The organism is Arthrobacter sp. 10T425 (assembly GCF_056393985.1).
Map to the genome: position 1 here is coordinate 56,519 of NZ_JBFTGZ010000017.1, position 53,431 is coordinate 109,949.

A 53,431-nucleotide genomic window follows, 5' to 3' on the forward strand; every position below is an offset into this window, starting at 1 on the left:
GCCGCCGACCGAGCGCAACAGGTCCAGTTGGCGGTCGCCGAGCCGGAGCAGGCGCATGCCGTGGCAGCTGGGGTGGTAGGTGATCCGGTGCGGGAAGTACGAGCCCAGCTGCGTCGCTGCGTCGGTGACGCCCAGGACATCCACCAGGAGCTGGGAGAGCTCGTAGGTTTTGGCTCCGACGGCGGCGGCCCGGGCTTCCAGCCCGGCGTCCCCGCAGCGGCGGGCGGCCATGGGGTGCTGGTGCTTCACGGAGGCGACACACGAACCGGAAGGTGCGACGGCGACGTCGTACTCATCTTCTTCGAAGGCCTTCACATGGTTGGCGACGACGGGCAGCGCCTCCTTGAGGTAGCCGCTGTTGACGTGCATCTGCCCGCAGCAGGCCTGGCCGGCCGGAAAGATGACCTCGTGGCCGAGGCGTTCCAGGATGGACACCGTGGCGCGGGCCGTGGCCGGGTACATGGCGTCAACGATGCACGTGGCGAAAAGCGCGATCCTCACTGGGCACCTCCGCTGGGGACGACACTGTGGTGTGCGGCCCGGGCTGAGGGCACGTACTCCGCCGGGTGCTGGGAGGCACGCACCACGGCACGCAGCTCCCCCAGGCCGCCGCTGAGCACGCCGGCGGCGCGGGCCTGGACCAGGACGTTGCCCAGGGCCGTGGCTTCCACGGGTCCGGCGATCACGCGTTTGCCGGTGGCGTCGGCGGTGAGCTGGCACAGGAGCCGGTTCTGGGATCCGCCGCCCACAATGTGCACGACGCCGGCCCGGACGTCCGCGAGCCGTTCGGCGTCGGCGATGGTCCGGGCGTAGCCGGCGGCAAGGCTGTCCAGGATGCACCGCACGATGTGCGCGGGATGCTCCGGCAAGACAGCGCCGGTGTTCCGGACCGCGGCCCGGACCCGTTCGGGCATGTTGTCCGGAGCGATGAAACAGGGGTCGTCGGCGTTGATGACCGGGCCGCCGGGCGGAAGAGTCGCGGCCGCGTCGAGCAGTTCCTCGAGCCCCGGCCGGTAGCCTTCGGCGGCCCAGGTGCGCTGGCACTCGCTGAGCAGCCAGAGGCCGCCGACGTTGCGCAGGTAGCGGATGGTGCCGTCCACGCCGCGTTCGTTGGTGAAGTTCGCGGTCCGGCTGGCCTCGGTCAGGACCGGGTGGGACAGTTCGACGCCGACCAGAGACCACGTGCCGGAGGAGACGTAGGCGAAATTGTCGTTAGCATCTCCGGCGCCAGCACCTCCGGCGTCCGCCGGTACGGCGGCGACGGCCGAGGCGGTGTCGTGCGAGCCGACGGCCACCACGGCCGTGGTTTCGGGAAGTCCCAGGCGTCCCGCGATGTCCTTGGTGAGGGTGCCGATGGTCTCGCCGGGCTGGATCAGCGGCGGGAACAGGTTCGTGGGTAGGTCCAGGGCGGTGAGGAACTCCGTGGCCCACTCCCCCGCGACGGCGTCGAAGAGCCCGGTGGTGGAGGCGTTGGTGGCCTCGGTGCGGCGCTGGCCGGTGAGCAGGAACCCGATGAGGTCCGGGATGAGCAGCGCCTGCAGCCCCTCCAGCGCCGGCTCCGTGGCGAGCTGGTAGATCGTGTTGAACGGCAGGAACTGCAGCCCGGTGGTGGCGTAGAGCCGGGCCGGATCGAGTTTTTCGTGGACCCGGGAGATGGCGGTACGGGACCGGTTGTCGCGGTAGCTGAACGGCGCCGCGACCAGGTCACCGGCGTCGTTGACCAGCCCGTAGTCCACGGCCCAGGTGTCGATCCCGATGCTGGCGATGCTCTCGCCGCGGGCCGCGGCCGTCGTGGCGGCGGCCGCGAGCCCGGCGAGGACCTCGGCGAACAGCGCGTCGAAGTCCCAGCGGAGGCCGCCGTCGAGCTCCTTGACCCCGTTGGGGAACCGGTGCACGGTCTCCAGCTCGGCCCTCGCCCCACCGGGGCTGCCCGCGACCCGGCCCAGGATGACCCGGCCCGAGGACGCACCGATGTCGATAGCGACAAAGGAACTGCCGGCAAACCGGCTGCCGTCGGTATCCGCTGGTGGCACCGCGTTCATCGCAGGAAGGCTCATCGCAGGAAGGCCGCGGCCACGCCGGCGTCCACGGGGATGTGGAGCCCCGTGGTGTGGGAGAGCTCGCTGCCGGTGAGCACGGCGGCGGCGTTGGCCACGTTTTCGGGCAGCACTTCGCGCTTGAGCAGGGTGCGCTGGGCGTAGTACTTGCCCAGTTCCTCTTCCTGCACGCCGTAGACGGCGGCGCGCTTGGCGCCCCAGCCGCCGGCGAAGATCCCGGAGCCGCGGACCACGCCGTCGGGGTTGATGCCGTTGACCCGGATCCCGTACTCGCCCAGTTCCGCGGCGAGGAGCCGGACCTGGTGGGCCTGGTCCGCCTTGGTGGCGGAGTAGGCGATGTTGTTCGGGCCGGCGAAGACGGAGTTCTTGGAGGAGATGTAGATGATGTCGCCGCCCATCTCCTGGCCGATCATCACCTGGGCGGCCGCCTTGGCCACCAGGAACGAGCCCTTGGCCATGACGTTGTGCTGCAGGTCCCAGTCCTTTTCCGTGGTTTCCAGCAGCGGCTTGGAGATGGAGAGCCCCGCGTTGTTGACCACCAGGTCCAGTCCGCCGAAGGCCAGGACGGCTTCCTCGATGGCGGCGGCGATCTGGGCTTCGTCGGTGACGTCGGCCTGGACGCCGATGGCGACGTCGGCGCCGCCGAGTTCCGCGGCCACGGCCCGGGCGTTGTCCAGGTTCAGGTCAGCGATGACCACGCACGCGCCGTCGGCGGCGAAGCGGGTGGCGATCGCCTTGCCGATGCCCGACGCAGCCCCGGTCACCAGGGCGATCCGGCCGGCATGGGATTTCGGCTTGGGCATCCGGGCCAGTTTGGCTTCCTCCAGGTCCCAGTATTCGATCCGGAACTTCTCGGCTTCCTCGATCGGGGCATAGGTGGAGACGGCTTCGGCGCCGCGCATGACGTTGATGGCGTTGAGGTAGAACTCCCCCGCCACCCGGGCGGTCTGCTTGTTGGCGCCGAAGGAGAACATGCCCACGCCGGGCACCAGCACAATCGCCGGGTCCGCGCCGCGCAGGGCGGGGCTGTCCGGGGTTGCGTGCCGGTCGTAATACCCCTGGTAGTCCTCGCGGTAGGCGGCGTGGAGTTCCTTCAGCCGGGCCACAGAGTCTTCAACCGGGGCGTCGGCGGGCAGGTCCAGGACCAGCGGCTTGACCTTGGTGCGCAGGAAGTGGTCCGGGCAGGACGTGCCCAGGGCGCCGAGCCGCGGGTGCTCGGCGCTTTCCAGGAACGCCAGGACGGCAGGGTCGTCGCTGAAGTGCCCCAGCTGCGGCTTGTCCGTCGAGGCGAGTCCGCGGATCACGGGGGCCAGGGCGGCGGCCTTCGCGCGGCGCTCGGTTTCCGGGAGGGCGGCGTAGCCGGGCAGCTTGGGACCGAACGGTTCGTTCTTTCCGTGGTCCTTGATGTACTCCTCGGCCTGCTCGATGATCCACAGCGAGTTCGCTTCGGCTTCCTCGCTGGTGGCGCCCCAGGCGGTGATGCCGTGGCCGCCCAGGATGGTGCCGACGGCCTGCGGGTTGGCGTCCTTGATCGCGGCGATGTCCAGGCCGAGCTGGAAGCCGGGGCGCCGCCACGGCACCCAGGCCACTTTCTCGCCGAAGATCTCCTTGGTCAGGGCCTCGCCGTCGGCGGCCGTGGCGATGGCGATCCCGGAGTCCGGGTGCAGGTGGTCCACGTGCGCGGCATCGACCAGGCCATGCATGGCGGTGTCGATCGAGGGGGCGGCGCCGCCCAAGCCGAACAGGCAGTAATCGAACGCGGCGACCATGTCGTCTTCACGCTCGACGCCGGGGTACACGTTCTTGAGCGCCTGCAGCCGGTCCAGCCGCAGCACGGCAAGGCCCTCGGCCTTCAGCGTGCCCAGGTCACCGCCGGAGCCCTTGACCCACAGAAGCTCGACGTCCTCGCCGGTCACGGGGTCCTTTTCGGTGCCCTTGGCGGAGGTGTTGCCGCCGGCGAAGTTGGTGTTCCGCTTGTCCGCGCCGAGGCGGTTCGAACGGGAGATCAGTTCTTCAACAGTCTTATTGGTCATTATTTAAGCGCCCCATCCGGCCTGGTGGCCGCCGACGCGGTCCTCGTTGATCTTCTTCTGGTAACCGCTGGCCTTGAAGGCGGCCATCGGGTCCGCGGCCAGACCGCGGGATTCACGCCACTGCGCCAGCGCGGGGCGGACATCGGTGTAAAAGGCATCGTTGAAGATGCCGTTGGCGGCCAGGACGTCGCCGCTGCGCTGGGCCTCGGCCAGCGCATCGGTGTCGATCAGCAGGGCGCGGGCGGTCATTTCCTGGACATTGAGCACAGACCGGATCTGGCCCGGGATCTTTTCCTCCAGGTTGTGGCACTGGTCCAGCATCAGGGCGACGGCTGAATTCTCTCCTGCGGACTTGCCGAACCCGCCGCCGCGGATGACCTCGTGCATGATGCGGAAGAGCTGGAAGGGATCCGCCGCACCGACGATCAGGTCATCGTCCGCGTAGAAGCGGGAGTTGAAGTCGAAGGAGCCGAGCTTGCCCAGGCGCAGCAGCTGCATGACGATGAACTCGATGTTGGTGCCGGGGGCGTGGTGGCCGGTGTCGAGGCAGACGAAGGCTTTCTCCCCCAGGGCCAGGGTCTGGGCGTAGGAGGTACCCCAGTCCGGAACATCGGTGTGATAGAAAGCCGGCTCGAAGAACTTGTACTCCAGAACCAGGCGCTGCTCGGCGCCCAGGGCTGCGTAAATTTCCTGCAGCGACTCGGCCAGGCGGTCCTGCCGGCCGCGCATGTCGTCCTGGCCCGGGTAGTTGGTGCCGTCCGCGAGCCAGATCTTCAGATCCCGCGAGCCCGTGGCGTTCATGATCTCCAGGCACTCGAGGTGGTGGTCGATCGCGCGGCGGCGCACCGCAGGGTTCGAGGAGGTCAGGGAACCAAACTTGTACTCGTCGTCCTGGAAGGTGTTGGAGTTAATGGTGCCGAGTCCCACGCCGAGCTCCGCCGCGAACTCCTTCAGGGCCGCGTAATCATCCACCTTGTCCCAGGGGATGTGCAGCGCCACGGTGGGCGCGAGTCCGGTGAGTTCGTGGACCTTCGCGGCGTCGGCCAGCTTCTCGTGGACCGTGCGCGGGGTGCCGGGAGTGCCGAACACCTTGAAGCGGGTGCCGGAGTTGCCGTAGGCCCAGGACGGGACCTCGATGGCGAGTTCCCCGAGGCGGCCCAGGGCCGTTTCTGTGGTGTTCATGGTTGTTCCTTCTGCGGTTGGTGGTTGTCCCCGGCGGCGTTTGCTGCGGACAACTGGTCCTCGAGATTGAAGATTTCGGTGAGCTGGAGGAAGCCTTGGTCCGGCGCTCCGGCGAGGTCGTCGAAGAAGCCGGCCATGTCGGCCTGCCAGTGGGCGTTGACGTCAGTGGCTGCCATCCGGGCCTGGGCTTCGGTCAGGCTGTCCGTTTCGAAGTAGCCGATCAGGAGCCCGTCGGGCCGGAGGAAGAGTGAGTAGTTGTTCCAGCCCGAGGCCTTCAGGGCCCGGAGCATCTCCGGCCAGACGGCGGCGTGCCGGCGGGTGTATTCCCCGATCAGCGCGGGCTTGACCTGGAGCTGGAAGCAGACGCGTTGCGTGCTCATGAGAGCACCACGTGGCGGTGTTCGATGCCCAGCAGGGATGCGGCGGCCTTGATGTCGGCGGCGCGGTGGCCGACGCACAGGGCCCAGTGGTGGCCGATTCCGGTCTGGCTCCAGACGTCCACCCAGAGCCCGGGGTCCCCGCCGAAGTCCACCCGGGAGGTCGTGTTGCCGATCTGCAGGAGCGGGCCGGGAACCACCTCGCCCTCGGAGGTGACGAACACGTAGCTTCCGTCCGGGTCCTGGCCGAGGCCGAAGGTGGTGACGGGGCCGTGGCGAACATCGAATTCGACCGAGACGCCCCAGCCGCGTTTGCCGTGGTAGATGCCGAGTCCGCGCAGGAGCGGGTCCTGGGCGGACACGGCCAGGTGGGCCGGGCCGTCGTGTCCCATTTCGACCACGTTGTCGAGGAAGTTCAGGGCCTGGATCTCGGTAAATGATCCCCCGGCGCCGATCGCCTGGGCCGCCAGCATGGCGATGGAGGTCCGCAGCTCGAACTCGCCGGCCATCGGGATGCCCCGGGCCGTCAGGATGGAGGAGCCCAGGATCATCCCGGCGCCGAGCCGTTCGTGCTGTTCGCCGGCCAGTCCGCGGTGATAGTAGGCCACGGAGTCCAGGTCGAAGTCCTCCACAAGGCGGTCCAGGCCGACGGACACCTTCGCACCCCACGCGAAGTCGTCGTCGTTCACGGAGTCATCCACAACGAAAAGTTCGCGGGCGAGCCCGAGCCGTTCGGTCACCTCCGCCTCCGTGACGGCGTTGACCCGTTCGCGGAGGTCATCGAATTCCAGCACCTCCACGTGGGAGCCGAAGGTGGTGGACACGGTGGTGAGGTCGGTGGCGACATCCAGCATGCCCGGATAGAGGTGGCCCATGAGCCCGTGCCGGGCATTGCGGAGCCGGGCGCGGACGCCGGCGGCGTGGACCCACGCGGTGATCCGCTCCCAGGCGGACTCCTGCTTAAGGTGCCCCGAGACTGAGCGGAAGTCGATCCCGGCCCGGCGGAAGACGTTGGCGACCTCCGGCACCGGGCACTGGCCGCAGTAGGCCAGCCACTTGCCGGTGTCAAAGTTGGCGTGGTCCATCGCTTCGGTTGGCTGCAGGTCGATCACCAGGACGGGGGTCTTCGCGCGCTGGGCGATGGGCAGGACCATGGAGGATGTCAGGTACGTGGTGAGGAAGATGACGATGAGGTCGCAGTCGGCGACGCGGAGCTTTTCGCCGGCCGCGGCGGCCTCCTGCGCGTCGGAGATGAAGCCGGTGTCGACGACGTCGGCGTCGAGCTCCTGGAAGCGGCCGGTGACGTACCGGACGGACTCCCGCAGCTGCGGCAGCAGCTCCGGGAACTGGGGCCAGTAGGCGCCGAGACCGCCGGAGACCAGCCCGATGCGGGTGGGGCGGCGCCGGTGCGGTTGCAGCAGCCGGTCTGCCGGTTGTTTCTGGTTCATGTGGGGGCCTTCCGGCATGAAAAGGGGGATCTGGGGCTCCGGAACGTGGTTTCCGGGCACGGCTGTGGAGTTGACGCCGTGGGCCCGGTGCTGCGGCACCGGTGAAGTGGAACGGAGTGAAGTGGTGAGGTGCCGGGCGGGCTGTCGGCGGCCCGCCCGGCCGCTCGGGATGGGTCAGGAACGGATCAGAAGTTGTACTTGTCGATGTTCTCGGCGTTGAAGACCGTCGGCGGGCCGACGATCACCAGGCCGCCCTTTTCGACCTTGCGTTCGCCCAGTTCGCCGGCGGTGAAGGTATCCCCTTCGGCGCCGGTGATCTTGCCGTCCTTGAGGGCCTTGCCGGCGAACGCCGCCACGTAGCCGAGCTGTGCCGGATCCCAGAGGGCGAACTCCTTGACGGTGCCGTCCTTCACGAAGGGCCGCATTTCATTCGGCAGTCCGAGCCCGGTCAGGGCAACCTTGCCCTTGTAGGCGGACGTTGAGAGGTACCGGGCGGTGGCGGCGATGCCCACTGTGGTGGGCGAGATGATGCCCTTCAGGTTCGGGTGGGCCTGCATGAGGCCCTGGGCTTCCTGGAAGGACTTGGTGTCGTTGTCATCGCCGTAGACCTTGGCCACAAGCTTGATGTCCTTGTACGCGGGGTTGGAGGCGAGCTCCTCCTCCATGTACTTGATCCACTCGTTCTGGTTGGTGGCGTTGGCGGTGGCGGACAGGATGGCGATCTCGCCGCTGCCGCCGATCTGCTCGGAAATCAGCTTGGTCTGGATCAAGGCAACGTCCTTGGCGACGACCTGGCTGATGAAGATGTCGCGGCAGTCGGGATTGGTATCCGAGTCGAACGCGACGATCTTGGCGCCGGCGGAACGGGCTTCGCCGAGGGCGGTGCAGACGGCGTCGGGGTCATTGGCGGCAATCGCGATGACGTTCGTGCCGGCCTGAGTCTCGGCGTTGATGAACGAAACCTGGCTGGAGGCGGAGGCTTCCAGCGGTCCGACGACCTGCGAGGAGGCGAATCCTGCCTCAGTGGCGCCCTTCTTGCCGCCGCCCAGAACAACGTCCGTGTACGGGTTGTTCAGCTGCTTGGGGATGAAGGTGATCTTCTGGTCCCCGCCCCCTGCCGAGGGGCTGCTGGTGTCGGTCGAGGATGCAGAGCCGCTGTTGCAGGCTGTCAGCGCCAGTGCGGCCACGGCGGTGATGGCCACCATGCTTCCCAGTCGGCCGGTCCGGCCCTTGTTCTTGCGGTTCAACATCATTGTTCTTCCCTTTTCCTTCGTGCGGTCGGTACAGCCGGTCCCAGGCGGGCGCGGTTTGTTGTGGTGTGCAGATTTCAGGTGGCCTTGCGGGTGAAACTTCGGCGGACGCGGCGGGTGTGCCGCCATTGCCTGATGGCGGAGCCGATGCTCGGCGCCACCACTGAGAGGATCAGCAGCAGTCCGGTCACCGTGATGAGGACGACGTCGGACACCCGGGCCAGGCGGAGGGCGTAGTTGAGCGTGCCGATCAGCAGGACGCCGGCGATGACGCCGGGGATGGAGCCCTTGCCGCCGAAGATCGACACGCCGCCGAGCAGGACGGCGGCGATGACGGCCAGTTCCAGGCCGGAGGCGTTGTCGCTGCGGGCGCTTGTGTAGCGCAGCGTCCAGTAGATGCCGGCGAGAGCCGAAACGGCGCCGGACCCGACGTAGAGCCAGAACTTGCTGCGGGCGACGTTGATCCCGACGAAGCTGGCGGCTTCCTTGCTGTAGCCCATCGCATAGAGGCCGCGTCCGAACGGTGTGAAGTGCAGCAGCACGCCGAAGAAGACCATCACCACCACGACGCCGATCATCACCGTGGGGATGCCGGTACCGCCGATTTTGGAGGTGAAGAAGGCGGTCAGCGCCTTGGGGAAGTTGGCCACGGCGTTGTCGCCGATGATGACCAGGGCCAGGCCGCGGAACAACGCCAGGGTGCCGATGGTGACCGCCAGGGAGGGCAGTCCGAGGACCGCGATCAGGAAGCCGTTGAACATGCCGGCGGCAATTCCTGCCAGCAGGCTGATTGCCAGGGCCAGCCAGATGTCCGTCCCGCCGGCCCAGAGGACGCCCATCAGGGCGCTGGTCAGGCCGGCGGTGCTGGCCACGGACAGGTCGATTTCGCCCGTGATGATGATCAGCGTCATCGGCATGGCAATCAGCAGGACCGGGATCACGTCCAGGAGCAGGAAGCCGGTGGTGACCGGCGAGGCGAAGCGCGGGATGGCGATGGCGGCGTAGATCAGGAAAGCAATCAGGGCGTAGATGGTGACCGCGTCACGGCCCATCAGGATCCGCGCGGCCCCGGTCCGGCCCTTCGGTTCGCTGGCCAGCGGCTTGGTGTTGTCAGCCACGGGAGCCGGCGCCGTGCTGGTGGTGGACGTGGTTTCAGACATTGCGAGCCTCGCTAATCCGCAGTTTCTTGGCTGTGCGCAGGCTGGCCACGCGGTCGATGATGATGGCGGTGAGGATCAGCACGCCGACGATCGCCTGCTGCCAGAACTTGTCCACCCGCAGGGCGGTCAGGGAGCTGGTTATGGTGGTCAGGAGGACGGCGCCGAGCGCGGCCCCGGTCACCGATCCGCTGCCGCCGAAGATGGCCACACCACCGACGACGGCGGCCGCCACTACGGTCAGTTCCATCCCGGTGCCGGTGGTGGCGCCGACGGAGTTGAAGCGGCTGGCGTAAAGCACACCGGCCAGGCCGGCGAGCGCGCCGTTGGCCAGGAACGCGAGGAACACGCGCTTGGAGACCTTGATGCCGAAGGCGGTGGCCGCGTCCGGGTCCGAGCCGATGGCGTAAAGGTCACGGCCCGGGCGGGTGCCGGACATGTAGATGGCGACGGCGATTACGACGACGATGGCCAGCAGCGTGATGACGGGGAACCCCAGAAAGGTGTTCACCGAGAGGGCGCCAAACTCCTCCGGACGGTCGCCGGCGAAGTACTGCTTGCCGCCGGCCCAGGCGTTGTTCAGGCCGCGGTACACGTAGAGCGTCCCGAGGGTGATGACCAGGGCGGGTACTTTGGCGAGGGTGACCAGTGCGCCGTTGACGGCGCCCAGCAGCGCCCCGAAGGCCATGCCGATCACAAAGACTGCGATGATCGGCACGTCGGGCATGGCCGAGAAAAGGGAGCCGGTGCCGAAGGCGACCAGCCCCAACATGGAGCCGACGGAAAGGTCGATGTTCCTGGTGATGATCAGCAGGGTTTGCCCCACCGCCAGAATCATGATGATCGTGGCGTTGAGCAGCAGGTCCTTCACGCCCTGCGCGGTGAGGAACAGCGGGTTGATCAGGTAGGTGACGAGTACCAGCAGTGCCAGCGCGATCAGCACGGGGAGTTCGCGCATCCGCAGCAGCGAGGCGACGGCGCCCCGGGCTCCGGCGTCGGGTGCCGGCGTCGTTGCGTTCTTGTGGTCCAGAGCTGAGCTCACAGGGTTCCTCCTGCGGAAGACGTGGCGGCGTGCATGACCGATTCGGGGTTCGCATCGGCACGGTCGAGTTCGGCGGTGATCCGGCCTTCGCGCATGACCAGGACGCGGTCCGCCATGCCGAGGACCTCGGGCAGTTCCGAGGAGATCATCAGGATCGCGATCCCGCGCCCGGCGAGGTCCGATATGAGCCGGTGGACCTCGCTCTTGGTGCCGACGTCGATGCCGCGGGTGGGTTCGTCGATGATCAGCAGCCGCGGGTCCGTGGCCAGCCACTTGGCGAGCACCACCTTTTGCTGGTTGCCGCCGGAGAGCGTGGAGACGGCGTACTCCTGCGAGCCGGTCTTGACCTGGAGCCGTTTGCTCCATTCCTGGGCCGCGCGCCGCTCCGCGCCCCCGTTGATCAGGCCCGCCGTCGTGTACTTGTTGCGCAGCGTGAGCGTGACGTTCCGGGCCACGGACAGGTCCATCACGAGGCCCTGCTTGCGGCGGTCCTCCGGCACGAAGCCCATGCCGGCGGTGATGGCCACCTGGGGATTCCTCGGCCTGAGCTTGCGTCCGTCGAAGGTGATATCGCCGGCGTCGTAGGGGTCGATGCCGAATACGGCACGGGCCACCTCGGTGCGGCCGGCGCCGACGAGGCCGGCCAAGGCAACGATTTCCCCGGCGCGGACCTCGAAGCTGATATCGCGGAACACCCCGGCGCGGCTGAGGCCGTCCACTTTCAGGACCACGTCGCCGATCTCGGCGGGGGTCTTGGGGAACAGGGCGCCAATGTCGCGGCCCACCATCTCGCGAACGACCTGCTCGACGGTGACGTCGGCCGTGCGGTGGGTGGAGATGTACCGGCCGTCCCGCATCACGGTGATGCGGTCGCACAGGTCAAAGACTTCGTCGAAACGGTGCGAAATGAAGAGGATGCCGGTCCCGCGGTCCCGGAGGCTCCGGGCCACGGCGAACAGCCGTTCCACCTCGACGCCGCTGAGGGCTGCCGTGGGCTCGTCCATCACCAGGACTTTGGCGTCCAGCGAAATGGCCTTGGCGATTTCAATGATCTGCTGGTCCGCGATGGACAGGCCTTCGGCGATGCGGGTCGGGTCGATCGGAACGCCGAGCCGCTCGAACAGCTTGCGCGCCTCCCTGACCATGGTCGCTTTGCTGATGAGCCCGAAGCGGCCCTTGGGCTGGCGGCCGATGAAAATGTTCTCCGCGACGCTCAGGTCGGGGAAGAGCGTGGGTTCCTGGTAGATGACCGAGATTCCGGCGTCCTTGCTCTCGGCAACATTGCGGAACTGGACGCTCTGGCCGGCCACCTGGAAGTCGCCGGAATCGGGGTGGTGCAGGCCAGCGAGGATTTTCACCAGCGTGGACTTGCCGGCGCCGTTCTCGCCGACGAGTGCGTGGATTTCGCCAGCCTCGATGTGGATGGTGCCGTCGGCCAGGGCGACCACCGGGCCGAAGGTCTTGGCTGCGTGGGAGAGCGAGAGGACCGGAACCTGCTCCCCCTCAGCGGGGCCGGACCGGGAACTGTGTGTCTGCTGCATAAAATTGACCGCACCTTTGGGGCTTAGTGAACACTGCAATGAATCGTTTCATAACGAGTTGTGATTTGAATCATAAGGTCTTCAAATCAACACGTCAACTGACGTCAGGCATTCGTGACGCTGCTTTTGATTCGTTTCAATGAAAGGGTTCAAAGTGGACCCCGGACGGGTATCCTGAAGTGACTATTTTGCGTACGCGCCGCCTGGCCCCAGGGGCTGCGGCGTCCACCTTCAGGAGCACAGGAAATGGTTTCAGCGAGCGTCAAGGACGTCGCGGCACTGGCCGGCGTCTCGGTGGGGACGGTCTCCAATGTGCTGAACCGGCCGCAGAAGGTTTCCGCGGAAGTTACCCTGAGGGTCCAGTCCGCCATCGACAAGCTCGGCTTCGTCCGGAACGACGCCGCGCGCCAGTTGCGCGCGGGCATGAGCCACAGCATCGGCCTGGTGGTCCTGGACGCTGCCAACCCCTTCTTCTCGGATCTGGCCCGGGGCGCGGAGGACCGCGCCGCCGCGGAGAACTTCACCGTCCTCGTCGGCAACAGCAACGAGGACGAGGGCCGGGAATCCGCGTATCTGGACCTCTTTGAGCAGCAGCGCGTGCGGGGCGTGCTGCTGTCCCCGGTAGGAAATGTGATTCCCCGGCTGGAGCAGCTCCGGCGCCGGGGCATCCCTACAGTGCTCGTGGACCGGCAGACAGAGAACACGAGCTTCTCCTCCGTGGCCGTGGACGACCTGGCGGGCGGGGAGATGGCTGCGGCCCACCTGTTGTCGCTGGGCAGGCGGCGGATCGCGTTTATCGGCGGACCGGCAAGCATCCGGCAGGTAGCGGACCGTTTGGCAGGGGCGCGGAAGGCCATCGACGCCGTTGCGGGTGCAACGCTGGAGGTCATCGCCACGGAATCCCTGACCGTGCTTTCGGGCAGGGCGGCCGGCGAGTCCATCCAGGCCCGGCCCGAAGCCGAACGCCCGGATGCGATCTTTGCAGCCAACGACCTGCTTGCCGTGGGTGCCCTGCAGGGCCTGATGCTCATGGGCGGCGTTAAGGTGCCGCAGGAGATAGCCCTGATCGGCTACGACGACATAGAGTTCGCCGCCGCCGCCGTCGTCCCGCTGTCCTCCATCCGGCAGCCCAGCGCCCTCATCGGCTCCACCGCACTGGAACTGCTGCTCCGGGAGGCGGCATCGGAGGACGGCTTCGCACCCACCCAGGTGGTCTTTCCGCCCGAATTGATAGTGAGGGCATCCACGCAGGGCTGAAAGGAGGCCCCGATGGGCAGCACAGATTATGAGTTCCGGACCGTCTGGCGCGTGGCGGGCACGCCGGAGGAGGTCGCGGCCGTCCTGGGCGACGCCACCGCCATGCCGCGCTGGTGGCCTTCCGTCTATCTCAGCGTCGAGCCCGTGGCCGGCGGCCCGGAGCCCGGGCCCGGAATGCACAGACCCGTACGCCTCTACACGAAGGGCTGGCTGCCCTATACGCTCCGCTGGACCCTCACGGTTACGGAGCCCGTCACGGCCCGCGGCTTCGCCCTCACCGCGGCAGGCGATCTGAACGGCACCGGCCGCTGGACCTTCGAGCCTGACGGGCCGGAAACGGTCATCACCTACAACTGGCGCGTCAGCGCCGCCAAGCCCCTACTACGGCGGCTGAGCTGGCTGCTGAAGCCGGCCTTCGCCGCCAACCACCGCTGGGCGATGGCCCGCGGCCAGGAGAGCCTCGCCCTGGAACTGCGCCGGCGCCGCGCGGCAGCGGGGGGCAGCTCGGGGCGCACGGCGGCCGGGTCAGCGACTGTCCCACCGCCCCCTCCGCCCACCTTTGCCTGGCTGACCCGCCGCGCAGCCCACACGGACACGTTCCCGGCCGCCTAACGTCTGGAGTTCTGCCCGGGGCTCCGGCCCTGGACTTCCGGCCCTGGACTTGTGCACAACAGTAAGTCAGTGTCTCATTCACTTGACCATTGAGGCGGGGGGCCATTCCGCGGTTAGCTGGATCACATCCTCGTTTCCCGTGACCGTTCAGGACTCCTCATGACCTTGCAGAAAAACCGGCCTTCCGGCAGCGCCGCCCATTGGGACGACGTCGAGATCGGCGACGCCGTCCACCTCCACCGTAGCGGCCGCCTTGAGCACGCGGGCCTGGTCGATAACCGCACGCCCGACGGCGACGTCGTATGGGTGCTCTCCGACGGCGGGCACCGTCAGCTGTTCCACGTTGCCGACGGCTTTGAACTGAGCGTGGCAGACCCCGAAGGAGCCGGCCATGCTGGCAACTGACCGGCCAACGGCCCTGACACGGCAGCCGGAAATCCTGTCCGGGTCCGCGGCCGGGACGGACCCCTGGGCCGCTTCCTGCCCCGACGACTGCCACTACTGCTCGGGGCCCGAGACCGACTAGGGCAGCCGCTCGCCGGCTGCGGAAAAGAGCACGCGGCGCAGTTGACCTCGGCCGATGCCGGGAAATCACAATCCGGACATCAATCGGGCTCCGTCGCAGTGGCATCGTTGACTAAGGCAACGGCGGGGATAATGGTTGAGCCATGAGGTCTCAGCGAATGAAGCACGCACTGGTTGTGACAACGGCTGCCGCGGCGGCCCTCCTATTCAGCGGCTGCGAGGGCAGCTCGACGCAGGCCCAGTCGGCCACGTCCCCGCCCAGCCCGTCTGCCACGGAGACCAGCCAGCCGCCCGCGACGTCCGCCGCCGCGCCGGAATCCTCTGCGGCCGCCGCACCGTCCACCGCCAAGGGCGGCCCCCAGCTGTGCAAGGCCGCAAGCCTGACCGGCACCACCGACGCCACGGGCGGCGGCGCGGCCGGCAGCATCTACATGCAGCTGATCCTGACCAACTCGGGCACCGAACCGTGCCTGCTGAAGGGCTTCGCGGGCGTCTCCCTCACAGCAGGGGCCGACGGTGAGCCGATCGGCGCCGCCGCTACCCGCGACGACTCGGGCCCGGTCACCGACGTCACGCTTGCCCCGGGCAAGGCCGGCACAGCCACCCTGCGCTACACCCAGGCCGCCAACTACCCGGACTGCACCAAGACACCGGCGGCAGGATTCCGGGTCTACCCGCCCAACGACACCGCGTCGCTGTTCATTCCGCAGCAACTGGACGCCTGCACCAACACGGAGATCAACCTGCTGACCATCGGTGCCTTCCAGCCCAAGTAACACCCGTCCCCCGCGTCTCTGATCCAGCGCGTCTGCGCTCCCGCCCGTCCCGGGGCACCTGGCCCCCGCGGGACCCGCCGCCCCATGATGTGGCCCGGCCAATAGTGTCGGCGGGGTAGGGCATGATGGAGGAATGAAGGGGCAGGAGCTCGCCGGCGGCACACTCGCGGCCGACGCCATGGACCGGTTCAGCCGGCCGACCCGGGACTGGTTCCTGGGCGCTTTTTCCGCGCCCACACCGGCCCAGAACGGCGCATGGAATGCCATCTCCTCCGGTGCGCACGCCCTGGTCGTCGCACCCACCGGCTCCGGCAAGACGCTCGCCGCGTTCCTCTGGGCGCTGGACCGGTTGCTTGTCTCCGCGCCCGCAGAGCCCGAAGCCCTGCCCGGCCTGGACCCGGCGGTCAAGGGTGGGCGCCGGAAGCCTGCTCGAGGCAAGGCGCCCCAGCGCAAGACCCGCGTGCTGTACATATCCCCGCTCAAGGCTCTCGGCGTCGACGTCGAACGCAACCTCCGCGCGCCGCTGATCGGCATCACGCAGACCGCCAAACGCCTGGACCTGCCGGCCCCGCTCATTAGCGTGGGCGTCCGGTCCGGGGACACGACGGCGTCGGACCGCCGCTCGCTGCTCAGCCACCCGCCCGATATCCTCATCACCACCCCGGAATCGCTCTTCCTGATGCTGACGTCGAAGGCCCGCGAAACCCTCAGCGAAGTGGACACGATCATTGTCGACGAGGTCCACGCCGTCGCCGGCACCAAGCGCGGGGCGCATCTGGCAGTATCGCTGGAACGGCTGGACGCGCTGCTGCCCAAGCCCGCCCAGCGGATCGGGTTGTCGGCCACCGTGGAACCCAAGGAGCTGGTGGCGCAGTTCCTCGCCGGCTCGGCGCCGGTGGAAATTGTCGCCCCTCCGTCACGGAAGAACTGGGACCTGACTGTCTCCGTCCCGGTGGAGGACATGTCCGATCTCCAGGGCGCCGCCGGGGCCTTCGACTCCGGCCCGGCCTCCGGGCTGCAGCCCCAGGCCTCCATCTGGCCGCATGTGGAGGAAAAGATCGTGGACCTGGTGCTCGCCAACCAGTCCACCATCGTGTTTGCGAACTCCCGCCGCCTCGCCGAACGGCTGACCGCCCGGCTCAACGAGATCTACGCCGAACGCCAGCTCCTGGCAGCCGGCGGCGGCTGGACGGACTTTGGCGCCGGCGCCCCGGACTTCGAAGCCGGACCGAATGACGTGCCGAGTCCGGTGCCGTCCGGCGGCGTGGGCATGCCGTCCGGCGGCGCCGCCGCGCAGCCCACCTCCACCGCCACACCGGCCCACATGATGGCCCAGGCCGGGAGCACCGCCGGCGCCGATCCCGTGCTGGCCCGCGCCCACCACGGCTCCGTGTCCAAGGACCAGCGCGCCCTGATTGAAGATGACCTGAAATCCGGGCGGCTGCGCTGCGTCGTGGCCACGTCCTCACTCGAGCTCGGCATCGACATGGGTGCCGTGGACCTGGTGGTGCAGGTGGAGTCGCCGCCCTCCGTGGCCAGCGGCCTGCAGCGGGTGGGCCGCGCCGGCCACCAGGTCGGCGAAGTCTCCCAGGGCGTCCTGTTCCCGAAGCACCGGGCGGACCTGGTCCACACGGCCATCACCGTGGAGCGGATGCTCGCGGGCAAGATCGAGCGGCTGAGCGTACCGGCCAACCCGCTGGACATCCTGGCCCAGCAGACGGTCGCCGCCACGGCCCTCGGTGCCATCGACGTGGAGGACTGGTTCAACACGGTCCGACGGTCGGCGCCGTTCGCCTCGCTCCCCCGCTCCGCGTTCGAAGCCACCCTGGACCTTCTTGCCGGGCGCTACCCCTCGGACGAATTCGCCGAACTGCGCCCCCGGGTCATCTGGGACCGGAACGCCGGGACCATCGAGGGCAGGCCCGGCGCGCAGCGGCTCGCCGTCACTTCCGGCGGCACCATCCCGGACCGCGGGCTGTTCGGCGTCTACATCATTGGCACCGAAGTCGAGGGCACCGGCGGTAGCGGTTCCTCCGGCGGCGCCAGTGCGGACGGCAGGGCAGCCAGCCCGGCCGCCGCCGCGGCCAAGGGCGGGCGCCGGGTGGGCGAACTCGATGAGGAAATGGTCTATGAATCCCGGGTTGGCGACATCTTCGCGCTCGGCGCCACCAGCTGGAAGATCGAGGACATCACGCACGACCGTGTCCTGGTCTCGCCGGCGTTCGGCCAGCCCGGCAAGCTCCCCTTCTGGAAGGGCGACTCCCTGGGCCGGCCGGTGGACTTGGGCCGCGCCCTCGGCGCGTTTATGCGCGAACTGGCGGCGTCCGACGTCGGGCCGGCCACCGAGCGGTGCAAGGCCAGCGGACTGGACGATTACGCCGCGAACAACCTGATCCAGTACCTCGCCGAACAACGGCTCGCCACCGAGGTGGTCCCCAGCGACACGACCCTCGTGGTGGAACGCTTCCACGACGAGCTCGGCGACTGGCGCGTGGTGCTGCACAGCCCCTTCGGCATGCCCGTGCACGCACCGTGGGCCCTGGCCGTGGGCCAGCGCCTGCAGCAGCGCTACGGGATGGACGGCTCGGCCATGGCCGCCGACGACGGCATCGTGCTGCGCGTGCCCATGATGGAGGATGAGCCGCCGGGCGCCGAGTTGTTCCTGTTCGACCCGGAGGAAATCGAGCAGATCGTGACGGCGGAGGTCGGCGGGAGCGCCCTGTTCGCCTCCCGGTTCCGCGAGTGCGCGGCCCGCGCGCTGCTCCTGCCCCGGCAGAATCCCGGCAAGCGGCAACCCTTGTGGCAGCAGCGGCAGCGTTCGGCGCAGCTGCTGGATGTTGCCCGGAAGTACCCGACGTTCCCGATTGTCCTCGAGACGGTCCGCGAGTGCCTTCAGGATGTCTACGACCTTCCGGCGCTGAAGGACATCGCCGCGTCGGTCGAGCGCCGCGAGCTCAGGATCGTCCAGACCACCACCCAGCAGCCTTCCCCGTTCGCGAAGTCTTTACTCTTTGGCTACGTGGCCCAGTTCCTCTACGAAGGCGACTCCCCGCTGGCTGAGCGCCGGGCCGCCGCCCTGGCCCTCGATTCCACCCTGCTCAACGAGCTCATGGGCCGCGTTGAGCTGCGCGAACTGCTGGATGCGAAGGTCATCGAGGCCACCGAACGCGAACTGCAGCGGCTGGCCCGCGACCGACAGGTGCGCGGGCTGGAGGGCGTCGCGGACCTCCTGCGCCTCCTCGGTCCACTCTCGCCGGACGAGGTCGCCGCCCGGCTGGAGCCGGTGGCGGCCCCAGCCCAGGGAAGCGAGGCTGCCGGGACCGACCAGGGGGGCCTGCCTGTCGAAACCCCGGCAACCGAGGCCGACGCCGGCGCCCACCTCACCGCACTGCAGCGGGCCAACCGGGCGATCAAGGTCAACATCGGCGGCATCGAACGCTTCGCGGCCGTCGAGGATGCCGCCCGGCTCCGGGATGCCCTCGGCGTGCCGCTGCCCATGGGTGTGCCGCTGGCCTTCATCGAACCGGTCGCGGACCCCCTCGGCGACCTCGTCTCGCGCTACGCCCGCACGCACGGGCCCTTCACCGCCGCCGAGGCCGCGGCGCGGCTGGGACTGGGCGTCGCCGTCGTCGGCACGGCACTGAAGCGGCTGGCCGCGGACGGACGCGTGGTGGAAGGAGAGTTCCGCCCGCACGCTGCGCCACCGGCGGGCACGTCAGCCAGCACGGCAGCCGGCGGTGAAGAATCCGGGGTGGAGGGATCCGGCGAGGAGGCGTTCCAGCCCGCCGTTTTGCCCACTGTTTTTCCTCCGGCCAGCGTGAGCGAATGGTGCGACGCCGAGGTCCTCCGCAGGCTGCGCCGCCGTTCCCTCGCCGCGCTCCGCGCCGAAGTCGAACCGGTGGACGCCGCCGCCTACGGCCGATTCCTTCCCGCCTGGCAGAACTTGCGGACCCCGGGCGGCCGCGGGCAGTCCGCGCTCCGCGGCCTGGACGGCATTATCACGGCCATCGACCAGCTCTCCGGCGTGCCCATTCCGGCCTCGGCATGGGAGCCGCTTGTCCTGGCCAGCCGCGTCTCCAACTACCAGCCGGCCATGCTGGACGAGCTCATGGCCGCCGGCGAGGTCCTCTGGTCCGGTGCCGGCTCGCTGCCCGGCAACGACGGCTGGGTGAGCCTGCACCTCGCCGATTCGGCCGAACTGACGCTGAACCCGTCCATCGACTTCGAACCCGGCGACGCGCAGCGACGGCTCCTCGAGCACCTGCAGAACAACGGCGGCTACTTCTTCCGGCAGCTGACCGAGGTTGCCGGCGGCATGGATTCGGTGCTCAGCGACCAGGACGTGGTGGCCGCACTCTGGGATCTCGCCTGGGCGGGCCGGATTACCGGCGACACGTTCGCCCCCGTCAGGGCCCTGATCGCCGGCGGCCACACCGCGCACCGGCAGGTGGGGCGCGCCCCGCGGGCCCGCGCGCCGCGGCTCAGCCGGCTCGGACGGGCGCACGGCACCGGCCTGCTCGGATCACCGGGACTCACCGGCGGCCGGTACGGATCCGTGACCGGCACCGCGCCCGCTCCCCCGCTCGCCGCGGGACGCTGGTCCGCGCTGCCCTCCCCGGAGCTCGATCCCACCATCCATGCCCGGGCCACCGCGGAGCTGCTCCTGGACCGCTACGGCGTGGTCACCCGCGGCTCGGTCATGGCAGAAAACATCCTCGGCGGCTTCGGCCTCATGTACAAAGTGCTGGCCCGGCTCGAGGAAGCCGGACGCTGCCGCCGCGGCTACTTCATCGAACACCTCGGCGCGGCGCAGTTCGCCGTCCCGGCCACGGTGGACCGGCTGCGGTCCTACGTCGAGGACGCCGAGTTGCACAAGGCCGAGCCGGTGGCCCTGGCCCTCGCCGCGACCGACCCCGCCAACCCGTACGGCGCCGCACTGCCGTGGCCCGCGCTCAACGTCGACGCCGGCACCGGCCACCGCCCCGGCCGGAAGGCCGGCGCCCTCGTGGTCCTGGTCGACGGCGCCCTGGCGCTGTACGTCGAACGCGGCGGCAAGACCCTGCTCGCGTTCAGCGACGACCCCGACGTCCTGGCCGCGGCCGGCACGGCCCTGGTGGGTGTGGTGACCCGCGGCGCGGTGGACAAGCTGATCATGGAAAAGGTCAACGGCCACGGCATCCTGGACACCCCGGTGGCGGCCGCCCTCGCCCAGGCCGGGGCCTATTCCACGCCCAAGGGACTGAGGATCCGTGCCTGAGGGCGATTCGGTCTTCCGCGCCGCCGCACAGCTGCACGCAGCCCTGGCCGGGAAGGAACTGGTCTCCTCCGACTTCCGGGTCCCGCGCTTCGCCACCCTGAAACTCGGCGGCTGGACCGTGGCCGAGGTGGTGCCCCGCGGCAAGCACCTGCTGATGCGCGTCCAGGGCCCGACGTCCAGAGACCGGCTCACCATCCATTCGCACCTGAAGATGGAGGGCAGCTGGCAGGTCTACCCGCCCGGGGGCCGCTGGCGGAAGCCCGGCTTCACGGCCCGCTGCGTGCTGCGGACCGCCACGGCCGACGCCGTCGGGTTCTCCCTGGGCATCCTTGAGGTGGTCCGGACCGACCAGGAGGACACCATCGTGGGGCACCTCGGCCCGGACCTGCTGGGCCCGGACTGGGACGCGGCCGAGGCCGAACACCGGCTGCTCGCGGCTCCGGACGTTCCGATAGGCGTCGCCCTGCTGGACCAGAGCAAGCTCGCGGGGATCGGAAACATCTACCGGTGCGAGGCCTGCTTCCTCGCGGGAGTCCACCCGGCGTCGCCCGTCTCGGCAGTACCGGATCTGGCCGCCATCATTACCGACGCCCAGGTCCTGCTCTCCGCCAACCTCGGGCCGGGCCGGCGGACCACCGTGCTGAACGCGCGGGGCGTGCCGGTGGGCCGCACCGCCGGGCGTCCCGGTTACTGGGTTTACCGGCGCGAGCACCAGCCGTGCCTCAAATGCGGCACTCCGATCCGCCGCGGCGTCCTGGGCAAGGAGAACGGCGCCGGCACTTTCACCGAGGAACGGGACATCTACTACTGCCCCACCTGCCAGCCCCTGCCGGGCCCCGGAAGAGAAGGCGCCGGCTGACGGGGCCCGCGGGAATTAACCCGCGGAAATCAATCGGCCGGCCCGCTGCCCGCCGCCACAGGGACTGCCGTCCCGGCAACGGCGGCTTCCGTTTCAGTTCCGGACGCTTCAGTTCCGGCCGTTTCAGTTCCGGACGCTTCAGTTCCTGCCGCAGGGACCGGACGCGCTTCCGGAACGGTGAACCGCGGCAGCAGCAACTGCACCAGGGGGCCAATGGCCAGCGCGTACAGCACCGTGCCCACACCGACCGAGCCGCCCAGCAGCCAGCCCGCGCCAAGGACCACCACTTCAATGCCGGTGCGGCAAACCCGGACCGGCCAGCCCGTCCGCCGGGCGAGGCCCGTCATGAGCCCGTCCCGTGCGCCCGGGCCCAGGCGGGCGCCGATGTAGCAGGCGGAGGCGACGCCGTTGAGCAGCACGGCCCCGACGAGCAGGCAGATCTGGCCGCCCAGATGCGAAAACTGTGGAATCAGGGCCAGCCCGATGTCCGCGAAGACCCCCACCAGCACCGCGTTGCACAGGGTTCCGACGCCAGGCCATTGCCGGAGCGGGATCCACAGCAGCAGCACCAGGAAGCTGACAACAACCACCACCGTGCCGAGGCTGAGCCCGGTCCTGGCCGCCAGCCCCTGGTGGAGCACGTCCCACGGCGCCGTGCCGAGGCTGGCGCGGATGACCATGGCGAGGGAAATGCCGTAAAGAGCGAGGCCGATGAGGAGCTGGAGGAGTCTGCGGGTCAACATGGTCTCCATCCTCCACGAAAACTGGCCTTGCAATCCATAGCCAGTTTGAAATACTGGCTCTATGTCCGTCTCTTTGACTCCGGGGTCGCTGGCCCGCCTGCTGGGCGAGTGGAACGTCGGTGCCGCCCCCGCTTACCGCGAGCTGGCCGACGTCGTCCGCCTGCTCATCCTCGACGGCCGCGTAGCCCTGGACGTCGCCCTGCCGAGCGAGCGCTCGCTGGCAGCGGCCCTTGGCATCAGCCGCACCACGGTGACGGCGGCCTACGCCCTGCTGCGAGAGCAGGGTTTCCTCAGCAGCGGCCAGGGCAGTCGGAGCCGGAGCTGCATCCCAAGCCAGGGGCCCTTGCATGCCGGCGGCCACGACGGAGCCCTGCGGCTAAGTGGCGCGCCCGGCCTGGCGGTGCCGGACGGGATCCTGGACCTGGCTTACGCCTCCCTGCCCGCGAGCGGCGAAGTGGTGCACCGGGCGTTTGCCGCGGCCCTGACCGAATTGCCGGCCCTGCTGCCTGGCTTCGGCTACGACGCCCTGGGCGTGGGCCCGCTCCGGGAAGCCATTGCGGCCCGGTACACCGCCGCCGGGGTCCCGACAACGGCCGCGCAGGTCCTGGTCACCTCCGGCGCCCAGCACGCGCTGAACATTGTGCTCCGCACATTGGCCGGGCGGTCCGGGACCAAGGTGCTGGTGGAGCATCCGAGCTACCCGAACGCCCTCGACGCGATCCGGGCTGCGGGCTGCCGACCGGTCCCGGTGGCCATGCCTGCCGCAACACCCGGCGGCACAGGCCATAACGGCGCAGTCCACGGCGGCCGTCTCCACAGCCCAGGCGGTAACGGCCTTGCCCACAACGGCGCAGGCGGCTGGGACCTCGAGGCCATGGAAACGGCGCTGCTCCAGCAGCGGCCCGCGATGGCATACGTGGTGCCGGACTTCCACAACCCCACCGGCCGGCTGATGCCCGATTCCCAGCGGCGCCGGCTCGTGAAGGCGGCCGCGGCGTCGGGCACTGTGCTGGTGGTGGACGAGACGCTGCGCGAGTTGAACCTCGACGGCGCCGCCTCGACCCCCATGGCCGCTTTCAGCCCGGCGGTGGTCTCCCTCGGTTCCCTCAGCAAGTCGCACTGGGCAGGGCTGCGCACCGGCTGGATCCGCGCCAGCGAGCCCCTCATTCAGCGTTTCGCCGCTGCCCGCACCACCCTGGACCTGGGCGGGCCGGTGGTGGAGCAGCTCGCCGGGGCGCATCTGGTCAATGCCATGACGGAGCCGCTCCCCGACAGGCTGGCCGCGCTGCGCGGGAACCGGCACAAACTGGTGGAACTGATTCGGGAGCACCTGCCCGGTTGGGAGCCCGAATGGCCCGTCGGCGGCCTGTCCGTCTGGTGCCGACTCCCGGCGCCGATCAGCACGGCACTGGCGGTGCTGGCCCCCGACGTCGGGATCCGGCTCGCCGCCGGCCCCCGGTTCGGCGTCGGCGGCGCGTTTGAGCAGTACTTGCGGTTGCCGTTCACGCTGCCACCGGAGCAGCTGGAGACGGCCGTGCTGGCATTGCGTTCGGCGCAGGACCGGCTGGAGGCCTCCCCGCAGCTGCGGCGCAACCTGTCGTCCCCGCCGGCCGCGGCCATCGCCTGAACCGAGTCGCGCACAGGCCCGTCCCGCGACGCCCTTTCTTTCCCGCGCCTCGAGGTCGCCGGAAACGTCCGAAGTCGCCGGACCATTCCGGCGACTTCGGCCCGTTCCGGCGAACTCGAACGTTCAGGGCATCGCCAGGCAGGATGCGCGTCGCGGGATCAGGCGTAGACCTTCGTCAGGAACCCGGCCCAGGCCTTCGCCGTCGCCCCGGCGTCCCCGCTGCCGCTGAAGTCGTGCACGGTCATGCCCACCGGCGCGCCGAAGGCGTTGCGCCCGAAGAAGCGGTACATCGTGTCCGCGGTCCGCAGGCCGAGGAAGTTCTCGTTGGCGAAGTCCACTTCGCCGGCCAGCGGCCCGACGCCGTCGAGCTCCAGTTCCACCGTCTCCCCCGGAGCGGCAGTGTCGACGCCCAGGGCCCGCTTGAGCCGGTCGAAGCCGTCCGGGGTCTGCGAAGCCGCGGGTGCCTGGATGTCCGCGAAGACCACGGGCTTGCCGTCGAAGTACTTCAGGTACTGGCCCAGGGTGTGCAGATAGAACGCCGTGTGCTTGCTGGCGCCGTCGTACTGCTCATCCCAGTTGTCCGCGAAGATGCCGCTGTGCACATAGTGCAGCCGTGCCCGGCCACCGTCGAGCGCTTCCAGGACGTGCTCCAGCTGGTTGAACCAGCCATCCGGACCGTCCATCCGGGACACCAGACGGGTGGGGTATTCGTCCACGGTCCGGACCGCCGGCCATTGGTCCGTGGGGAACATCCAGGCCGGGGTGTCCTTGGTGACGGCCTCCCACACCCGTTCCGGGGTACCGGGCAGTTCAGTGTCGTAGACGATTTCGAATTTCCGTTGGTCAGTCATTGTCCTGCTCCTTGGCTTGTGGGGTTGTTTGTGGGGTAGCTGTTGGTGGGGTTGCTGTTTGTGGGGTTGCTGTTTGTGGGGTTGCTGTTTGTGGGGTTGCTGTTTGTGGGGTTGCTGTTTGTGGGGTTGCTGTTTGTGGGGTTGCTGTTTGTGGGTCTGAGTGCGCTGCCTTCGGCTGCGGCGCCTTGAGCGCCGGGTGCAGCGCGACGACCAGCCGGTGCTTGCGTCCCTCCGGCCGGCGACCAGCCTGGGAACCTGCCTGCTGATCTGCCGCGGAACCTGAGGGGGAACCTGAGGGGAGGTCACCGCCGTCGTGGTATTTGTCCACGAGCCTGGTCACGGCGACGCCGAGCTCCTCGGCGAAGGCCGCCCGGTCCGCCGCCGAACGGAAGGTAATCTCGCCGTCGATGGCAAAGGTGGCGAGTTTCTGCCGGGCCGCGGACGCCCCGGCGATCAGCTGCCCCATCTCCTGGACCATGCGGGCAGCGAGTGCCAGCAGCCAGAAGGCGGAAAAGCGGTCCGAGAACCGGTGCGGGTCCGGCGCCACCGAGGCCAGCGCCGCCGGCGAAATCAGGTACGACGCCGCCGTCGCCCGCAGAATGCGTTCGGTCACGTTGCCGCGCCGCCGCTCCTCGACGAGCTCGACGAGCCCATGCCGCTCGAGCGCTTTGAGGTGGTAGTTCACCTTCTGCCGTGGCAGGCCCACCTTCGCGGCGAGCTGCGTCGCAGATCCGGGCTCGGCCAGTTCGCGCAGGATCCGCGTCCGGATCGGGTCCAGCGAGGCCTCGGCCGCGGCCGGATCCTCAATCACTCCGATGTCTAACATGCCTCCAGTCTGCCTTCCGACAATTTTATTTGTCAAGAACTTTTTTCTCGTCGGCGCTCGTGTGCGGGCAGCGGCGCATGGCGAGTTCGCCGGAAGCGTCCGAGGTCGCCGTATGTTTCCGTCGACCTGGCACGGGTCCAGCGAACTGGAGCTCAGGGCGGCCGCCGCGGGTCGGGGCTGGGGTTGGACGGGCGCAAGGGAGGGGTGGCGGCGGCATCGCGAGTTCGCCGGAAGCGTCCGAGGTCGCCGGACCTTTCCGGCGACGTGGCACGGGTCCGGCGAACTGGAGCTGGGGCCCGCGGCGGGAGAGCACGGCGGGCGGTGACTACGGGAAGGCGAGGGACCCGGACAGCGGGGGTGTAACGGGCGCAGGGCGGGGATGGCATCGCGAGTTCGCCGGAAGCCTACGAGTTCGCCGGACCCTTCCGGCGAACTCGTAGGTCTTCGGCGAACTGGGGGTCGGGCGGGCGGGGTCCCGGCAGGGTCATGAGGGCTGCGCAGGGGCGCTGGAGGCCGGGCCCGTAGAATGGTCGGGTGATGCAATCCCCCCTTCCCGTGCGCGACGGCGTCAACGCGACGCGTCTGCGCCTGCCGGACGAGGGTCCCTGGGAGACCGCGCTGGACTACATGATGCACCGCTGGGGGCACATCGATCCGCAGGGCATCGAGGACCGGTTCGACGCCGGCGAGATCGTCGGCGAGGCAGGGATCGCCCTGGACCGCACCACGCCGATGCAGGACCACACGTTCATCTGGTACTACCGGACCCTGCCGCCGGAGACCCGGATCCCGGTGGAGCTGAACATTCTGCACCAGGACGATCACCTGCTGGTGGTGGACAAGCCGCACTTCCTGCCCACCACCCCCGGCGGGACCTACATCCAGGAATCGGCCTTGGTTCGGCTCCGGAACCAGCTCGGCCTCCCGGACCTGATTCCCATGCACCGTCTGGACCGCATGACCGCCGGCATCCTGCTGCTCTCCACGAACCCCGAGACCCGGGGCAAATACCAGGTGCTCTTCGAAAAGCGCCAGGTCCAGAAGGAATACGAGTGTGTGTCCGCCGCGGAGCCCGCTCCGGGCCATCCCCCGGTGGACTTCCCTGTGGTGGTGCGGAACCGGATGACCAAGTCCCGCAGCTACCTGCTGGCCGAGGTCGTCGACGGCGAACCCAACGCGGAAACCCGGATCGAGCGTCTGCGCACGTTTGACGCTTCCGGCGCACCCGACGGCGGCGCACCCGACGGTGACGCACCCGACGTCGACGGCGGCCCGCACCGCCGCGCGCTGTACCGGCTGGAGCCGCACTCCGGTAAGACCCACCAGCTCCGCGTGCACATGGCCTCACTGGGCCTCGGGATCGTCAACGATGCGTTCTACCCGGAACTGCTGGACAAGGCTCCGGACAATTACGCCAAGCCGCTGCAGCTCCTGGCCCGCGGGATCCGCTTCGTGGACCCCATCTCCGGCAGCCCGGTGGAATACCGCAGCAGACTGGAACTCAGCGAGGCCCGCTAGCGGCTGGAAGTGCGGTACCTTGTGCCCATGGACTTCGGAAATGCGGACAGCTGGGGCGCCGCGATCTATTTCTGGATCTTCCCCTTCGTGATCGGCGATGCGATTTTCCCGCCCGTCCCCTCGGAAATGCTGGTCATCACCGGCGGCGCACTGTCAGCGGAGGGCCGCATCAACGGCTTCCTCGTCGTGCTCCTCGCCGCCGCGTCCTCATGGCTGGGTGACCTTCTCGTCTTCCAGCTGTTCAAGCGCCGGCTGAGCCACGTGCTCGACCGCTGGAAATGGGGCCTGGGGTTCCACGCGGCGGTGCATTCGGCGATCGCGAAAGCCGGCCGGTCCTCCACCTACGGCGCGATCATCGGCCTCCGCTTCATCCCCGGCGGGCGGCTGGCCACGACGGCCGCGGCGGGCATCGCCAACGTCTCCACCCGCGGGTTCAGCCTCTGCGCGGCCCTCGGCGGCCTGCTCTGGGCAACCTGGTCCGTGGCACTGGGCTATTTCATGGGCTCCGCCACCGGGCTGCCCTTCTGGGCGAGCTCCCTGATCGGCGTCGGGGTCGGGCTGCTGGTCGGAGCGGTCGTGGGCGTGATCGTGACGCGGCGCCGGGGCAACCCCTCCCCCGTGGAGTCCGCCGTGGTCGACCCGGACGAGGAACTGGACTTTTAGACGGGCGCCCAGCGGCCGCGGCTGCGGCGCAGCACGGTCAGCGCGCCGGTGAGCGCAACGCGTTCGACGGCGTCGCGCATCATGGCTGCCGACTCCAACGCCTGGCTGTTTTCGGCGCTGTAGGCGGTGGCATCGACCAGGAAGCGCAGGTTCAGCTGCGGTACGCCGCCGGCGAGCTCAAGCTGGTGCGATTCGACGTGGTGCCGCGTCCCAAGCGCCTCGATGGCCGCGGCCATGACGGTTTCGGGAGCGGTGCCCGGCTTGAGCCCGGTGATCTTCAGTCTGGTCTGGAACGACGGCATGGAACAACCCTAGCCGCGCCGCCACGCTCCCTCACCTTCCGCACCCAAAACCCCAACGCTCCCTCACCGGGAGAGGGAGCGTCCGGGGAAGAACCGCAGGATCTGAGGGAGCGTCTGGGCCGAGGTGCAGGCTACCCGGTGTTGCGCAGCCCGGCAGCGACTCCGTTGACCGTGATCAGCATGGCCCGCTGGAGCCGTTCGTCGATCTCGGCCCCGGTCATGCCCGCCGCGGCCTCGGCCCGGACGCGGCGCAGCAGTTCCACCTGCAGGTAGCTGATGGGGTCGAGGTACTGGTCCCGGATCTCGAGGGAGCGCTTCAAGGTGGGCTGGGCATCGAGGATCACGTGCTCGCCGGTGAGGTTCTGGATCTCCTCGACCGTGAGATCATATTCGGCCCGGATGGCACGGAACAGGTGGTGCAGTTCCGCCGGCACCAGGGTGGAGACGTAGTAGCCGGCAATGTCCATGTCCGTCTTCGCCAGGGTCATCTCAACATTGGAGAGCACCGAGCGGAAGAAGTGCCAGCCCTCGATCATCTCCTTGAGCTGGGCCGAGTTACCGGCCTCGCGCGCGGCTTTGAGGCCGGAGCCCACGCCGAACCAGCCCGGAACGATCTGCCGCGACTGTGTCCAGCCGAACACCCATGGGATGGCGCGGAGCCCTTCGAGCCCGGCGCCGGAGTCGGGGCGCTTGGACGGACGCGACCCGATGTTGAGGGAACCCAACTGCTCCACCGGGGTGGAAGCCATGAAGTAGGCGGGCAGATCCGGGTCATCAATCAGCGTGCGGTAGCGCGCAAACGCGGCGTCGGAGACGGTTTCCATGACGTGGCCGTAGCGCACGCGCTGGTCCTCCGAGGTGCGCGGGGTGCGGTGCAGCGCCGAGCCCTGCAGTACCGCGGCCAGGGAGAGTTCGAGGTTTTCTCGGGCCAGCTCCGGCAGGGAGTACTTGTCCGAGATGACCTCGCCCTGCTCGGTGAACTTGATCTCGCCCTCGAGCACGCCGTTGGGCTGGGCCATGATGGCATCATAGGTCGGCCCGCCGCCGCGGCCCACCGAGCCGCCGCGGCCGTGGAAAAGGCGCACGCGGACGCCGTGCTTGGCGGCCACGTCGCGGAGCTTGCGCTGGGTCTTGTAGATTTCCCACTGGCTCGTCATGACGCCGGATTCCTTGTTGGAGTCCGAGTAGCCGAGCATGATTTCCTGCACGTCGCCGCGGAGCCGGACGAGTTCGCGGTAGGAGGCATCGGAGAGCAGCCGGTCCACGATCTCGGCCGAGGCGCGGAGTTCGTCGACTGTCTCCAGCAGCGGCGCGAAGCCGATCTTGGCGTAGGGCGCCTCGCCGAACAGGCTGACCAGGCCGGCCTCGCGGGCCAGCACGGCCGCGGCCAGGACGTCGTCCGCGCCGCGGGTCATGGAGATGATGTAGGTCTCGATCACGTCGGGGCCGTAGGTGCGCAGGGCCCGCCGGATCTCCCGGAAGACGTCGTATGTGCCGTCGGCGACGCCGTCGAGCTTGATCGGGTGGCCGGAGAGCGGACGCCGGGACGCAAGTTCGGAGCCCAGCACCTCGAGCCGCTCGGCGCGGCTGAGTTCCGCGTACCGGACACCGGGCCCGCCAAGGCGGTCCATGAGCTGCCCGACGGCGTCGTGGTGGTGGTCGGCGTGCTCGCGGATGTCGAGGGTGGCCAGGTGCAGGCCGAAGGAGGCGATGGCGCGGCGGACCCGGGACAGGGCGCCGTCGGCGGCGAGGGCCGCGTGGTGGTTCCGCAGCGACCGTTCGAGCAGGCCGAGCTCGGCGAGGAGCTCCGCGGTGGCGGTGTAGTCGCGGCCGGGCTCGTGCGCGGATCCGGCCGCGACCCGGCGGCCGGTGTTGATCAGCTTGGCCTTGATGCAGGTGAGTTTGAGCCGGTAGGGCTCCTGAGCGTTCAGCTCGAGGACGCGGCGGTCCAGGCCAGGCAGGTTCCCCAGGTCGACGTCGATCGAGTCCAGGAGCTCCTGGTCCGCCCCGGCCAGCGCGGTCGAGTTGGACAGGATGGAGATGAGCCCGTCGATCAGGCCGATGCTGATCCGCACGGCGTGCTGGTTCTGGATCTGGAGGATTTCGCGGGTGACGGCGGCGGTGACGTTGGGGTTGCCGTCGCGGTCCCCGCCGATCCAGGAGCCGAAGCGGATCGGGGCCTTCTGTGGCGGCAGCGTGACGCCGTGCTCGGCAAGCAGCTCGGAGAGGTCCGAGAGCATTTCCGGCATGGCGTCGCTAAGGATGCCGGTGAGGTAATAGATGGCGTTCCGGGCCTCGTCCACGGGGGTGGGGCGGACCTGGCGGAGCTCGTCCGTCTGCCACATCTGGTCGATCACTTCGGACAGGTGGCGGTCCTGGCGGCGGCGCGCGGAGGTGCCCTCCGCCGTGGATTCGGACAGGATGTCCGAGAGCCGGCGGATTTTGTCCAGCACGGAGCGGCGGGAGGCCTCGGTGGGGTGTGCGGTGAAGATGGGGCGGACGTCGAGTTCGTTGACGACTTCCTGCAGCACGGAGTTGCCGGCCTGGTCCGCGATCTCCTCCACGGCTTTGGCGAGCCAGCCGTCCTTCTCCTGCCGGGTGCGCAGCCCGCGGACCCGGTGGACCTGCTCGGCGGCGTTCGCCAGGTGGAAGTAGAACGCGAAGGCGCGGACCAGGTCGGTGGCCTGCTCCAGCGGCAGGGAACCGAGCAGTTCGCGGACCTGGGCGACGACGTCGTACGAGCTCCACGGCCCTGTAGCGTCGGCGCCGCCGCGGGCGGCTTCCTTGGATTCCTTGGTCAGCAGGCGCACCTGCTCCACCAGGTCCAGGAGCTCGGGGCCGTGCTGGCGGACCAGGGATTCGCCGAGGAGGGTGGAGACCCGGCGGACATCAGCCCGGAGTTCGGCGGCAAGATCGGTGTCGGAATGCATTGCAGTGTCAGCCATGGAAACTATCTTTCGAGGGGTCGACTTGGCTCGTACACTGCGCTGGATACTGTGAGCCCGATTACTTCTTCCCATGGGATGTTACCCGCAGGCACTCCCTGCTGGAATTCCGTCTCAGATAGTGTCAGGCCCCGCCGCGCCGCGCCGGCGCCCCTCCCCCGGGACCCCAACCAGTTCGCAGCCGGGGCCGTTCTGGGCGCCCAGAACGGCCCCTGCTGCGGGCTTGGCGGGTGAAGGGGTTAGCGCGCGATCTTGAAGTTGAACTCGCCGGTTCCCAGCGCGCCCCAGATCCGCAGCCAGATCGGCAGGATCATTTCCGCCCCGCGGGCACTCGTGATGTCGCCGAGATCGATCACGTCGCGGTGGCCGAAGCCCTTGAGGAGTTCCGTCACGGCCGCCTTGGCGCCGGCGTCATCCCCGGAGACGAACACCGTGTGGTCACCGCCGGCCACCCGGGCCGGATCGACCATCACGGACGCGGTCATGGTGTTCAGCGTCTTCACCACCTTGGCCTCCGGGAAGGACCGCTGGATCTCTTCGCCGAGGCTGTCCGTGTTCACCGGGTTCAGCGACGGCGGCATGCCCTGCGAGAAGTCCAGCGGGTTGGCGATGTCCATGATGATCTTGCCGGCGAGGTTCGGGGTCCCCGCTGCGGCCAGCGCGGCCAGCGAGCCGGCACCGTTGGTGGCATTGACGATCAGCTCGGCGCCGGATGCCGCGTCAGCAAAGGCGGCGACGTCGACTCCGGCGTTTGCGGCGTGCCACTCGGCGAACGGCGCGGTGCCCATCATGTCCGGCTCGGTCCGGGCGAGCGTCGCCTGCGGGTCGCGGGTGCCGATCACGACGTCGTGCCCCAGCCCTGCCAGTGCGCCGGCAATCGTGCGCCCCACCATGCCGGTTCCCAGTACTGCAATCTTCATGGCGTCCTCATTCTGAAGTCGTGTAGTAGACAGGTTCGTCTACGTGTGGGCATGACGCTATCAGACAGACCTGTCTACGGCAATAAGAGCATGCCGACGCCCCGTCCACCCCATCTCAGGCTGACAAAGATTGAAATCTGTCAGCTGATTGTTGTATGGTCATCGCATGACAACTTCCACTCTCGGCACCCCCCGCACCCTGGGCTCCACCGGCCCCAGCACCGCCGCCATCGGCCTCGGCCTGATGGGCATGTCAGATCTTTACGGCCCCGCCGACGACGCCGAGAGCGACGCCACGATCCAGGCCGCCCTCGACGCCGGAGTGACCCTGCTGGACACCGGCGACTTCTACGGCATGGGCCACAACGAAATGCTGCTGCGCGAGGCGATCCGCGGCCGCCGGCGCGAGAACGCCCAGATCAGCGTGAAGTTCGGCGTCCTGCGCGATGCCCGGGGCGGATGGAACGGCGTGGACACCCGTCCGGTGGCCATCAAGAACTTCCTGGCCTACACCCTCCGGCGCCTCGGCACCGACTACGTGGACATCTACCGGCCGGCCCGCCTGGATCCGTCCGTTCCGGTGGAAGAAACCGTGGGAGCACTGGCCGAGCTCGTGCAGCAGGGCCTGATCCGCCACATCGGCCTCTCGGAGGTCGGCGCCGACACCCTGCGCCGCGCCAACGCCGTCCACCCGGTCTCCGACCTCCAGATCGAGTACTCCCTCCTCTCCCGTGGCATCGAGCAGGACATCCTGCCGGTGGCGCGGGAGCTGGGCATCGGCATCACGGCATACGGCGTGCTGTCCCGCGGCCTGGTTTCCGGCCACTGGCCGGCCGCCGGAACTGGGAACCGGCGCGACTTCCGGGCCCACCTGCCCCGGTTCTCCGGCGAGAACCTGCAGCGGAACCTCGAGCTCGTCGAACGGCTCCGCGAAATCGCGGACCGCAAGGGCGCGACCGTCGCCCAGCTCGCCATCGCCTGGGTCCTCTCCCGCGGCGAGGACATCGTGCCCCTCGTCGGCGCGCGCCGCCGCGAGCGGCTCACCGAATCGCTGGGAGCAGCCGAACTGGTCCTCTCCGGCGCGGACCTCGCGGAGATCGAGGCCGCCGTCCCGGCCGACGCCGCCGCGGGCACCCGCTACGACGCAGGCCAGATGGCCATGCTCGACAGCGAACGCCGGTGACCCCTGCCGCCGTCGTCCTGACGGAAGAGCGCATCCTCGACGCCGCGGAAGACGTGCTGCGGCGCTTTGGGCCGGCCAAGGCCACGGTGGTTGACGTCGCGAAGGCCCTGGGCGTCAGCCACGGCAGCGTGTACCGGCACTTCCCCACAAAGGTGGCGCTGCGGGACGCGGTGGCCCGGCGCTGGCTGGACCGCCTCGCGGAGCCGCTGGATCCCGCCCGCGATACGGACGGCCCTGCCGCGGAACGCCTGCTCCGCTGGCTCGAACGCCTCGCGGCCATCAAGCAGGGCATGGCGCTGAACGATCCGGAGCTGTTTGCCACGTTCGGCCAGCTGACCGCCGAGGCGCGGGAAGTGGTGGCGGCCCACGTTGACCACCTGGCCGCAGCGCTCACCGAGATCATTGCCGACGGCGTCAGCAGCGGCGAATTCGCCGTCCCGGATCCGGTGCCGGCCGGCCGCGCCGTCCTGCACGCCACGGCGCGGTTCCACCACCCGCTGCACGCTTCGGAATGGTCGGACCCCGCCATCGGGGCCGAGCTGCGCGAGGTCTGGCGGCTGCTCGTGCGGGGTCTGGCCGCCCGCCCGTAGCCGCCGGATCAGGCGGGGGCGGGCCGGCGGTACGTCATTGACGAGGTACAACGCGAATGACATTGCGGCGTAGACAGACTTGTCTGTGTACGATTGAGCCATGACCTCGCCAGCAGCCACTGCCGCCCCGGCTGCCCGCACCCCCGCCGGGCATGCCAGGGAGAAGATCCTGGCCACTGCCTTCCGGCTCTTCTACGCGCAGGGTTTCCGGGCCGCCGGCATCGACACCATCATCGCCGAGTCCGGCGTCGCGAAAGCCACGTTCTATAAGTACTTTCCGGCCAAGGACGACCTCATGCTGGCCTACCTGGAGAAGGTGGACAGCGTCTGGACCGGGCAGCTGCACGCCGCCGCCGAGGCCGCCGGCGAGGACCCGGCCGCGCAGCTCGTGGGCCTGTTCGATGCCCTGACAGCCGCCTGCCGGCGCGACGGCTACCGCGGTTGCGCTTTCATCAACGCGGCCGCCGAGTCGGCCGCCGGTACCCGGGTCCACGACCGGACCGTGGCCCACAAGCGGCAGATCCGCGCCTGGATCCGGGACCTCGCCGCGCGCGCGGGCGCCCGGGACCCGGACCAGCTCGCCCGCAGCCTGACCCTGGTACTCGACGGCGGCCTGGCAAGCGGGGTGCTCGACGGCGACCCGGCCGCGGCCGCCGCAGCCGGAACTACTGCCGCCCAGCTCGTTGCGGCCAGCCTTAAAACCCCACCTGCCACCAGCTGAAACCCCTTGGAGGTGCCCATGACCGCCCCTGAACCCGGGACTGGCTCGAAGCCCACGCCTGATGCAGTGCAGAACCCGCAGCTGGCCCGCTGGCAACGCTTCCGGAACAGCCGCAACACGGCCCTCGCCAGCGAGCACGGCTGGCTCACGCTGACCTCCTTCCAGTGGCTGGAAGGCGAGCCGGCCGCCGTCGAGCTCGCCCCCGGCCTCTGGTCCACGGACGGCACCGCGGCGTTCCTCACGGCCGCCGCGTCCGACGGCCTGACCCTCGTCGAAACCGGCGAACCCGTGGACGGGACCATCAGCGCTGTGCTCGCCGACGAGGAATCACTGATGTGGGTCCGGTACGGCGGCGACGACGGCCGCCAGGTGGTGGTGGAGCTCGCCATGCGGGCGGACAAGTACGCCATCCGCACCCGCGACTCCCAGTCGCCGGTGTTCACGGAGTTCGATGGCGTGCCCACCTTCGGCTTCCGCCCGGACCTGGTCATCGAGGCCCGGTTCATGCCCTACCCCGAGCCTGTGGATGTCCCGATCGGCACGGCCAACCCGCTCGTGGACGGGGTCCACCGCTCGGTCGGCGAGCTGGTCTTCCGGCTTCCCGGCGCGGACCACGAGATCCACCTGCAGGCCGAGGAGGAGAAGCTCGGCGCCCTGACGGTGACGTTCCACGACGAGACCAACGGGGAAAGTACGGACGAGTGGCGGAAGGTGTCCACCGCAAAACCCCGCCCGGACAATACCGTGGTCCTGGACTTCAACCGGGCCATCAACTACCCCAGCGCCTTCACCCCGTACGGCACCTGCCCCATGCCGGTGCGGAACAACAGCCTGGACGTGAAGATCGAGGCCGGCGAGAAGGAACCCGGCCTCTTCTAAACGGCTCGAAACGGTCTAAACGGTCAAAGCCGTCTTCTAGACGATCGCGGACACCCCGGTGACGGCGCGGCCCGTGATCAGGGTGTTGATCTCGAACGAGCCCTCGTAGGTGTAGATCGCCTCGGCGTCGGAGAAGATCTTGGCCATCCGGTAGTCGGTGACGATCCCGTTGCCGCCCAGCAGGGACCGGCCCATCGCGACGGTTTCGCGCATCCGGGCGCTGACATAGGACTTGGCGAGGGCCACCTGCGGCATGTCCGCGGCGCCGGCGTCCTGCAGCTGGGCGATCCGGACCATCATGCCCATGCTGGCCACGGCGTTGCCGAGCATGGTGACCAGCTGCTGCTGGACCAGTTGGAACTTTGCCAGCGGGCGGCCGAACTGCTGGCGTTCGACGGCGTACTGCCGGGCGACGTCGAACGCCGCGAGCTGCTGCCCCACACCTTGCCAGGCCACCATGATCCGGGAACCGCGCAGGAGTTCGTTGGTGTCCTCGAAGCTGCTGATCCCGGCGAAGCGGTCCGTTTCGGCCACCCGGACGTCGGTTAAGACGATGTCCGCGTTCTGCACCGTGCGCAGGGCAATCTTGTTCTCGATCCGGCTCCGGCTCACGCCCGGCAAGGTGGCGTCGACGATGAAGCCGCGGATGCCGCCGTCGGCCTCGTCCCGGGCCCAGACCAGCATGTAGTCGCAAAACGTGCCGTTGCCGATCCAGCGCTTGGCGCCGTTGAGCACCCAGATGTCGCCGCCGCCGGCCGCGCCGCCGGGGACCCGGCGGGCCCGGGTTTCCATGCCGCCGGCAACGTCCGATCCGTGGTCCGGTTCGGTGAGGGCAAAGGCACCGGTGGTGCGCAGGCTTGCCGCGTCCTCGAGCAGGCGCGCCTTCTGCTCCTCGGAGCCGAAGCCGTAGAGAGACTCCACGAAGAGGTCATGGTGGACCAGGAAGAAGGTGGCGAGCGAGGTGTCCACCCGGGTCATCTCGGCGATGACGATCCCGGCGAACAGGTTGCTGTAGCCGCGCTGGGCCGGGGCGCTGAGCTCCAAGGCGGCCAGCTTGGGCAGGATGTGGGCCGGGAATTCGGCCTTGTTCCACCAGTCCGTGGCGAACGGGGCAACCTCGACGGCCAGGAACTCGCGCAGCTGCGCCAGCTTGGCCCGCTCCGCCGTGCTGAGCAGGGCTTCGTAGTCGAAGAAGTCCGCCGTGGGCAGCCCCGCCACAGAGGGTGCGGCCACTGTCGGTGCGGCCAGGGCCGCCGTGGCGGCCGGCCCTGTCTCGGTCACTTCGGCAGCGGCCATCTCAGACCCGGTCATTTCGGGCCCATGCGGATGGCACCGTCGAGGCGGATTGTCTCGCCGTTGAGCATGGCGTTCTCCACAATGTGCGCGGCGAGGTTCGCGTATTCGGCCGGCCGGCCCAGCCGTGAGGGGTGCGGCACCTGCTGGCCCAGGGAGTCCTGCGCCTCCTGGGGCAGGCCGGCCATCATGGGAGTCTCGAAGATGCCCGGCGCGATGGTGACCACCCGGATCAGCGAGCGCGCGAGTTCGCGGGCAATCGGCAGCGTCATGGCGGCGACGGCGCCCTTGGAGGCGGCGTAGGCGGGCTGGCCGATCTGCCCGTCGAACGCGGCAACGGAGGCGGTGTTGATGATGACGCCACGTTCGGGGCCGCCGAGTTCCGTGGCGGCGGGCTCGGTGGCTGCCATGGCGGCCGCGGCGAGGCGGATCACGTTGAAGGTGCCCACGAGGTTGATCTGGATGACGCGGTTGAAGGCCTCCAGCGGGAGGACGCCGCCGCGGCCCAGGACCTTGCCGGGGGTGGCGATCCCCGCGCAGTTGACCACGATGCGCAGCGGGCCCAATGCTGAGGCGGCGTCGACGGCGGCCTGCACCTGCGCCTCGTCCGTGACGTCGGCCGGGACAAAGACGGCCCTGCGGCCGCCTCCGGCAGCAGCTTCTCCGGCGCCGGCAGCGGCGGATGCGGTCAGTTCGGCGGCAAAGGCGTCCCCGGCGGAACCCGGCAGGTCCACGAGGACCACCGACGCGCCGGCGTCGAACAGGCGCCTGGCCGTGGCCGCTCCGAGACCGGAGGCCCCGCCCGTGATCAGCGCGACAGTACCCTTGATGTCCATCCATCCTCCTTGATGTGGAACCGAACCCCGGCGGCGAAGCCTCGACGCGGGCGGCGCCTGCAGAGGCGGCCCGCGGGGAACATTAGTTAGTGAATGTTAACTGGAATGCGGCCAATGCGCACCTTTGGGCCGCACACGCCGAGGGCGCAGTCACAGTCGCGGGCCGGACGGGCTCCCGCGATTACGCTTGAGCCATGACCCGAGCCGACGCCTCCGCCCCCAACTGGTCCTTCCGTGCGGACGAGGCCGCCCGCTCAGTGACCAGGCTCTTCGGGCAGCGGCTCTTTTTCCTCCCCGGCACCCACATCGCCGCGATCCTCCGGCCCTCGGGCCGGCTGAAGAACCTGTCCCGGCCCTGGCACTACTGGTGGCAGGCACACTACCTGGACTGCCTCGTGGACGCCGGCCGCCGGGAACTGGGGCCCCCCGGGCATCCGGGAGCCAAGTTCGACGGCGAGAACCGGCCCAGCGCCGGCCGGCTCGCCTCCCGGCTCGTCACAGGCATCCGGCTGCGCAATTTCCTCACGGTGGTCAACAACTACTACGACGACATGGCCTGGCTGGCCCTTGCCACGCTCCGGCTGGACAAGCTCGCCGAGGACACCCGCAAACACACCGGCCGGGAGCGCAACGCCAAGGTCCTGCAAAGCCTGACCCTGCAGTTCGACTCCGCTTCCACGGACGACCTCGGCGGCGGTACATTCTGGAGCACGAAGCGCGACTTCAAGAACACCCCCGCCACCGCACCCGTGGCCCTCTACTACGCGCGGACCGGCAACCGGACCAAGGCGCAGTCCCTGCTGGACTGGCTGGACGCCAGACTCTACGAGCCCAGACAGGGCCTGTACCGCGACGGCCTCCGGATTTCGGGAACGGGCGAGGCGGTGCTGGAAGAGACCATCTACACCTACAACCAGGGGCCCGTCCTCGGCGCCCTGCTGGAACTCGGGGGCGAGCCCAACCTCGGGCGTGCGGCCGCACTGGTGGACGCCGTGGCGGCCAACCTCACGCAGCCGGCCCCGCTGCTGGGCCGCACCGCCGCGGTGCTGCGCTGCGAGGGAACGGGCGACGGCGGGCTCTTCACGGGGATCCTCGTCCGCTACCTGGCCCTCGCCGCCGTCGACGAACGCCTCCCAGCCGAAACCCGGGCCACGGCGGCGGCGCTCGTGAACGATACGGCGGAGGCCCTCTGGGAGGGCCGCCGGATCCTCCCTCCGAACGACCGCCTCGCGCGCCGCGGCAGCCATCTGGTCTTCTCCGACCGCACCGACGCGCCGGCACGCCGCAGTTACCCGGAAGGCGCCGCCGTCGAGCTCTCCACGCAGCTGCAGGCCTGGATGGTGCTGGAGGCGGCCGCCTCGATCGCGCAGGCGCCCGCCCGATAACCCGGCGACAATTACGTCACGCAATAGTATCGTAATTGATGTGATCCTCATCACTTAAACCAGCCTCAGGTTGGTCGCTTAGGTTTGGCTAACCTACAGTCTTTCTTAGTGAGCATGCCCTAACTTCCCCGCTCACGGGGGGCAGGGCACTACGACGACTTCCTTGTAGAAAGTAGCCCCATGAAGATCCGCACCAACGCGCTGGCGGGCATCGCCCTGGCCGCCACTGCCGCCCTGGGCCTGGCCGCCTGCGGCTCTGGTTCCTCCGCCACGGCCGGCAGCAGCGCAGCCGCCAACGGCTCCGCCGCCGGCGAGATCACGGTCTATAACGCCCAGCACGAATCCCTGACCAAAGAGTGGATCGACGCCTTCACCGCCGAGACCGGCATCAAGGTGACCGTGCGCCAGGGCGACGACACCGAGATGTCCAACCAGATCGTGCAGGAAGGCCAGGCCTCACCGGCGGACGTCTTCCTCACCGAGAACTCCCCCGCCATGGCCCAGGTGGAAAACGCCGGCCTCTTCGCGGATGTGGACAAGGCCACCGTGGACCAGGTTCCCGCCGAATTCCGCCCCTCCACCAACAAGTGGACCGGCATCGCGGCCCGCTCCACCGTGCTGGTCTACGACAAGAACAAGATCAGCGCCGACAAGCTGCCCAAGTCCATGCTGGACCTGGCCAACCCCGAGTGGAAGGGCAAGTGGGCTGCCTCGCCGTCGGGCGCCGACTTCCAGGCGATCGTCTCGGCCCTGCTGGAACTCAAGGGCGAAGCCGCCACTGAGGCCTGGCTCAAGGGCATGAAGGAAAACTCCAAGCCGTACAAGGGCAACAGCACGGCCATGAAGGCCGTCAACGCCGGTGAAGTCGACGCCGCCCTGATCTACCACTACTACTACTACGGCGACCAGGCCAAGACCGGCGAGAACTCCAACAACGTCACGCCGTTCTACTTCAAGAACCAGGACCCGGGCGCCTTCGTCTCCATCTCCGGCGGCGGCGTGCTGAAGTCTGCCAAGAACGCCGCAGCGGCCCAGTCCTTCCTGAAGTTCATCACCGGCAAGAAGGGCCAGGAAGTGCTCCAGAAGGGCACCTCCTTCGAATACGCTGTCGGCTCGGACGTCCCGTCCAACGACAAGCTGGTTCCGCTCAAGGAGTTGCAGGCCCCCACCGTGGATCCCGCCAAACTCAATTCCGCCAAGGTCACCGAGCTGATGACCCAGGCAGGACTGCTGTAGCCGCAGTGACTAACAAGCTGGCGGTCCCAGGTCCCTCTGGGGATTTGACGACTGACACGACGACGGCGGGCAGGGGTAAACGCCCCCGCCCGCCTTTCGGCGTCTCTGTCGTGTCCATCATCGCGGTCCTGATCGCCCTGTTTTCCCTGGTGCCCCTGGCCTACGTGGTCTTCATGACAGCCTCCACCGGCTGGGACACCGCAATGGCCCTGATCTTCCGCCCGCGCGTGGGCGAACTCCTGCTCAACACGGTGCTGCTGACCGTGGTGACGGTGCCGCTGTGCCTCGTCCTGGGCGTCGGCGGCGCGTGGCTCGTCGAACGCACCAGCCTTGTGGGCCGCAAGTGGTGGGCCGTGCTGCTCGCCGCCCCGCTGGCCATCCCCGCCTTCGTCAACAGCTACGCGTGGGTTTCCGCGGTGCCGTCCCTTGGCGGGCTGTGGTCCGGGGTCCTGATCGCCACCCTGTCCTATTTCCCGCTCGTGTACATCCCGGCCGCCGCGACGCTCAGCCGCCTGGACCCGGCGATCGAACAGTCCGCCGCCTCGCTCGGCCTCGGCGCCTGGCGCGCGTTCTTCCGTGTGGTGCTCCCCCAGCTGCGCATCGCCATGACCGGAGGCGGGCTGCTGGTCGCGCTGCACCTGCTGGCCGAATACGGGGCCTTCGCGATGATCCGCTTCGACACCTTCACCACCGCGATCATGGTCCAGTACCAGTCCACGTTCAACGGCACCGCCGGGAACATGCTGGCCAGCGTGCTGGTGTTCCTCTGCCTGATCCTGCTGCTCGTGGAGGTCCGCAGCCGCGGCAGCGCCCGGTACGCCAGGATCGGCTCCGGGGCCCAGGCACGCGCCTTGCGGCTGCCCCTGCACGCCTACCAGCTCCCCGCCCAGCTGTCCCTGATCGCCCTCACCGGGCTGGCGTTCGGGCTGCCGCTGACGTTTGTGCTGCGCTGGATCGTCGCCGGCGGCCCGGAAATCTGGGCTGCCGAGGAATTCATGCCGGCCCTCCTGCAGACCTTGGCCTACGGCCTCGCGGCGGCCGTCGCCACCACCGTGGTCGCGTTCCCCATGGCTTACCTGGCCGTGCGGCGTCCCGGCTGGTTCAGCAAGTCCCTGGAGCTGTCCAACTACATCACCAGCTCCATGCCCGGGATCGTGGTGGGCCTGGCCTTCGTGACCGTGAGCATCCGGATGGTGCCCAGCATGTACCAGACGTCAGCGCTGCTCATCGCGGCCTACGTGCTGCTGTTCCTCCCCCGGGCCCTCGTGAACATCCGCTCGGGGCTGTCCCAGGCACCGAAGGAACTCGACGAGGCCGCCCAGGTGCTCGGCAAGCCGCCGCTGCTGGCCTTCCTGCGCGTGACGCTGCGGCTCACGGCCCCCGCCGCGGCTGGCGGCGCGGCCCTGGTGTTCCTGGGGATTGTCAACGAGCTCACCGCCACCCTGCTGCTCTCGCCCAACGGAACCCGCACCCTCGCCACCGAGTTCTGGAGCAAGAGCAGCGAGATCGACTACGCTGGCGCCGCCCCCTATGCGCTGCTGATGATCCTGATCTCGGCGCCCATGACCTATCTCCTCTTCCAGCAGTCCAAGAAAGTAGCCGGACAGTGACCGATGTTTACCCGTCGCGTGAGGCCCCCTCGCGCCTCCCCGGGCCGCGGGTCGCGGCTTCCGTGGCCACCAGCACCAACAGCCACCTGGAAATCGACGCGGTCACCAAGAACTTTGGGCCCCAGGCCGTCCTCAAGGGAGTCAACCTCTCCGTTGCCAAGGGCGGAACGACGGCGATCGTGGGACCCTCCGGCTCCGGCAAGACCACGCTCCTGCGCCTGATTGCCGGCTTCGAGCACCCGGACACCGGCAGCATCTCGCTCAACGGAAGCAAGGTGGCCGGGGAGAACGCCTGGGTCCCCGCCCACAAGCGGCACGTCGGCTACGTCGCCCAGGACGGCGCCCTGTTCCCGCACCTGACGGTCGGGCAGAACATCTCCTTCGGCCTGGACGCCACCCAACTGCCCGGCGGGCGCCGCGGCGTCAAGGCGCGGGTGGGCGAGCTGCTGGAAATGGTCTCACTGGACCCGGCCATGGCCAAGCGCCGCCCGCACCAGCTCTCCGGCGGCCAACAGCAGCGGGTTGCCCTCGCCCGGGCGCTGGCCCGCAAGCCCGCGCTCATGCTGCTGGACGAGCCCTTCTCCGCCCTGGACGCCGGCCTGCGGGTGGCCACCCGCCGCGCCGTGGCCCAGGTCCTGAAGGACGCCGGCGTCACCACGATCCTCGTCACGCATGACCAGGCCGAGGCGCTGTCCTTCGCCGACCAGGTGGCCGTGATGCGCGGCGGCAAGCTGGCCCAGATCGGCAACCCGTTCGTCGTCTACACGCGCCCGGCTGACCGCGCCACCGCCGAGTTCCTGGGCGACGCCGTGATCCTGGATGCCTGGATGGAAGGCTCCCTGGCCACGTGTTCGCTCGGCGGGATCCCCGTGCGCCGCCCGCCGGCCCAGGGCCGGGTCCAGCTGATGCTGCGGCCCGAGCAGATCCGCATTTCCGAGGACGGCCCCATCCGCGGCACGGTGGTGGACACGGACTACTTCGGCCCCGAAACCACGGTGCGGCTCCAACTCCCCGTCCCGCCGGTCCTTGCCGCCGGCGCCATCCCGGACCACCGCTACCCCGGCGGCGGGGAAATCATCACGATCCGGCACTGGAACGCCTCGATCGCCCGCCCCGGCACGGAGCTGCGGCTTCGCGTGGTGGGCGAAGCTGTCGCCTTTCCGATGGATGAGCAGCCGTAACGTCGGGATTCGGCATCCTGAAGCGTCTGTGCCCGAAGGCTCACCCGCGACGGGTGATTCCAGAGTGACTGGAGCGGTTGTCCGGGCGATGGGTTGACCGGTGATGCCCCGCGCACGAGAATGCGAACCATGAGTGATCATCGCGGCCTTTCCGAGCCGGCTCCGTTCACCGCCGGTGACTTCGCCGATCGGTTGCGGCGAGCAGCCCACGCCGCCCAGGATGCCGGGCTCGACGGCATCCTGGTCACTCCCGGACCGGACCTGCTGTACCTCACCGGGTATGCACCCGTGGCCATCACTGAACGCATCACCATGCTCGTGATCCCCGTCGACGCGGAGCCCGCCATGATCGTTCCGAGGCTCGAGAGGCCCGACGCGGAAGCGGCCGCCGGCGCCTCGAATCTGCGGATCACCGACTGGACCGACGGGAGCGACCCCTACACGGAATCTGCCACGCTGATGGCCGGCACCGGACGTTATGCCGTCTCTGACTCGGCCTGGGCCATGCACCTCCTCGGCCTGCAGCATCGACTGCCCAAGTCGTCCTACGTCTCGATGACGACCGCCCTGCCGATGCTTCGGGCGATCAAGGATGACGACGAGATCGAGCGGCTGGCGGCGGCCGGCGCGGCCGCAGACCAGGCGTATGAGGAGATCGTCACCGTGCGGTTCGCTGGGCGCAGCGAGACCGACGTCGGTTCTGATCTCGCCGACCTGCTTCGCCAGTTCGGTCATTCGCAGGTGGACTTCACCGTCGTCGGTTCGGGTCCGAATGGAGCCAACCCTCACCACGAGATCGGCCCGCGGATCATCGAGGACGGGGACATGGTGGTGCTCGACTTCGGCGGCCTCAAACACGGCTACGGATCAGACACGACGCGGACCGTGCACGTCGGCGAGCCCACCGCCGAGGAGCGCGAGGTTCACGACATCGTCAGACTCGCGCAGCAGGCCGGGTTCGAGGCCGTGCGTCCAGGCGTCGAGTGCCAGGAGATCGATCGCGTGTCCCGGGCGGTGATCACTGAAGCCGGCTACGGCGACTACTTCATTCACCGCGTCGGGCACGGAATCGGGCTGACGACTCACGAGCCGCCGTACATGGTCGAGGGCGAAACCCAGATCCTCCACCCCGGCATGTGCTTCTCGATCGAACCCGGAATCTACCTGCCGGGCAGGTTCGGCGTACGGATCGAGGACATTGTGACGGTCGTTCCCGACGGCGGACGGCGACTCAATCAGACCTCGCACGAGATGAGAATCGTCCACTAGTCAGCCGACCTGGTCCACGATCTGGCGTGGCCTCGGAACGAGACCGCTTCTGAGAGTCCTCAGGAGCGATCTCGTATTGGCCAGGCTGAGCGCCAGTCAGAACCCATGCGACCACCGATGCCGCCGTCAGGCGCGGTTCAGTGTCCATCGGGCAACCTTGATCTAAGTTCTTCTGCATGGGAAGCGATGGCCTGACGCTGGTCTCGGGTGAATCTTCTGGCCTGCATGTCGAGGACTGCCCGGCTGGGCACTTCTCCCACGCCCAACAGTTGACCCACGCGACGGATTGCTTCGTCCAAGTCCTCTGAATCCTCAATCACCTGGAAGACCTCGTCCCGCCGATCCATCGCCTGCACCAGAGCCTCGACGATCATCAACTGCTGTTCCCTCATCTGCCGGTCATGCTCATCCATGCCGCGATTCTTGCACGACCGCAGTCTTGGAGCATTTCCGTCCAGTTTGGGGATCGGCTTACGGGCGCTAGTGCGACACCGAGCGAGTTGTTGAGCTGGCCCCTCAGGTCAGGCCACGGCGGGGACTGGGGGGATGTCGTGTGTCCGGTTGGCGCGGCCCTTGACGAGGAAGATGGCAAGGAGCGCCAGGAGTATATAGGCCCAGTTGAAGAGCCCCGCGAGTGATATCAGTTCTTCCGCCCCAGCTGTGGCTGAGGTGGCGTCGATCCCACCGGTGGCGAGGAACGTTGTGGGGTCTGTGGCGGCATGCAGCAGGATGGCCCACGTGATCCGGCCCGTCGCGCGCATGGAGAGGTACATCATGGCACCGAATCCAAAGGTGTAGACGACGGTAACGGCAACAACCAGGGGGGCCATTCCGGTGAGGAGGTTTCCGCTGTGCAGCAGCGCGAAATACAGGGATGACAAGACAAAGACCAGTCGTTCGCCATAGCCGCCGTTTCGGAGCATGTTCACTACTATTCCTCGCGTGGCGAGTTCTTCAGTGAACCCCACACACAATCCGAAGAACGCCATAACCAGAACAAGCCCGATGGAGTAGGCGGACCAGTTGGTTGCCATCAGCCGTAGGAAGATTGGGATGACGACGAGGAGGACTGCGACCCACATCCAGGCCTTCCCGCGGACGGGTTGGGGACCGAAGATTTCCTTGACCCAGCCGAGAGAGCGAGCGAAGAGAAAGAGGAGTATTCCCGAGAGCAAGATAGGGAGTGCTAAACCTAGGAATGCGCTGAGCGGATCGCTCAGCGGGCTTCCCAGGTCGATGGAGCCCCCAACCAGTGCACCTATTCCCAGCCCGATCAGTTCGTACACGCCCCAATACACGGCGACGATCAGGAGCGCTTTCCACCACGTCCCCCGGTTCCAAAACCGGACCCACGTAGAACTGTTATTTTCCATGATTAGAACTTCCCTCCCCGTTCGTTCCCCCACTTAGTCGGGCCACCACGCTAAGAATAAGCGATCGAGCGGAAGCGAAAAGTTCTCTCTGATGTTCGGCAAATCATCTTTGGCCACCATGGCAACGTGACGAAGAGCGACCGCCAAGATGGTTCTGATGAACCCGATGGAAGCGTCCCGTAGGTCGGACACACGACGAAGCTAATCGGCTACGCACGCGTTTCGACGCGGCCGCAGTCCACAGCCCGGCAGCCCGGCAGCCGGCGGCCGACGCCATGACCTCCTAGGCGGTCGGCAGCGGGCTGTGGCGCATTGAGACCGCCCAGTGCCCGGCATAGGGTAGGCGGATGACTGTTCAGCCCGGCCTGCACCGCCAACTCTGCTCCGTTGCCGCCCCCACCCAGCTGTGGCTCGATCCTGACGGCCGCCTGGCCGGCGAGGTCAAACCGCCCGGAGCCGGTGACTCCGCTGATCCGGCCGGGTTCACCGGGCTGCTCCACGGCGACACCCGGATGCTCTGCCGGGCGCTCGTGCGCGTCAACGGACTGGAACCCGAACCGGCCACCGTCGAGGCCGAGCCCGGCGGCGTCCTGCGCGTCCGGGGCCTGGTCCGGGGCATCCCGGGACCCACGGAGGATCCCGCCGTCGAGCTCCTCCAGACCTGGACAGTGACGCCGGGCGTGGTGCGGCACACCCTGCAGCTGCGCACCTCGCTGGATTCCCTCGACGTCGAAATCGACGTAGCCCTCGCGGCCGACTTCACCGACATGGCCCAGATCCGCCTCAGCCGCTTCCGTGACCCGTCCGCGCCGGTCTCTGCCGATGAGTCCACGCTGCGCTGGCAGGAGGGTGGCAAGACCCTGGCGGTCGCGGCCCCCGGCGCCGTCACCCCGGAAGGCCACCTCGCCTGGCGCGGAACCCTGGGCCGGGGCCGGCCGTTCGAGGCCGAATGGCAGGCCGTCCTCACCGATGACGATGACGCCGTGGTGGCTGCCCGCCCGCCCGCGGCCCGGCATCCGCGGACCGGACCGGCCGGGGCCCTGGGCCTGCTCCTGGATAACTCCCTCGATGACGTGGCCGGGCTCCGCCTGGCCACCCGCCAGCTGCCGGACGCCCCGTTCATCGCCGCCGGGGCGCCCTGGTACTTCACGCTGTTCGGACGGGATTCGCTGTGGGCTGCGCGGCTGCTGCTGCCTCTGGACACCGGCGCGGACAACGGGCTGGCGGCGGGCACCCTGCGCGCGCTGGCTGCTTTCCAGGGCACCCGGACGGACGCGGCGGCCGCCGAGGAACCCGGCAAAATCCTGCACGAACTGCGGTCCAAAGAACTGGTTCTTGAAAGCCAGAACCTGCGCCTGCCGCCGGTGTACTTCGGGGCGGTGGATTCCACCCCGTTGTGGCTTTGCCTGCTCGGGGAACTCTGGCGCACCGGCCGGGACGAGGACGCCGTGCGGTCGCTGCTGCCGAACGCGGCACGCGCCGCGGAGTGGCTGCTCGCCGCCGGCTCCCCGGTAGACGGCGCAGCCGGCAACGGCGGGTTCCTCAGCTACCGTGACTCCACGGGCCACGGCCTGAGCAACCAGGGCTGGAAGGATTCCCGGGACGCCATGCAGTTCCGCGACGGCCGGCAGGCCGAGGGGCCCATCGCCCTGTCCGAGGTGCAGGGCTACGCGTACCAGGCAGCCATGGAGACGGCGGAACTGTTCGACGCGTTCGGGGAACCGGGCGCTCAGGCGCTGCGCGACTTCGCCGCGGCCCTGCGGCTCAGGTTCCGGGAGCGCTTCTGGGTTGAGGACGACGGCGGGCCGTTCCCGGCCATGGCCCTGGACGGGCACGGGGTCCCCCTGGACATCCCGGGCTCAAACATGGGACATCTGCTGGGCACGGGCATCCTGGACGCGGCCGAAGCCCGGATCGTCGCGGACCGGCTGGTGAGCCCCGAGCTGTTCTCCGGCTACGGCGTGCACACGATTTCGCGGCGGGCCGCAGGATTTTGGCCCTTCAGCTACCACTGCGGCTCGGTCTGGAGCCACGACACCGCCATCGCGATCCGCGGCCTCCTGGCCGACGGTTTTGTCGCAGAGGCACGCACCCTCGCCGACGGCCTGATCGCGGCGGCGGCCTCCTTCGGGCACCGGTTGCCGGAGGTGTTCGCCGGGGTGCGGGCCGAGGACTCGAGCGTCGCGGTACCGTATCCGGCGTCGTGCCACCCGCAGGCGTGGTCCTCAGCCTCGGCGGTGGTGATCGCCCAGGCGATGGGCGTCGGACTCTGACGGTCCCGCCTCCACTGGGTGTTGCCCGGACGGGGCCGCGGCGGCGCGCAGCCCGTCGGCCAGGATAACGATCCCGGTAACGGCGAGCGCCAGGCCCATGGAGGCGAGCACGTCCGTCAGCCAGTGGTACCCCAGGTACAGGCGGCTGAAGGCAACCACCAGTGTCCCGGCAGCCGCTGCCGCGAAGCCGAGCACCGACGTCGTCCGTTTGCCCGTCCGCGTGCCGCGGGCCGCCAGCAGCAGGTAGCTGAGGACGCACAGGAAGACGCCGGCCCCGAAGGTATGGCCGGAGGGAAAGGACAGGGCGTCGTCCGGTCCCAGCATGAAGCCGCTGGCGGCGGGCCGGCTCCGGCCGACGTCGTGCTTCACCAGCGTGGACACCGCGAAGGTCGCCGCCATGGCGCCGACCAGCAGGGCGGGACGCCAGACTTCACGCTTGAAGACCGCCCAGGCCAGAGCCACGGCGCAGCCGATCACCGTCATCCACAGCGGCGACGTCACCGTGGTCACGGCCGCCAGGATGGCGGTGGCCAGTGGGGTCCGGGACGCCACGATTCCGTCGTGCACGGGCCCGTCCAGGTCAGCCACGCCGCTGTTCGACTGCACGGCGGCGAGCACGGTCCAGAAGATCGTCTCGCCCGCAATTAACAGGCCCGCAGCCACGAAGAAGAGCCGCTGCTGGGACGGCAGCGGCAGGCGGGCAGGGGGTCGCGGGGCACGCTGGGCAAGGAGCATTCGCCCAATCCTGCCAGAGGCAACTCCCCGCAGCCAGCAAGGGCGCTGGGAATTCTCTGGGATGCGCGGCGGGCGAGCGCTACGGTTCCGGGGGACGCCTGGTCTGCGGGTAGGGCGTGTCGAACCTGGCCAGCATCTCCACGAACCCGGCGATCTTCCGCTCCCGGGTCGAGGCCTGCTTGACCGAGTTGGTGCGGTAGATCAGGGCATACCGGTTCACGGACGTCAGGACCTCGAACATCGCCTGCGCCCGCGGCTCCGCCGCGATGGCGGCGGCGAGGTCATCCGGGACCTCCGCCGTCGCCGCGCCCGAATAGGCGGCCTCCCAGCGCCCGTCCGCCTTGGCGGCGGCGACGGCCGCCTGCCCGGCGGGGGCCATCCGCCCTGCCGCCTCCAGGCGGTCAATCCGCTCCACGTTCCGGGCCGACCACACGCTCTTGGGTCCCCGCCGGGTCATCCGCTGGAACGAGCTTTCCTCGTCCCGGCGCCGCCCCTGCCCGTCGATCCATCCGAAACACAGCGCCTCCTGCAGCGCGGCCTCGTAGTCCAGCTCCGTCACCGATCCGCCCTTCTTGTGCAGCACGAGCCACACCCCGGGACTCTGCGCATGGTGCTGCTCCAGCCAGGCGCGCCACTCGGCGGCGTCCTTCACCAGCAGTTCCTCCAGTTCAACAGCCATGGCCCCATTGTGCCCTGCCGTGCTGACCGGAGGGGTGCTTTGGTGGCACCATGTCAGGAGGAGCCAAAAACCGTCCCTCGCAAGGAGATCCCATGCTGCGCGTCCGCCCGATCCACTACACCTCCCGCATGGACCAGTGGGAGGGCCTGCTGTCCGCCCTCGGCATGGTGCGCACAGTCGACGACGGCAACTGGCAGGAGTTCGACGCCGGCTCGGGCCGCCTCGCGCTGCACCGGGTAGCGGCGGGTGCCGCCGGGGCTGATGCCGGGGACGGTGCCGGTGCCGGAATGGTGCTCGACGGAAAGACGGACTTCGGCGTCGAGGTCGGGGACCTGGCAGAGTTCGCGCGCCGCACCAACGCCGCCGCTGGGGAGGGCGGGACTGCCCCGGCCGAGCTGGTCAGCGCCCGCCACGGCGATACCTGCCGGATCACGGGCGGGGACGGGTTCGGCTTCTTCGCGGACAAGGCAGCCCACGGCGCACAGTGCGCGGACGCCGACCCGGCCCTCGCCGTCGTCGAAGTCTGGTTCACGCCGGACGCGGCCGCCGCCGAGCAAACCCTGCGGAACATGGGCGCCCGGCTGCGGCCTGCCCCGGACGACGACGAAACCGCGGATTTCACGGCGAAGAACGGCGGCGTGCTGATGGTCCGGCCCGCCAGCGGCGCGGCCCGGACCGGCCTGGGGTTTGAATACACCGGCGACCTCGCCGGCCTGCGGGACCGCCTCGCGGCCGCCGGCCACCGGGTCAGCCTGACGGAAGAGGCCTTCGGCCGGACCCTGCACGTGGCCAACCCGGACGCCGCTGACGTGCCGGAGAACCCCCACGGGGCGATGCTCTGGATCTCGCAGAAGCCCGAAGGCGCCTGAGGCGGAAGCGTGGCGGGGTGACCGGTTGCCACGCTGTCAGTGCCGTGACATTGGGTATCTGCCCATTTCGGAGGGCCTAAACGGGTGGAAACTTCCATTGAAAGGTGATCTGCAGCACGTCAGAGTGAGAGGGATCCGGCGACCGTCGCCGTCGATCATCACCTCCCTCGCATCCTGGAGCCCTCATGACCCAAACCAGCGTCGACCCACGCAAGGCCTTCTCTGACATCGGCAAGATGCGAAAAATCGCAGTTGCCAGCGTCATCGGCACCACGGTGGAGTGGTACGACCTCTTCCTCTTCGCGACCGCTTCCGCCCTCGTGTTCAACAAGATCTTCTTTCCGAGCTTTGATCCGCTGGTGGGGACGATGTTGGCGTTCGGCACTTTCGCTGCCGCCTATGCGGCGCGGATCGTCGGCGCCGCACTGTTCGGCCACTTCGGCGACCGGATGGGGCGCAAGTCAATGCTGCTGACCTCGCTGCTGACGATGGGTGCCGCCACGTTCGCGATCGGTCTTCTGCCGGACTACGCCACGATCGGGATCGCGGCGCCCATCCTGCTGCTGACCCTTCGAGTCATCCAAGGCCTGGCTTTGGGCGGAGAATGGGGTGGCGCGGTCCTCATGGTGGTCGAACACGCCCCGAAGGAAAAGCGTGGATACTACGGGTCGCTCGTCCAGGTCGGGGTCCCCGGTGGGACCTTGATCGCCAACCTCGTCTTCTTGGTGATCGCGGCCGTCATGCCGGAACAGGAACTCCTGGCATGGGGCTGGCGTGTGCCGTTCCTAGCCAGCGTCCTGCTGGTTGCCATCGGCCTCTACATCCGCCTCACTCTCGAGGAGACTCCCTCGTTCCAGGCGGTGAAGGACGCCGGAGCCAAAGCCAAAATCCCACTGGCGGAACTGCTGCGCAAATACTGGAAGCAAGTCATCCTCGGAGCACTTGCTACGGTATCGACCGGCACCTCCTTCAATATCCTTGTCGCCTTCGGACTGACCTACGGCAAGACTGAACTGAAATATTCCACTAACACGATGCTCTGGGCCGTACTCGTTGCATGTGTCGTGGGGCTCGTGATGCTCCCGGTCTTCGGTCGCATGTCCGACCGCTTCGGCCGGAAGCCGATCATTGTTGGCGGCATCATCGCGGAGATCGTCCTGGCGTTCCCCATGTTCTGGCTGATGGATACGAAATCCATCGCAGGCCTCATGTGCGCCTATGTCCTGATGATGACCGCATTCTGTGCCAACTATGGCCCCATCGCCACTTTCCTGGCCGAACTGTTCGGTTCCCGGGTCAGGTACTCCGGTCTCTCCGTCGCCTACATGCTGGCCGGATTGCTGGGCAGTGCCATCACTCCCGTTGTCACCACTGCATTGCTGAAGGCCACCGGCCAGGGGTCGTCAGTGGCGTGGTTCCTGATCGGTTCCGCGGTGGTGTCCCTCGTCGGCCTGCTACTGCTTTCCGAGACTCTGCGCTCCAATCTCGATTCCGTCCATGAGGCCCCAGTCCGGGCCGCTTCGACCTCTGACCCCGAAGAAGTACGGGTGGGTTCATGAGGCGCCTTGATACCGTACGCGGCGTCGCCGCGCCCAAGGGCGCCGCCTCCCCGGCCGTCGTAGCCAATGGCTTCGTATTCGCGTCGGGGCAGGTCCCCGAGGCCGCGGATACGAACGAACCGCCAGCTGACTTCGCCGATCAGGTGCGACTAGTGCTCTCGAATCTGTCCGCGACTCTGGAGGCCGCCGGCTCAAGCCTGAAGCATGCCGTGAAAATCACGACGTTCCTGACGGATCCGCGGCTGGCGGAGTACAACGAGGTTTATTCCGAGATCTTCGGTGACGAACTGCCTGCCCGAACCACGGTCATGGTGGCCGGCGGCGAATTCGCCATCGAAGTCCAGTGCATCGCCGCGGTCCCCGGCCCTGATCACACGGGCGGGATTCGCAGAATTGCGAACGCTCCGGGCATGGCGCCAGTCCTGGGCCCGTACTCCCAGGCCGTGATTGCTAACGGCTTCGTCTTCACCTCAGGTCAGATCCCCGCGCGCAGCAGCATGGCGGACCAGCCGGAGGATTTCGGCGGCAAAGTCCGCCAGACCCTGAACAATCTGGAGTCCGTCCTCATCGAGGCCGGCTCGGGGCTGGACCTGGTCGCAAAGGTCACCACCTACTTGACGGATCCGGACCAGCTCGATGAATATAACGGAATCTATGCGGACTTCTTTGGTTCATGCCTGCCGGCACGCACCTCGTGTTGCGTAGACATCTGGGATATTGCGCTCGAGATCGAATGTATTGCGGTCGTTGCCCCAGATCCGGGGCCGGAGGATCCGTCCCGCGCTGGGCGTACCCAGGACGAGGTGGCGACGTCATGAAAAGACTCGCCTCTTTCCCAGGCCTGGCCCCGGCCATCGGACCGTTCTCGCAGGCAGTCGTAGCGGGCGGCTTCGTTTTCACTACCGGACAGATTCCGTTGATTTCCGGCACGGATGACAGGCCGGCCGACTTCGCCGGATCGGTCCGGCAGGTCCTCAGCAACCTGGAGACGGTACTGCTCGGAGCCGGCTCATCCCTGGAGCACGTCGCCAACATCACGACGTACCTCAGCGGTCCGGACCAGTTCGAGGAGTACGACAGCATCTTCGCCGAAGTCTTCGGCGCCCAGCTGCCCGCCCGGACTTCCGTCTGCGTGGGTATCTGGGACTTCACTTTCGAAATCCAGTGCATCGCAGTCCTAACAGACGGCGTCGGAGCATGAGGTCGGCACAGATGGCGCTGGATGCCGAACTGGTCCGGCGCCTGCGCTCAGTCAGTTTTCCCACCATTGGGCATTTCCTGGAAGAGGGCTTCCTCGACTCGGGCATCCGAGCCCTGCTCCGCGACGTCCGGGTTGTGGGGCGGGCGGTCACCGTGCGGGTGGCCGAAGCGGACGCTTACGCCACCAACCGGGCCCTGGCGCTGCTGGAACCCGGCGATGTCCTGGTGATCGAGACCGGGGGCGACCTCGCCCATGCGCCGGTAGGGGCCGTCACGGGGTGCGCAGCGATGTGTCGGGGTGCGGTGGGAGTTGTCGTCGACGGCGTCGTGACGGATGTCGTTGAGCTTCGGGCAGCAGGCCTGCCTGTCTTCGCCCGCGGCACGAGCGTCCTGACCGCGAAGCGGATCGCCAGCCCGCGCAGTGCCGTCAATGTTCCTGTCTTGTGCGGCGGCGTGATGGTAAACCCCGGCGACGTGGTGATGGCGGATGACAACGGGGTCCTGGTCCTGTCCGCCGACGAGGCTACAGCCGTCGTGGACGCGGCCCTCGCCGCCGACCGGGCGGAGCCAGCGATCCTGGCTCGGCTCCGGTCCGGGGAACCGATTAGCGATGTTCTTCCCGGAGGGCCCTCGCTCACCTAGGTGTACTGCCCAGGGACGTTGGTTCGGTGAATGTGATGACTCGCTGGAGTCGTTGACCTAAAGGTGAGGACCTCCGGTTGCACAGTGGAGTTGCTTAGACAACCGCTGCAGCGACCAGGAGGTCCTCAATGTCTCACGCTAATGCCGCTT

At 68.6% G+C, this 53,431-nt stretch carries 46 protein-coding genes and 1 pseudogene (1 of these 47 only partly in view); 25 read left to right on the top strand and 22 right to left on the bottom strand.

What is annotated here, in order from left to right; translation table 11 throughout:
- From AC1DDH_RS17535 to AC1DDH_RS17580, 10 genes are all read right to left on the bottom strand, one after another.
- Window positions 1–501, bottom strand: partial view of a (Fe-S)-binding protein gene (locus AC1DDH_RS17535; protein WP_476955959.1) — the 5' portion only. Its footprint begins 303 nt before the window's first position; the window shows 501 of its 804 coding nt (coding positions 1–501); the start codon lies at window positions 499–501; its stop codon lies beyond the left edge, outside the window.
- The gene (locus AC1DDH_RS17540) at window positions 498–2,042 is read right to left on the bottom strand and encodes a rhamnulokinase (protein WP_476955960.1); all 1,545 of its coding nucleotides are present in this window, start codon (window positions 2,040–2,042) and stop codon (window positions 498–500) included. Before AC1DDH_RS17540 ends, AC1DDH_RS17535 begins: the two co-directional genes overlap by 4 nt.
- An 11-nt stretch (window positions 2,043–2,053) precedes the next feature.
- Window positions 2,054–4,090, bottom strand: a complete 2,037-nt coding sequence (locus tag AC1DDH_RS17545) for a bifunctional aldolase/short-chain dehydrogenase (protein ID WP_476955961.1) — start codon at window positions 4,088–4,090, stop codon at window positions 2,054–2,056.
- A gap of 3 nt (window positions 4,091–4,093) precedes the next feature.
- The gene (rhaI, locus tag AC1DDH_RS17550) at window positions 4,094–5,272 is read right to left on the bottom strand and encodes an L-rhamnose isomerase (protein WP_476955962.1); all 1,179 of its coding nucleotides are present in this window, start codon (window positions 5,270–5,272) and stop codon (window positions 4,094–4,096) included.
- Window positions 5,269–5,652, bottom strand: a complete 384-nt coding sequence (locus AC1DDH_RS17555) for an L-rhamnose mutarotase (protein WP_223914439.1) — start codon at window positions 5,650–5,652, stop codon at window positions 5,269–5,271. The genes rhaI and AC1DDH_RS17555 overlap by 4 nt, the downstream gene beginning before the upstream one ends.
- Window positions 5,649–7,097 (bottom strand): arabinose isomerase, encoded by a 1,449-nt coding sequence (locus AC1DDH_RS17560; protein WP_476850646.1) that lies wholly within the window; start codon window positions 7,095–7,097, stop codon window positions 5,649–5,651. Before AC1DDH_RS17560 ends, AC1DDH_RS17555 begins: the two co-directional genes overlap by 4 nt.
- A gap of 185 nt (window positions 7,098–7,282) precedes the next feature.
- On the bottom strand, window positions 7,283–8,350 hold the full coding sequence (gene rhaS / locus AC1DDH_RS17565; protein WP_084476154.1) for a rhamnose ABC transporter substrate-binding protein: 1,068 nt from the start codon (window positions 8,348–8,350) through the stop codon (window positions 7,283–7,285).
- Window positions 8,351–8,424: 74 nt separating this feature from the next.
- Window positions 8,425–9,507, bottom strand: a complete 1,083-nt coding sequence (locus AC1DDH_RS17570) for an ABC transporter permease (protein WP_476860444.1) — start codon at window positions 9,505–9,507, stop codon at window positions 8,425–8,427.
- Entirely contained in the window at window positions 9,500–10,546 is a 1,047-nt protein-coding gene (locus AC1DDH_RS17575; RefSeq protein ID WP_243182157.1) for an ABC transporter permease, read from the bottom strand. The genes AC1DDH_RS17570 and AC1DDH_RS17575 overlap by 8 nt, the downstream gene beginning before the upstream one ends.
- Window positions 10,543–12,087, bottom strand: coding sequence for a sugar ABC transporter ATP-binding protein (locus tag AC1DDH_RS17580; protein WP_476850648.1), 1,545 nt, complete (start codon window positions 12,085–12,087; stop codon window positions 10,543–10,545). The genes AC1DDH_RS17575 and AC1DDH_RS17580 overlap by 4 nt, the downstream gene beginning before the upstream one ends.
- A 246-nt stretch (window positions 12,088–12,333) precedes the next feature.
- Here AC1DDH_RS17580 and AC1DDH_RS17585 point away from each other — a divergent pair, with 246 nt between their 5' ends.
- From AC1DDH_RS17585 to AC1DDH_RS17615, 7 genes are all read left to right on the top strand, one after another.
- The gene (locus tag AC1DDH_RS17585; protein ID WP_476850649.1) at window positions 12,334–13,344 is read left to right on the top strand and encodes a LacI family DNA-binding transcriptional regulator; all 1,011 of its coding nucleotides are present in this window, start codon (window positions 12,334–12,336) and stop codon (window positions 13,342–13,344) included.
- 12 nt (window positions 13,345–13,356) lie between these two features.
- A complete protein-coding gene (locus tag AC1DDH_RS17590; protein ID WP_476955963.1) occupies window positions 13,357–13,956 on the top strand; it encodes an SRPBCC family protein in 600 nt (199 codons plus the stop codon).
- Between the two features lie 159 nt (window positions 13,957–14,115).
- The gene (locus AC1DDH_RS17595) at window positions 14,116–14,361 is read left to right on the top strand and encodes a hypothetical protein (RefSeq protein ID WP_476888266.1); all 246 of its coding nucleotides are present in this window, start codon (window positions 14,116–14,118) and stop codon (window positions 14,359–14,361) included.
- Window positions 14,348–14,482 carry a hypothetical protein gene (locus AC1DDH_RS17600; protein ID WP_476850651.1) on the top strand — a complete coding sequence of 45 codons (135 nt, stop codon included), beginning with the start codon at window positions 14,348–14,350 and terminating at the stop codon, window positions 14,480–14,482. Before AC1DDH_RS17595 ends, AC1DDH_RS17600 begins: the two co-directional genes overlap by 14 nt.
- 142 nt (window positions 14,483–14,624) lie before the next feature.
- Window positions 14,625–15,257 carry a DUF4232 domain-containing protein gene (locus AC1DDH_RS17605; RefSeq protein ID WP_476955964.1) on the top strand — a complete coding sequence of 211 codons (633 nt, stop codon included), beginning with the start codon at window positions 14,625–14,627 and terminating at the stop codon, window positions 15,255–15,257.
- Window positions 15,258–15,390: 133 nt separating this feature from the next.
- Entirely contained in the window at window positions 15,391–20,514 is a 5,124-nt protein-coding gene (locus AC1DDH_RS17610; RefSeq protein WP_476955965.1) for a DNA glycosylase AlkZ-like family protein, read from the top strand.
- Entirely contained in the window at window positions 20,507–21,373 is an 867-nt protein-coding gene (locus AC1DDH_RS17615) for a DNA-formamidopyrimidine glycosylase family protein (RefSeq protein WP_476874482.1), read from the top strand. The genes AC1DDH_RS17610 and AC1DDH_RS17615 overlap by 8 nt, the downstream gene beginning before the upstream one ends.
- A 29-nt stretch (window positions 21,374–21,402) precedes the next feature.
- Here the strand turns inward: AC1DDH_RS17615 and yczE are convergent, their stop codons facing one another.
- A complete protein-coding gene (yczE, locus tag AC1DDH_RS17620) occupies window positions 21,403–22,116 on the bottom strand; it encodes a membrane protein YczE (RefSeq protein WP_476857790.1) in 714 nt (237 codons plus the stop codon).
- Between the two features lie 61 nt (window positions 22,117–22,177).
- Between yczE and yczR the strand changes: the two genes are divergently transcribed.
- Window positions 22,178–23,743 (top strand): MocR-like transcription factor YczR, encoded by a 1,566-nt coding sequence (gene yczR, locus AC1DDH_RS17625; protein WP_476857791.1) that lies wholly within the window; start codon window positions 22,178–22,180, stop codon window positions 23,741–23,743.
- 158 nt (window positions 23,744–23,901) lie between these two features.
- On the opposite strand, the gene AC1DDH_RS17630 is transcribed toward yczR, so the two are convergent.
- Together AC1DDH_RS17630 and AC1DDH_RS17635 are read right to left on the bottom strand one after the other, a co-directional pair.
- On the bottom strand, window positions 23,902–24,594 hold the full coding sequence (locus AC1DDH_RS17630) for an SRPBCC family protein (protein ID WP_476888271.1): 693 nt from the start codon (window positions 24,592–24,594) through the stop codon (window positions 23,902–23,904).
- A 178-nt stretch (window positions 24,595–24,772) separates the two neighbouring features.
- Window positions 24,773–25,420: pseudogene (locus AC1DDH_RS17635) on the bottom strand (ArsR/SmtB family transcription factor); the annotation flags it as partial.
- A 537-nt stretch (window positions 25,421–25,957) separates the two neighbouring features.
- Between AC1DDH_RS17635 and AC1DDH_RS17640 the strand changes: the two are divergent.
- A complete protein-coding gene (locus AC1DDH_RS17640) occupies window positions 25,958–26,938 on the top strand; it encodes an RluA family pseudouridine synthase (protein WP_476887699.1) in 981 nt (326 codons plus the stop codon).
- Between the two features lie 27 nt (window positions 26,939–26,965).
- On the top strand, window positions 26,966–27,601 hold the full coding sequence (locus AC1DDH_RS17645; RefSeq protein ID WP_476931385.1) for a DedA family protein: 636 nt from the start codon (window positions 26,966–26,968) through the stop codon (window positions 27,599–27,601).
- On the opposite strand, the gene AC1DDH_RS17650 is transcribed toward AC1DDH_RS17645, so the two are convergent.
- The 3 genes from AC1DDH_RS17650 to AC1DDH_RS17660 all read right to left on the bottom strand — a co-directional run bounded on the left by AC1DDH_RS17650 (window position 27,598) and on the right by AC1DDH_RS17660 (window position 31,768).
- Window positions 27,598–27,903, bottom strand: coding sequence for a hypothetical protein (locus tag AC1DDH_RS17650; protein ID WP_364748338.1), 306 nt, complete (start codon window positions 27,901–27,903; stop codon window positions 27,598–27,600). The genes AC1DDH_RS17645 and AC1DDH_RS17650 overlap by 4 nt on opposite strands.
- A 131-nt stretch (window positions 27,904–28,034) precedes the next feature.
- A complete protein-coding gene (ppc, locus tag AC1DDH_RS17655) occupies window positions 28,035–30,848 on the bottom strand; it encodes a phosphoenolpyruvate carboxylase (protein WP_223914454.1) in 2,814 nt (937 codons plus the stop codon).
- A gap of 239 nt (window positions 30,849–31,087) precedes the next feature.
- Window positions 31,088–31,768 (bottom strand): NADPH-dependent F420 reductase, encoded by a 681-nt coding sequence (locus tag AC1DDH_RS17660; RefSeq protein WP_028278076.1) that lies wholly within the window; start codon window positions 31,766–31,768, stop codon window positions 31,088–31,090.
- Window positions 31,769–31,934: 166 nt separating this feature from the next.
- Here AC1DDH_RS17660 and AC1DDH_RS17665 point away from each other — a divergent pair, with 166 nt between their 5' ends.
- The 4 genes from AC1DDH_RS17665 (at window position 31,935) to AC1DDH_RS17680 (ending at window position 35,141) form a co-directional block, all read left to right on the top strand.
- Window positions 31,935–32,951 carry an aldo/keto reductase gene (locus tag AC1DDH_RS17665; RefSeq protein ID WP_476955966.1) on the top strand — a complete coding sequence of 339 codons (1,017 nt, stop codon included), beginning with the start codon at window positions 31,935–31,937 and terminating at the stop codon, window positions 32,949–32,951.
- Window positions 32,948–33,541: a TetR/AcrR family transcriptional regulator gene (locus AC1DDH_RS17670; RefSeq protein ID WP_476850574.1), complete on the top strand. Its 594-nt coding sequence runs from the start codon at window positions 32,948–32,950 to the stop codon at window positions 33,539–33,541. Before AC1DDH_RS17665 ends, AC1DDH_RS17670 begins: the two co-directional genes overlap by 4 nt.
- Window positions 33,542–33,641: 100 nt before the next feature.
- Window positions 33,642–34,262, top strand: coding sequence for a TetR/AcrR family transcriptional regulator (locus tag AC1DDH_RS17675; RefSeq protein ID WP_223914457.1), 621 nt, complete (start codon window positions 33,642–33,644; stop codon window positions 34,260–34,262).
- A gap of 18 nt (window positions 34,263–34,280) precedes the next feature.
- Window positions 34,281–35,141 carry a DUF1684 domain-containing protein gene (locus AC1DDH_RS17680; protein WP_476931388.1) on the top strand — a complete coding sequence of 287 codons (861 nt, stop codon included), beginning with the start codon at window positions 34,281–34,283 and terminating at the stop codon, window positions 35,139–35,141.
- Between the two features lie 36 nt (window positions 35,142–35,177).
- On the opposite strand, the gene AC1DDH_RS17685 is transcribed toward AC1DDH_RS17680, so the two are convergent.
- Window positions 35,178–36,359 carry an acyl-CoA dehydrogenase family protein gene (locus AC1DDH_RS17685; protein ID WP_476931446.1) on the bottom strand — a complete coding sequence of 394 codons (1,182 nt, stop codon included), beginning with the start codon at window positions 36,357–36,359 and terminating at the stop codon, window positions 35,178–35,180.
- Window positions 36,360–36,448: 89 nt separating this feature from the next.
- Window positions 36,449–37,270: an SDR family NAD(P)-dependent oxidoreductase gene (locus tag AC1DDH_RS17690; RefSeq protein ID WP_476860089.1), complete on the bottom strand. Its 822-nt coding sequence runs from the start codon at window positions 37,268–37,270 to the stop codon at window positions 36,449–36,451.
- 194 nt (window positions 37,271–37,464) lie between these two features.
- Here AC1DDH_RS17690 and AC1DDH_RS17695 point away from each other — a divergent pair, with 194 nt between their 5' ends.
- The 5 genes from AC1DDH_RS17695 to AC1DDH_RS17715 all read left to right on the top strand — a co-directional run bounded on the left by AC1DDH_RS17695 (window position 37,465) and on the right by AC1DDH_RS17715 (window position 43,951).
- The gene (locus AC1DDH_RS17695) at window positions 37,465–38,655 is read left to right on the top strand and encodes a glycoside hydrolase family 76 protein (RefSeq protein WP_476931389.1); all 1,191 of its coding nucleotides are present in this window, start codon (window positions 37,465–37,467) and stop codon (window positions 38,653–38,655) included.
- A 180-nt stretch (window positions 38,656–38,835) separates the two neighbouring features.
- Window positions 38,836–39,891 (top strand): iron ABC transporter substrate-binding protein, encoded by a 1,056-nt coding sequence (locus tag AC1DDH_RS17700; protein ID WP_476931390.1) that lies wholly within the window; start codon window positions 38,836–38,838, stop codon window positions 39,889–39,891.
- A 110-nt stretch (window positions 39,892–40,001) separates the two neighbouring features.
- Complete coding sequence (locus AC1DDH_RS17705; RefSeq protein ID WP_043436715.1) at window positions 40,002–41,501, top strand: ABC transporter permease; 1,500 nt, start codon at window positions 40,002–40,004, stop codon at window positions 41,499–41,501.
- Window positions 41,498–42,682 carry an ABC transporter ATP-binding protein gene (locus AC1DDH_RS17710; protein ID WP_476931391.1) on the top strand — a complete coding sequence of 395 codons (1,185 nt, stop codon included), beginning with the start codon at window positions 41,498–41,500 and terminating at the stop codon, window positions 42,680–42,682. Before AC1DDH_RS17705 ends, AC1DDH_RS17710 begins: the two co-directional genes overlap by 4 nt.
- 129 nt (window positions 42,683–42,811) lie before the next feature.
- On the top strand, window positions 42,812–43,951 hold the full coding sequence (locus tag AC1DDH_RS17715) for an aminopeptidase P family protein (protein ID WP_476931392.1): 1,140 nt from the start codon (window positions 42,812–42,814) through the stop codon (window positions 43,949–43,951).
- A 137-nt stretch (window positions 43,952–44,088) separates the two neighbouring features.
- On the opposite strand, the gene AC1DDH_RS17720 is transcribed toward AC1DDH_RS17715, so the two are convergent.
- Window positions 44,089–44,364 carry a DNA gyrase subunit A gene (locus AC1DDH_RS17720; RefSeq protein WP_476850567.1) on the bottom strand — a complete coding sequence of 92 codons (276 nt, stop codon included), beginning with the start codon at window positions 44,362–44,364 and terminating at the stop codon, window positions 44,089–44,091.
- Window positions 44,365–44,472: 108 nt separating this feature from the next.
- A complete protein-coding gene (locus AC1DDH_RS17725; protein WP_476860086.1) occupies window positions 44,473–45,324 on the bottom strand; it encodes a lysostaphin resistance A-like protein in 852 nt (283 codons plus the stop codon).
- A 347-nt stretch (window positions 45,325–45,671) separates the two neighbouring features.
- Between AC1DDH_RS17725 and AC1DDH_RS17730 the strand changes: the two genes are divergently transcribed.
- Window positions 45,672–47,597 (top strand): glycogen debranching N-terminal domain-containing protein, encoded by a 1,926-nt coding sequence (locus tag AC1DDH_RS17730; RefSeq protein ID WP_476955967.1) that lies wholly within the window; start codon window positions 45,672–45,674, stop codon window positions 47,595–47,597.
- On the opposite strand, the gene AC1DDH_RS17735 is transcribed toward AC1DDH_RS17730, so the two are convergent.
- Together AC1DDH_RS17735 and AC1DDH_RS17740 are read right to left on the bottom strand one after the other, a co-directional pair.
- Window positions 47,550–48,332 carry a phosphatase PAP2 family protein gene (locus AC1DDH_RS17735; RefSeq protein WP_476874246.1) on the bottom strand — a complete coding sequence of 261 codons (783 nt, stop codon included), beginning with the start codon at window positions 48,330–48,332 and terminating at the stop codon, window positions 47,550–47,552. The two genes, AC1DDH_RS17730 and AC1DDH_RS17735, sit on opposite strands and share 48 nt — an antisense overlap.
- A gap of 79 nt (window positions 48,333–48,411) precedes the next feature.
- The gene (locus tag AC1DDH_RS17740; RefSeq protein WP_476850563.1) at window positions 48,412–49,011 is read right to left on the bottom strand and encodes a YdeI/OmpD-associated family protein; all 600 of its coding nucleotides are present in this window, start codon (window positions 49,009–49,011) and stop codon (window positions 48,412–48,414) included.
- 92 nt (window positions 49,012–49,103) lie between these two features.
- Here AC1DDH_RS17740 and AC1DDH_RS17745 point away from each other — a divergent pair, with 92 nt between their 5' ends.
- The 5 genes from AC1DDH_RS17745 (at window position 49,104) to AC1DDH_RS17765 (ending at window position 53,281) form a co-directional block, all read left to right on the top strand.
- Complete coding sequence (locus AC1DDH_RS17745; RefSeq protein WP_476955968.1) at window positions 49,104–49,880, top strand: VOC family protein; 777 nt, start codon at window positions 49,104–49,106, stop codon at window positions 49,878–49,880.
- Between the two features lie 185 nt (window positions 49,881–50,065).
- Window positions 50,066–51,439, top strand: a complete 1,374-nt coding sequence (locus AC1DDH_RS17750; RefSeq protein WP_476860082.1) for an MFS transporter — start codon at window positions 50,066–50,068, stop codon at window positions 51,437–51,439.
- Window positions 51,436–52,257 (top strand): RidA family protein, encoded by an 822-nt coding sequence (locus tag AC1DDH_RS17755; protein ID WP_476860081.1) that lies wholly within the window; start codon window positions 51,436–51,438, stop codon window positions 52,255–52,257. The genes AC1DDH_RS17750 and AC1DDH_RS17755 overlap by 4 nt, the downstream gene beginning before the upstream one ends.
- Window positions 52,254–52,640, top strand: a complete 387-nt coding sequence (locus AC1DDH_RS17760) for a RidA family protein (protein WP_476860080.1) — start codon at window positions 52,254–52,256, stop codon at window positions 52,638–52,640. Before AC1DDH_RS17755 ends, AC1DDH_RS17760 begins: the two co-directional genes overlap by 4 nt.
- Window positions 52,637–53,281: an RraA family protein gene (locus AC1DDH_RS17765; RefSeq protein WP_476860079.1), complete on the top strand. Its 645-nt coding sequence runs from the start codon at window positions 52,637–52,639 to the stop codon at window positions 53,279–53,281. The genes AC1DDH_RS17760 and AC1DDH_RS17765 overlap by 4 nt, the downstream gene beginning before the upstream one ends.
- The last annotated feature ends 150 nt before the right edge of the window (window positions 53,282–53,431 follow it).

Excerpts from the sequence above, each read along its gene's own strand:
- AC1DDH_RS17540 (WP_476955960.1), bottom strand. The coding sequence starts at position 2,042 with ATGAACGCGGTGCCACCAGCGGATACCGACGGCAGCCGGTTTGCCGGC.
- AC1DDH_RS17545 (WP_476955961.1), bottom strand. The coding sequence starts at position 4,090 with ATGACCAATAAGACTGTTGAAGAACTGATCTCCCGTTCGAACCGCCTC.
- rhaI (WP_476955962.1), bottom strand. The coding sequence starts at position 5,272 with ATGAACACCACAGAAACGGCCCTGGGCCGCCTCGGGGAACTCGCCATC.
- AC1DDH_RS17555 (WP_223914439.1), bottom strand. The coding sequence starts at position 5,652 with ATGAGCACGCAACGCGTCTGCTTCCAGCTCCAGGTCAAGCCCGCGCTG.
- AC1DDH_RS17560 (WP_476850646.1), bottom strand. The coding sequence starts at position 7,097 with ATGAACCAGAAACAACCGGCAGACCGGCTGCTGCAACCGCACCGGCGC.
- rhaS (WP_084476154.1), bottom strand. The coding sequence starts at position 8,350 with ATGATGTTGAACCGCAAGAACAAGGGCCGGACCGGCCGACTGGGAAGC.
- AC1DDH_RS17570 (WP_476860444.1), bottom strand. The coding sequence starts at position 9,507 with ATGTCTGAAACCACGTCCACCACCAGCACGGCGCCGGCTCCCGTGGCT.
- AC1DDH_RS17580 (WP_476850648.1), bottom strand. The coding sequence starts at position 12,087 with ATGCAGCAGACACACAGTTCCCGGTCCGGCCCCGCTGAGGGGGAGCAG.
- AC1DDH_RS17585 (WP_476850649.1), top strand. The coding sequence starts at position 12,334 with ATGGTTTCAGCGAGCGTCAAGGACGTCGCGGCACTGGCCGGCGTCTCG.
- AC1DDH_RS17590 (WP_476955963.1), top strand. The coding sequence starts at position 13,357 with ATGGGCAGCACAGATTATGAGTTCCGGACCGTCTGGCGCGTGGCGGGC.
- AC1DDH_RS17595 (WP_476888266.1), top strand. The coding sequence starts at position 14,116 with ATGACCTTGCAGAAAAACCGGCCTTCCGGCAGCGCCGCCCATTGGGAC.
- AC1DDH_RS17600 (WP_476850651.1), top strand. The coding sequence starts at position 14,348 with ATGCTGGCAACTGACCGGCCAACGGCCCTGACACGGCAGCCGGAAATC.
- AC1DDH_RS17605 (WP_476955964.1), top strand. The coding sequence starts at position 14,625 with ATGAGGTCTCAGCGAATGAAGCACGCACTGGTTGTGACAACGGCTGCC.
- AC1DDH_RS17610 (WP_476955965.1), top strand. The coding sequence starts at position 15,391 with ATGAAGGGGCAGGAGCTCGCCGGCGGCACACTCGCGGCCGACGCCATG.
- yczE (WP_476857790.1), bottom strand. The coding sequence starts at position 22,116 with ATGTTGACCCGCAGACTCCTCCAGCTCCTCATCGGCCTCGCTCTTTAC.
- yczR (WP_476857791.1), top strand. The coding sequence starts at position 22,178 with ATGTCCGTCTCTTTGACTCCGGGGTCGCTGGCCCGCCTGCTGGGCGAG.
- AC1DDH_RS17630 (WP_476888271.1), bottom strand. The coding sequence starts at position 24,594 with ATGACTGACCAACGGAAATTCGAAATCGTCTACGACACTGAACTGCCC.
- AC1DDH_RS17640 (WP_476887699.1), top strand. The coding sequence starts at position 25,958 with ATGCAATCCCCCCTTCCCGTGCGCGACGGCGTCAACGCGACGCGTCTG.
- AC1DDH_RS17645 (WP_476931385.1), top strand. The coding sequence starts at position 26,966 with ATGGACTTCGGAAATGCGGACAGCTGGGGCGCCGCGATCTATTTCTGG.
- AC1DDH_RS17650 (WP_364748338.1), bottom strand. The coding sequence starts at position 27,903 with ATGCCGTCGTTCCAGACCAGACTGAAGATCACCGGGCTCAAGCCGGGC.
- ppc (WP_223914454.1), bottom strand. The coding sequence starts at position 30,848 with ATGGCTGACACTGCAATGCATTCCGACACCGATCTTGCCGCCGAACTC.
- AC1DDH_RS17660 (WP_028278076.1), bottom strand. The coding sequence starts at position 31,768 with ATGAAGATTGCAGTACTGGGAACCGGCATGGTGGGGCGCACGATTGCC.
- AC1DDH_RS17665 (WP_476955966.1), top strand. The coding sequence starts at position 31,935 with ATGACAACTTCCACTCTCGGCACCCCCCGCACCCTGGGCTCCACCGGC.
- AC1DDH_RS17675 (WP_223914457.1), top strand. The coding sequence starts at position 33,642 with ATGACCTCGCCAGCAGCCACTGCCGCCCCGGCTGCCCGCACCCCCGCC.
- AC1DDH_RS17680 (WP_476931388.1), top strand. The coding sequence starts at position 34,281 with ATGACCGCCCCTGAACCCGGGACTGGCTCGAAGCCCACGCCTGATGCA.
- AC1DDH_RS17690 (WP_476860089.1), bottom strand. The coding sequence starts at position 37,270 with ATGGACATCAAGGGTACTGTCGCGCTGATCACGGGCGGGGCCTCCGGT.
- AC1DDH_RS17695 (WP_476931389.1), top strand. The coding sequence starts at position 37,465 with ATGACCCGAGCCGACGCCTCCGCCCCCAACTGGTCCTTCCGTGCGGAC.
- AC1DDH_RS17700 (WP_476931390.1), top strand. The coding sequence starts at position 38,836 with ATGAAGATCCGCACCAACGCGCTGGCGGGCATCGCCCTGGCCGCCACT.
- AC1DDH_RS17715 (WP_476931392.1), top strand. The coding sequence starts at position 42,812 with ATGAGTGATCATCGCGGCCTTTCCGAGCCGGCTCCGTTCACCGCCGGT.
- AC1DDH_RS17720 (WP_476850567.1), bottom strand. The coding sequence starts at position 44,364 with ATGGATGAGCATGACCGGCAGATGAGGGAACAGCAGTTGATGATCGTC.
- AC1DDH_RS17725 (WP_476860086.1), bottom strand. The coding sequence starts at position 45,324 with ATGGAAAATAACAGTTCTACGTGGGTCCGGTTTTGGAACCGGGGGACG.
- AC1DDH_RS17730 (WP_476955967.1), top strand. The coding sequence starts at position 45,672 with ATGACTGTTCAGCCCGGCCTGCACCGCCAACTCTGCTCCGTTGCCGCC.
- AC1DDH_RS17735 (WP_476874246.1), bottom strand. The coding sequence starts at position 48,332 with ATGCTCCTTGCCCAGCGTGCCCCGCGACCCCCTGCCCGCCTGCCGCTG.
- AC1DDH_RS17740 (WP_476850563.1), bottom strand. The coding sequence starts at position 49,011 with ATGGCTGTTGAACTGGAGGAACTGCTGGTGAAGGACGCCGCCGAGTGG.
- AC1DDH_RS17745 (WP_476955968.1), top strand. The coding sequence starts at position 49,104 with ATGCTGCGCGTCCGCCCGATCCACTACACCTCCCGCATGGACCAGTGG.
- AC1DDH_RS17750 (WP_476860082.1), top strand. The coding sequence starts at position 50,066 with ATGACCCAAACCAGCGTCGACCCACGCAAGGCCTTCTCTGACATCGGC.
- AC1DDH_RS17755 (WP_476860081.1), top strand. The coding sequence starts at position 51,436 with ATGAGGCGCCTTGATACCGTACGCGGCGTCGCCGCGCCCAAGGGCGCC.
- AC1DDH_RS17760 (WP_476860080.1), top strand. The coding sequence starts at position 52,254 with ATGAAAAGACTCGCCTCTTTCCCAGGCCTGGCCCCGGCCATCGGACCG.
- AC1DDH_RS17765 (WP_476860079.1), top strand. The coding sequence starts at position 52,637 with ATGAGGTCGGCACAGATGGCGCTGGATGCCGAACTGGTCCGGCGCCTG.